62 protein-coding genes (2 of these 62 only partly in view) are annotated in these 54,446 nt (G+C 70.4%); 37 read left to right on the top strand and 25 right to left on the bottom strand.

The genetic code is table 11. The features are described from left to right. Both AB0N59_RS06890 and AB0N59_RS06885 read right to left on the bottom strand, forming a co-directional pair. Positions 1–1,461, bottom strand: partial view of a thiamine pyrophosphate-binding protein gene (locus tag AB0N59_RS06890; RefSeq protein ID WP_363480636.1) — the 5' portion only. The gene continues 291 nt to the left of window position 1, outside the view; only the first 1,461 of its 1,752 coding nucleotides appear in the window; it begins with the start codon at positions 1,459–1,461; the stop codon falls past the left edge of the window. Then, positions 1,458–1,799 (bottom strand): PLDc N-terminal domain-containing protein, encoded by a 342-nt coding sequence (locus AB0N59_RS06885; RefSeq protein ID WP_363480633.1) that lies wholly within the window; start codon positions 1,797–1,799, stop codon positions 1,458–1,460. The genes AB0N59_RS06890 and AB0N59_RS06885 overlap by 4 nt, the downstream gene beginning before the upstream one ends. Positions 1,800–1,887: 88 nt before the next feature. On the opposite strand from AB0N59_RS06885, the gene AB0N59_RS06880 reads away from it, so the two are divergent. Next, positions 1,888–2,148 (top strand): DUF4229 domain-containing protein, encoded by a 261-nt coding sequence (locus AB0N59_RS06880; RefSeq protein WP_204974474.1) that lies wholly within the window; start codon positions 1,888–1,890, stop codon positions 2,146–2,148. Between the two features lie 12 nt (positions 2,149–2,160). Here AB0N59_RS06880 and AB0N59_RS06875 read toward each other — a convergent pair whose 3' ends face one another. The 3 genes from AB0N59_RS06875 to AB0N59_RS06865 are packed head-to-tail and all read right to left on the bottom strand — an operon-like array spanning position 2,161 to position 3,476. Continuing rightward, entirely contained in the window at positions 2,161–2,802 is a 642-nt protein-coding gene (locus AB0N59_RS06875) for a dihydrofolate reductase family protein (RefSeq protein ID WP_363480629.1), read from the bottom strand. Between the two features lie 12 nt (positions 2,803–2,814). After that, positions 2,815–3,111, bottom strand: coding sequence for a DUF4287 domain-containing protein (locus AB0N59_RS06870; RefSeq protein WP_363480626.1), 297 nt, complete (start codon positions 3,109–3,111; stop codon positions 2,815–2,817). 8 nt (positions 3,112–3,119) lie between these two features. Next, complete coding sequence (locus AB0N59_RS06865; protein ID WP_363480623.1) at positions 3,120–3,476, bottom strand: cupin domain-containing protein; 357 nt, start codon at positions 3,474–3,476, stop codon at positions 3,120–3,122. A gap of 64 nt (positions 3,477–3,540) precedes the next feature. Here AB0N59_RS06865 and AB0N59_RS06860 point away from each other — a divergent pair, with 64 nt between their 5' ends. Then, positions 3,541–4,578, top strand: a complete 1,038-nt coding sequence (locus AB0N59_RS06860; protein WP_363480620.1) for a DUF5937 family protein — start codon at positions 3,541–3,543, stop codon at positions 4,576–4,578. A 28-nt stretch (positions 4,579–4,606) separates the two neighbouring features. On the opposite strand, the gene AB0N59_RS06855 is transcribed toward AB0N59_RS06860, so the two are convergent. Next, positions 4,607–5,575, bottom strand: coding sequence for a 1,4-dihydroxy-2-naphthoate polyprenyltransferase (locus tag AB0N59_RS06855; protein ID WP_363480617.1), 969 nt, complete (start codon positions 5,573–5,575; stop codon positions 4,607–4,609). Positions 5,576–5,626: 51 nt separating this feature from the next. Then, a complete protein-coding gene (locus AB0N59_RS06850; protein ID WP_363480614.1) occupies positions 5,627–6,076 on the bottom strand; it encodes an Lrp/AsnC family transcriptional regulator in 450 nt (149 codons plus the stop codon). Between the two features lie 72 nt (positions 6,077–6,148). On the opposite strand from AB0N59_RS06850, the gene AB0N59_RS06845 reads away from it, so the two are divergent. Next, positions 6,149–7,579 (top strand): DUF6421 family protein, encoded by a 1,431-nt coding sequence (locus AB0N59_RS06845; protein WP_363480611.1) that lies wholly within the window; start codon positions 6,149–6,151, stop codon positions 7,577–7,579. 98 nt (positions 7,580–7,677) lie between these two features. Continuing rightward, entirely contained in the window at positions 7,678–8,319 is a 642-nt protein-coding gene (locus tag AB0N59_RS06840) for an SDR family NAD(P)-dependent oxidoreductase (RefSeq protein WP_363480608.1), read from the top strand. A gap of 25 nt (positions 8,320–8,344) precedes the next feature. Here AB0N59_RS06840 and AB0N59_RS06835 read toward each other — a convergent pair whose 3' ends face one another. After that, the gene (locus AB0N59_RS06835) at positions 8,345–8,959 is read right to left on the bottom strand and encodes a GNAT family N-acetyltransferase (protein WP_363480605.1); all 615 of its coding nucleotides are present in this window, start codon (positions 8,957–8,959) and stop codon (positions 8,345–8,347) included. Next, positions 8,956–10,437 (bottom strand): MFS transporter, encoded by a 1,482-nt coding sequence (locus AB0N59_RS06830; protein ID WP_363480602.1) that lies wholly within the window; start codon positions 10,435–10,437, stop codon positions 8,956–8,958. The genes AB0N59_RS06835 and AB0N59_RS06830 overlap by 4 nt, the downstream gene beginning before the upstream one ends. An 84-nt stretch (positions 10,438–10,521) precedes the next feature. Between AB0N59_RS06830 and AB0N59_RS06825 the strand changes: the two genes are divergently transcribed. Continuing rightward, entirely contained in the window at positions 10,522–11,589 is a 1,068-nt protein-coding gene (locus tag AB0N59_RS06825; protein ID WP_363480599.1) for a low specificity L-threonine aldolase, read from the top strand. Positions 11,590–11,601: 12 nt separating this feature from the next. On the opposite strand, the gene AB0N59_RS06820 is transcribed toward AB0N59_RS06825, so the two are convergent. Then, on the bottom strand, positions 11,602–12,534 hold the full coding sequence (locus AB0N59_RS06820; RefSeq protein ID WP_363480596.1) for a hypothetical protein: 933 nt from the start codon (positions 12,532–12,534) through the stop codon (positions 11,602–11,604). Between the two features lies 1 nt (position 12,535). Further along, on the bottom strand, positions 12,536–13,129 hold the full coding sequence (locus AB0N59_RS06815) for an NUDIX hydrolase family protein (protein WP_363480593.1): 594 nt from the start codon (positions 13,127–13,129) through the stop codon (positions 12,536–12,538). A gap of 65 nt (positions 13,130–13,194) precedes the next feature. On the opposite strand from AB0N59_RS06815, the gene AB0N59_RS06810 reads away from it, so the two are divergent. Together AB0N59_RS06810 and AB0N59_RS06805 are read left to right on the top strand one after the other, a co-directional pair. Further along, a complete protein-coding gene (locus AB0N59_RS06810) occupies positions 13,195–13,851 on the top strand; it encodes an alpha/beta fold hydrolase (RefSeq protein WP_363480590.1) in 657 nt (218 codons plus the stop codon). Between the two features lie 261 nt (positions 13,852–14,112). Next, positions 14,113–15,777, top strand: coding sequence for an ABC-F family ATP-binding cassette domain-containing protein (locus AB0N59_RS06805; protein WP_363480587.1), 1,665 nt, complete (start codon positions 14,113–14,115; stop codon positions 15,775–15,777). A 50-nt stretch (positions 15,778–15,827) separates the two neighbouring features. Here the strand turns inward: AB0N59_RS06805 and AB0N59_RS06800 are convergent, their stop codons facing one another. Next, positions 15,828–16,238: a DUF6157 family protein gene (locus AB0N59_RS06800; RefSeq protein WP_363480584.1), complete on the bottom strand. Its 411-nt coding sequence runs from the start codon at positions 16,236–16,238 to the stop codon at positions 15,828–15,830. 81 nt (positions 16,239–16,319) lie between these two features. Between AB0N59_RS06800 and AB0N59_RS06795 the strand changes: the two genes are divergently transcribed. From AB0N59_RS06795 to AB0N59_RS06765, 7 genes are all read left to right on the top strand, one after another. Further along, complete coding sequence (locus tag AB0N59_RS06795) at positions 16,320–20,972, top strand: ATP-dependent helicase (RefSeq protein ID WP_363480581.1); 4,653 nt, start codon at positions 16,320–16,322, stop codon at positions 20,970–20,972. Between the two features lie 12 nt (positions 20,973–20,984). Beyond that, positions 20,985–21,734 carry an EI24 domain-containing protein gene (locus AB0N59_RS06790; RefSeq protein WP_363480578.1) on the top strand — a complete coding sequence of 250 codons (750 nt, stop codon included), beginning with the start codon at positions 20,985–20,987 and terminating at the stop codon, positions 21,732–21,734. Next, positions 21,727–22,500 (top strand): DNA-formamidopyrimidine glycosylase family protein, encoded by a 774-nt coding sequence (locus AB0N59_RS06785; RefSeq protein ID WP_363481241.1) that lies wholly within the window; start codon positions 21,727–21,729, stop codon positions 22,498–22,500. Before AB0N59_RS06790 ends, AB0N59_RS06785 begins: the two co-directional genes overlap by 8 nt. Before the next feature lie 79 nt (positions 22,501–22,579). Further along, on the top strand, positions 22,580–22,987 hold the full coding sequence (locus AB0N59_RS06780; protein WP_204974490.1) for a transferase: 408 nt from the start codon (positions 22,580–22,582) through the stop codon (positions 22,985–22,987). 252 nt (positions 22,988–23,239) lie between these two features. Next, positions 23,240–23,923: a helix-turn-helix domain-containing protein gene (locus AB0N59_RS06775; RefSeq protein WP_363480575.1), complete on the top strand. Its 684-nt coding sequence runs from the start codon at positions 23,240–23,242 to the stop codon at positions 23,921–23,923. 24 nt (positions 23,924–23,947) lie between these two features. Then, a complete protein-coding gene (locus tag AB0N59_RS06770) occupies positions 23,948–24,688 on the top strand; it encodes a substrate-binding domain-containing protein (protein ID WP_363480572.1) in 741 nt (246 codons plus the stop codon). A gap of 57 nt (positions 24,689–24,745) precedes the next feature. Beyond that, complete coding sequence (locus tag AB0N59_RS06765) at positions 24,746–25,459, top strand: GMP synthase (RefSeq protein WP_363480570.1); 714 nt, start codon at positions 24,746–24,748, stop codon at positions 25,457–25,459. Positions 25,460–25,502: 43 nt separating this feature from the next. On the opposite strand, the gene AB0N59_RS06760 is transcribed toward AB0N59_RS06765, so the two are convergent. After that, a complete protein-coding gene (locus AB0N59_RS06760; RefSeq protein ID WP_363480567.1) occupies positions 25,503–25,964 on the bottom strand; it encodes a glutaminase in 462 nt (153 codons plus the stop codon). Between the two features lie 75 nt (positions 25,965–26,039). Between AB0N59_RS06760 and purU the strand changes: the two genes are divergently transcribed. Then, positions 26,040–26,891, top strand: a complete 852-nt coding sequence (gene purU / locus AB0N59_RS06755; protein ID WP_363480564.1) for a formyltetrahydrofolate deformylase — start codon at positions 26,040–26,042, stop codon at positions 26,889–26,891. Positions 26,892–26,934: 43 nt separating this feature from the next. Here the strand turns inward: purU and AB0N59_RS06750 are convergent, their stop codons facing one another. The 3 genes from AB0N59_RS06750 to AB0N59_RS06740 form a co-directional block, all read right to left on the bottom strand. Beyond that, entirely contained in the window at positions 26,935–27,990 is a 1,056-nt protein-coding gene (locus tag AB0N59_RS06750; RefSeq protein WP_363480561.1) for a DUF561 domain-containing protein, read from the bottom strand. 215 nt (positions 27,991–28,205) lie between these two features. Then, positions 28,206–28,514 carry a hypothetical protein gene (locus AB0N59_RS06745; RefSeq protein WP_204974499.1) on the bottom strand — a complete coding sequence of 103 codons (309 nt, stop codon included), beginning with the start codon at positions 28,512–28,514 and terminating at the stop codon, positions 28,206–28,208. Then, a complete protein-coding gene (locus AB0N59_RS06740; RefSeq protein ID WP_363480557.1) occupies positions 28,511–29,395 on the bottom strand; it encodes an SDR family oxidoreductase in 885 nt (294 codons plus the stop codon). The genes AB0N59_RS06745 and AB0N59_RS06740 overlap by 4 nt, the downstream gene beginning before the upstream one ends. Positions 29,396–29,599: 204 nt before the next feature. Between AB0N59_RS06740 and AB0N59_RS06735 the strand changes: the two genes are divergently transcribed. Further along, entirely contained in the window at positions 29,600–29,950 is a 351-nt protein-coding gene (locus AB0N59_RS06735) for a hypothetical protein (RefSeq protein ID WP_363480554.1), read from the top strand. On the opposite strand, the gene AB0N59_RS06730 is transcribed toward AB0N59_RS06735, so the two are convergent. From AB0N59_RS06730 to AB0N59_RS06720, 3 genes are all read right to left on the bottom strand, one after another. Continuing rightward, on the bottom strand, positions 29,899–31,545 hold the full coding sequence (locus AB0N59_RS06730; protein ID WP_363480551.1) for an alpha-amylase family protein: 1,647 nt from the start codon (positions 31,543–31,545) through the stop codon (positions 29,899–29,901). The two genes, AB0N59_RS06735 and AB0N59_RS06730, sit on opposite strands and share 52 nt — an antisense overlap. After that, entirely contained in the window at positions 31,542–32,501 is a 960-nt protein-coding gene (locus tag AB0N59_RS06725) for a TIGR03885 family FMN-dependent LLM class oxidoreductase (RefSeq protein ID WP_363480548.1), read from the bottom strand. The genes AB0N59_RS06730 and AB0N59_RS06725 overlap by 4 nt, the downstream gene beginning before the upstream one ends. A 101-nt stretch (positions 32,502–32,602) precedes the next feature. Continuing rightward, entirely contained in the window at positions 32,603–32,926 is a 324-nt protein-coding gene (locus AB0N59_RS06720) for an ATP-dependent DNA ligase (protein WP_363480545.1), read from the bottom strand. A 70-nt stretch (positions 32,927–32,996) separates the two neighbouring features. Here AB0N59_RS06720 and AB0N59_RS06715 point away from each other — a divergent pair, with 70 nt between their 5' ends. Next, positions 32,997–33,302: a hypothetical protein gene (locus AB0N59_RS06715; RefSeq protein WP_363480542.1), complete on the top strand. Its 306-nt coding sequence runs from the start codon at positions 32,997–32,999 to the stop codon at positions 33,300–33,302. Positions 33,303–33,320: 18 nt separating this feature from the next. Here AB0N59_RS06715 and AB0N59_RS06710 read toward each other — a convergent pair whose 3' ends face one another. Further along, the gene (locus AB0N59_RS06710) at positions 33,321–33,998 is read right to left on the bottom strand and encodes a DUF6766 family protein (protein WP_363480539.1); all 678 of its coding nucleotides are present in this window, start codon (positions 33,996–33,998) and stop codon (positions 33,321–33,323) included. A gap of 296 nt (positions 33,999–34,294) precedes the next feature. On the opposite strand from AB0N59_RS06710, the gene AB0N59_RS06705 reads away from it, so the two are divergent. From AB0N59_RS06705 to AB0N59_RS06685, 5 genes are all read left to right on the top strand, one after another. Further along, entirely contained in the window at positions 34,295–34,708 is a 414-nt protein-coding gene (locus AB0N59_RS06705; RefSeq protein ID WP_363480536.1) for a CBS domain-containing protein, read from the top strand. Positions 34,709–34,766: 58 nt separating this feature from the next. Next, complete coding sequence (locus AB0N59_RS06700) at positions 34,767–35,327, top strand: FHA domain-containing protein (RefSeq protein WP_363480533.1); 561 nt, start codon at positions 34,767–34,769, stop codon at positions 35,325–35,327. 103 nt (positions 35,328–35,430) lie between these two features. Beyond that, entirely contained in the window at positions 35,431–35,715 is a 285-nt protein-coding gene (locus tag AB0N59_RS06695) for a DUF6412 domain-containing protein (protein ID WP_204974508.1), read from the top strand. Between the two features lie 78 nt (positions 35,716–35,793). Continuing rightward, positions 35,794–36,534: a membrane protein insertase YidC gene (gene yidC / locus AB0N59_RS06690; protein ID WP_363480529.1), complete on the top strand. Its 741-nt coding sequence runs from the start codon at positions 35,794–35,796 to the stop codon at positions 36,532–36,534. Further along, on the top strand, positions 36,531–36,803 hold the full coding sequence (locus tag AB0N59_RS06685; RefSeq protein WP_363480526.1) for a UTRA domain-containing protein: 273 nt from the start codon (positions 36,531–36,533) through the stop codon (positions 36,801–36,803). Before yidC ends, AB0N59_RS06685 begins: the two co-directional genes overlap by 4 nt. A 143-nt stretch (positions 36,804–36,946) precedes the next feature. Here AB0N59_RS06685 and AB0N59_RS06680 read toward each other — a convergent pair whose 3' ends face one another. Then, positions 36,947–37,810, bottom strand: a complete 864-nt coding sequence (locus AB0N59_RS06680) for an EamA family transporter (RefSeq protein WP_363480523.1) — start codon at positions 37,808–37,810, stop codon at positions 36,947–36,949. 205 nt (positions 37,811–38,015) lie between these two features. On the opposite strand from AB0N59_RS06680, the gene AB0N59_RS06675 reads away from it, so the two are divergent. Continuing rightward, entirely contained in the window at positions 38,016–39,302 is a 1,287-nt protein-coding gene (locus AB0N59_RS06675) for a M18 family aminopeptidase (protein WP_363480520.1), read from the top strand. 21 nt (positions 39,303–39,323) lie between these two features. Here the strand turns inward: AB0N59_RS06675 and AB0N59_RS06670 are convergent, their stop codons facing one another. Continuing rightward, positions 39,324–39,731 (bottom strand): arsenate reductase ArsC, encoded by a 408-nt coding sequence (locus AB0N59_RS06670; RefSeq protein WP_363480517.1) that lies wholly within the window; start codon positions 39,729–39,731, stop codon positions 39,324–39,326. Positions 39,732–39,992: 261 nt separating this feature from the next. Here AB0N59_RS06670 and AB0N59_RS06665 point away from each other — a divergent pair, with 261 nt between their 5' ends. Genes AB0N59_RS06665 through AB0N59_RS06655 form a run of 3 tightly spaced genes read left to right on the top strand, consistent with a single transcriptional unit; the run spans position 39,993 to position 42,383 of the window. After that, a complete protein-coding gene (locus tag AB0N59_RS06665; protein ID WP_363480514.1) occupies positions 39,993–40,340 on the top strand; it encodes a metalloregulator ArsR/SmtB family transcription factor in 348 nt (115 codons plus the stop codon). Positions 40,341–40,389: 49 nt separating this feature from the next. Next, complete coding sequence (locus AB0N59_RS06660; RefSeq protein ID WP_363480511.1) at positions 40,390–41,838, top strand: cytosine permease; 1,449 nt, start codon at positions 40,390–40,392, stop codon at positions 41,836–41,838. Beyond that, complete coding sequence (locus tag AB0N59_RS06655) at positions 41,826–42,383, top strand: cysteine hydrolase (protein WP_363481238.1); 558 nt, start codon at positions 41,826–41,828, stop codon at positions 42,381–42,383. Before AB0N59_RS06660 ends, AB0N59_RS06655 begins: the two co-directional genes overlap by 13 nt. 111 nt (positions 42,384–42,494) lie before the next feature. On the opposite strand, the gene AB0N59_RS06650 is transcribed toward AB0N59_RS06655, so the two are convergent. Continuing rightward, a complete protein-coding gene (locus tag AB0N59_RS06650; RefSeq protein ID WP_363480508.1) occupies positions 42,495–43,991 on the bottom strand; it encodes a glutamate-cysteine ligase family protein in 1,497 nt (498 codons plus the stop codon). 92 nt (positions 43,992–44,083) lie between these two features. Here AB0N59_RS06650 and kynA point away from each other — a divergent pair, with 92 nt between their 5' ends. Genes kynA through AB0N59_RS06625 form a run of 5 tightly spaced genes read left to right on the top strand, consistent with a single transcriptional unit; the run spans position 44,084 to position 48,676 of the window. Beyond that, positions 44,084–44,938 (top strand): tryptophan 2,3-dioxygenase, encoded by an 855-nt coding sequence (kynA, locus tag AB0N59_RS06645; RefSeq protein WP_363480505.1) that lies wholly within the window; start codon positions 44,084–44,086, stop codon positions 44,936–44,938. Further along, positions 44,939–45,961: a hydrolase gene (locus AB0N59_RS06640; protein ID WP_363480502.1), complete on the top strand. Its 1,023-nt coding sequence runs from the start codon at positions 44,939–44,941 to the stop codon at positions 45,959–45,961. Position 45,962: 1 nt separating this feature from the next. Next, positions 45,963–47,189 carry an aminotransferase class V-fold PLP-dependent enzyme gene (locus AB0N59_RS06635; protein ID WP_363480499.1) on the top strand — a complete coding sequence of 409 codons (1,227 nt, stop codon included), beginning with the start codon at positions 45,963–45,965 and terminating at the stop codon, positions 47,187–47,189. After that, positions 47,186–48,019 carry a PaaX family transcriptional regulator C-terminal domain-containing protein gene (locus tag AB0N59_RS06630; RefSeq protein ID WP_363480496.1) on the top strand — a complete coding sequence of 278 codons (834 nt, stop codon included), beginning with the start codon at positions 47,186–47,188 and terminating at the stop codon, positions 48,017–48,019. Before AB0N59_RS06635 ends, AB0N59_RS06630 begins: the two co-directional genes overlap by 4 nt. A gap of 12 nt (positions 48,020–48,031) precedes the next feature. Beyond that, complete coding sequence (locus AB0N59_RS06625) at positions 48,032–48,676, top strand: thioredoxin domain-containing protein (RefSeq protein ID WP_363480493.1); 645 nt, start codon at positions 48,032–48,034, stop codon at positions 48,674–48,676. Between the two features lie 34 nt (positions 48,677–48,710). Here AB0N59_RS06625 and AB0N59_RS06620 read toward each other — a convergent pair whose 3' ends face one another. Continuing rightward, positions 48,711–49,247: an FBP domain-containing protein gene (locus tag AB0N59_RS06620; protein ID WP_363480490.1), complete on the bottom strand. Its 537-nt coding sequence runs from the start codon at positions 49,245–49,247 to the stop codon at positions 48,711–48,713. A gap of 243 nt (positions 49,248–49,490) precedes the next feature. On the opposite strand from AB0N59_RS06620, the gene AB0N59_RS06615 reads away from it, so the two are divergent. Beyond that, complete coding sequence (locus AB0N59_RS06615) at positions 49,491–49,835, top strand: hypothetical protein (protein WP_363480487.1); 345 nt, start codon at positions 49,491–49,493, stop codon at positions 49,833–49,835. 79 nt (positions 49,836–49,914) lie between these two features. Here AB0N59_RS06615 and AB0N59_RS06610 read toward each other — a convergent pair whose 3' ends face one another. Next, positions 49,915–50,316: a hypothetical protein gene (locus AB0N59_RS06610; protein ID WP_363480484.1), complete on the bottom strand. Its 402-nt coding sequence runs from the start codon at positions 50,314–50,316 to the stop codon at positions 49,915–49,917. Between the two features lie 120 nt (positions 50,317–50,436). On the opposite strand from AB0N59_RS06610, the gene AB0N59_RS06605 reads away from it, so the two are divergent. From AB0N59_RS06605 to AB0N59_RS06585, 5 genes are all read left to right on the top strand, one after another. Then, the gene (locus AB0N59_RS06605) at positions 50,437–51,804 is read left to right on the top strand and encodes an MFS transporter (protein WP_363480481.1); all 1,368 of its coding nucleotides are present in this window, start codon (positions 50,437–50,439) and stop codon (positions 51,802–51,804) included. A 227-nt stretch (positions 51,805–52,031) separates the two neighbouring features. Beyond that, positions 52,032–52,403, top strand: coding sequence for a hypothetical protein (locus tag AB0N59_RS06600; protein WP_363480478.1), 372 nt, complete (start codon positions 52,032–52,034; stop codon positions 52,401–52,403). A 7-nt stretch (positions 52,404–52,410) separates the two neighbouring features. Continuing rightward, positions 52,411–53,202, top strand: coding sequence for a nitroreductase family protein (locus AB0N59_RS06595; RefSeq protein ID WP_204974533.1), 792 nt, complete (start codon positions 52,411–52,413; stop codon positions 53,200–53,202). A gap of 5 nt (positions 53,203–53,207) precedes the next feature. Next, complete coding sequence (locus tag AB0N59_RS06590; protein ID WP_363480474.1) at positions 53,208–54,059, top strand: endonuclease/exonuclease/phosphatase family protein; 852 nt, start codon at positions 53,208–53,210, stop codon at positions 54,057–54,059. Further along, positions 54,056–54,446, top strand: partial view of a DUF2238 domain-containing protein gene (locus tag AB0N59_RS06585; RefSeq protein WP_363480471.1) — the 5' portion only. It continues 260 nt past the right edge of the window; only the first 391 of its 651 coding nucleotides appear in the window; the start codon lies at positions 54,056–54,058; its stop codon lies off the right edge, out of view. Before AB0N59_RS06590 ends, AB0N59_RS06585 begins: the two co-directional genes overlap by 4 nt.

Raw genomic sequence — 54,446 nt, 5'->3', positions numbered from 1 at the left:
CAGAAGAGCGAGGTCGCCGAGCAGCACGCGGGTCACGCCGGGGGCGCCGTCGGCCTGACTGGCCAGCGCGATGCCGATGCCGGTCGCCACCGTGCCGTCGATGCCGGCGAGCCCGCGGCTGGCGTGCACGGGCACCTTCTTCCCGCCCAGCACCTGATCGGCCACGCGCACCAGGCGGGACGACCCGAACATGAGGCGGTCGTGCGGCCAGGTGGCGCGCCATACGGCATCCACCAGGATCTCCCGATCCACTCTCCTGCGCACGGCATCGAGCTCGGCGCGCACCGCGCCGAGACGCTCGGCCTTGTCTTCGGAGTGCAGGCCCTTCGGATCCGGCGCCGGGGCGCTGAGGTCGATCGCACGCGCCTGCGAGGCGGTCATCCACTCCCCCAGCCACGTGCGATCGGCCGTGCCCGGCTCGACCGCGACCGCGGGTGCCGCCTGGGTGCGTCCGTTCAGGTCGAGCGCCTCGCCGCCACCGCGCACGGCGACGACGTCGACGTCACGACGCGCGAGCAGCGCCGCGACCTCGCGGCTGAGGGTCGGATGCCCGAAGACCACGGCGCGCTCCACTCGCCCGCCGAGCGCATGATCTCGCAGCAGCTCGCGGTAGCCGTGCACGAGCAGCCGGCCGAAGCGCGCACCGCTGACGACCTCGGCGATGAGAGGCCAGCCCCCGGCGTGCGAGAGCTCTTCGGCATCCGGTCCGGCATCCGCTCCCGCGATGACCACGGTGCGAAGACCGCGCGACAGCACCACCGGCACGGCAGGCGAGCCGACGGGAGCGTCGCCCGGTACGGCCGTGACATCGCCGGCAGCCGACAGGGGCTCGCGACTGGGCAGGTTCAGGTGCACGGGACCGGCGACGCCGGGCAGGCCCGCTCCGTCGATGCCGAGCGCGGCGCGCACGGCCCGCTCGCCGAGCCCGGTCCACGCCGTACCCGCGGTCGGAACCGCAGGATCATTCCGCCCACTGTCGGCGTGCCCACTCGCGACACGCCGCGCGGCACCCGTCTCGTCCGAGATCTCCGATGCACCGGGCACCTCGGCATCGACCTGCAGCCGCACGAACGAGCCGAAGATGCCGGGCTGGATGGTCGCCTGGTTCGCGCCGACGCCGCGCAGCTCGGGCGGCCGGTCGGCGGTGAGCAGCAGCAGCGGGATGCCGGAGTGGAACGCCTCCATCGTCGCCGGAAGCAGATTGCCGGCGGCCGTTCCGGAGGTGCAGAGCACGGCGACGGGTACCCGGCTCTCACGGGCGAGCCCCAGGGCGGTGAAGCCCGCCACGCGCTCGTCGATGCGCACGTGCACGCGCAGAGCACCCGTGCGCGCCAGCGAGGTCGCGGCGAGCGCGAGCGCCTGGGATCGCGACCCCGGCGAGAGCACGAGGTCTCGCACGCCGTGCGCCACGAGCTCCGCGAGAAGCGATGCGGCCGCGTCGCTCGCCGGCGAGCGGGTCACGACTTCGTGTCCGTGCCGTCGGTCTCGTCGTCGAGCCGCGCGAGCTCCTCCTCGAGCTGACGGATGCGGGCATCCTGCTCGGCCGTGCTCATGCGACGAAGCGCCGCGGGATCGTCGTCGGGCCCGGTCACGAAGTCGGTGACCTTCTCGCCGCGGCGGCGACGCCCGATCCAGAACCACAGGATGCCCCCGATCACCGGCAGCAGGATGACGATCAGCACCCAGGCGGTCTTCGAGACACCGCGGTGGCGATCGGCCGGCTGCACGCACACGTCGACGATGCTGAACACCCAGAAGATGACAGCCAGGAAACCGCCGACGATCAGGAAACGAGCCATGTTTCCAGTGTAGGTCGCCGCATCGCGGCCGGATCCGGAGAGCGGGCTCGCACAGCGGGCGCCTAAGCCCCGCTCGTAGACTGTCGGGGTGAAGCTGCCACCCCTCCTCGTCTACACCGTTCTGCGGCTGCTGGCGTTCATCGTACCCCTGGGGATCCTGTGGCTGTTCCCCGTCTTCCGCGAGTACTGGTGGCTGGCCGCGCTGTTCGCCGCGCTCATCGGCATGAGCATCTCGCTGCTGTTCCTGCGGGCGCCGCTGTCTCAGGCATCCCGCGACCTCTATGCGAAGCGCAACCGTGACCGGGGTCCCTCCGACGAAGACGCAGAGGACCAGGTCTCCGGCCAGTGACCCGCGCGGCGCTCAGCGCCGGAAGGTGACGTGCGTGACTCCGCTCTCGGCGACCTCGCTGCTGATCGCGTAGTCGTTCTCGATGCCGCGCAGGTCGTCCCAGATGCGCTCGCCCCGCCCGAGCACGATCGGCGCCACCGCGAGATGCAGCCGGTCGACCAGCCCCGCCTTCAGGAACTGCCGCACCACGTCTATGCCGCCCCCGATGCGCACGTCGGCATCGCCCGCGAGCTCGCGGGCACGCGCGAGCGCGTCGTGGGGCGTCGCGTCGATGAAGTGGAAGACCGTGCCGTTGTCGAACTCGATCGACGGTCGCGGCGCGCGGGTGAGCACGAGCACGGGCACCTCGAACGGGGGTTCGTCGCCCCACCAGCCGCGCCAGCCCGGGTCGTCGCCGAACAGGTGCAGGCCGAACATGCCTGCGCCCATGATCTCGGCACCGGTGCCCTCGAAGTAGGCGCTCGCGTACTTCTCGTCGACACCCGTGGTGCCGGCCCCCGAGGTGTCGCCGAGCACCTTCTCGCGCATGGTGCGGGTGCCGACGTACGCGGCGGTCAGGCGCGTCCAGTCATCGCCCATCGGGTTCTCGGGGGTCTGATCGGTCGTCGTCGCGAAACCGTCGAGCGAGATGTTGAGGTCGATCTTCACGGTCATGGTCGTCTCCTCTCAGCCGGCGGATGCCGGATTGCCGGCCTTGCCGTCGAGCCAGAGCGTGTCCGTCTGATCGGCGTGCGCCCCATCGGTGCCGACGTGCTTCGCGCTGATCTGCGGTCCTTTGGTGATCACGTGCACGAGCGCCATGCCGTAGCCGCGCGACAGGTCGTAGTCGGCCTTCAGCCATTCGAGGATCGGGGTCGCCTTGGTGCCGGGGCCGAAACCCTTCTGCGACGCGAGCTCGATGAACTGTCTGGGGGTCAGCCCCGTCTTGGTCTCGATGTTGTCGAGGTATGCCTGAAACGACATGCTGCTCCTTATTCGAGGTCTGTCTGGATGATGACTGCCGAGGCGTGGATGCCGATCAGGCGCATCCGCCCGTCGCCGGTGTTGGTGAACCGGTGCGGAACGAAGGCCGGGCCGGTGACCGTGTCGCCGGCCGTGGCGGTGATGCGCCTGTCGGCGACGACGAAGGTCGCCTCGCCTTCGAGCACCACCCAGGTCTCAGGATAGGGATGCCAGTGCAGCCCTGAGCCCTCCCCCGGCCGGTTGTCGACGAAGAAGTACGAGACGGCCGCGCCGTGCTCGACGCCCTCGAAGCGGCGGGTTCGTCGGCTGCCGATGACGAGCTGCTCGGCGGCGACGAGCGTCGGCTCGGCGAGTGTGTCGATCATGATGCCTCCTCGGTGTGTGCCGCTCACTCTTACGCCGCCGACACCGAGCCTCTAGAGTTTCGACGTGGATCGAAACACACGCCCATCCGGGGCGCCGCCCGAGGGGGTGGAGCACCCCGAGCATCGGGTCGACTTCCACCTGAGCCCGGGTGACATCCAGGCCGTGCGCTTCGGCATCTCGCCCGGCCATGAGCTCGCCCATGCGGTTCGCATCCTCCTTCGACCGCAGCAGCACCCGCTGCAGTGGGGATGGCTGCGCAGCGTGCGCGAGAATCTGCCGCGCGAGCCGTTCGCGCTGCTGACGCAGGTGATCGGCGCGGACGGATACATGCCCGACTTCCTCACGACCGACCCGCGGTGGGATCTGACGCCGGCCGATGAGCTCGCCGCTCTGCGCGTCGCGGCGATCTCCGGCATCCGGATCGATCTGGCGAAGATGGTGCTGCGGTCGTCAGGCGAGCGGCGGGCGGCGCTGCGGCGCATGCACGCCGAGCCCGAGCGTGCGAGAGCGCTGATCGCCGACGCCTGGGAGCAGGTGTGGGATGCCGCACTGTCGCCCGTCTGGCCCCAGCTGGAGCGGCTGCTGCGTGCCGACATCGCGGTGCGAGCCCGCACGATCGCCACCGGCGGGATCGCCGCGATGGCCGGCGGACTGCACCGCACCGTGCGCTGGAGCGACGGCGCCGTGCGCGTGCAGCTGCGCCGTCACAGCGAAGACGTCGACTGCCGCGGCGGCGGACTCGTGCTCGTCCCGTCGGTGATGTCGTCGTGGGGATGCATGGTCATCACCGAGCCGCCCGCGCAGCCCGCCCTGTTCTATCCGGCTCGCGGCGTGACGGCGGGCTGGGCGCGGGATGCCGCCAACCTGGCTGACGCGCTCGGCGCGCTGCTCGGGCCGGTGCGCGCCGGGATCCTGCTGCACGCCCATGACGCGCGGACGACGTCGCAGGTCGCCGCGGATGCCGGCATCGCGGTGTCGACCGCCTCGCATCACCTCACGGTGCTGCGCGCCGCAGGACTGATCGCGAGCTCGCGCGAGGGCAACCGGATGCTGCATCTGCGCACCCCGCTGGGTGAGGCGCTCGTCGGCGCCGCCCTCTGACCCCGCGAACGGGTCGCACCGGACGACGTCAGCCGACGAGTGCCCAGTAGACGAGACCCGCGTAGGCGAGCGCCGTCAGCGAGGTGAGTGCGAGCGCCGTGACGAGCTCGCGCGGACGCCGGTACGACCAGACGATCACGATCGCCACGAGACCCGACAGCAGGGCGAGCATCGCCAGCCACGCGATCGGGTACAGCAGGGCGATCCACGCGGCGAGCGCGAACGGGATCAGCACGAACAGCGTGAACATCACCTGGGTCGCGCGTCTGCCGATCAGCACCGAGAGGGTGCGCTTGCCGACCGCGCGGTCCTGGTCGATGTCGCGCAGGTTGTTGGCGAGCAGCACGGCGCACGCGAAGAGACCGGCCGCGACCGCGACGATCCATGCGACGGTCGGCAGCTGCTGCACCTGCACCCAGGTGGTGCCGAGGGTCGCGACGAGTCCGAAGAACACGAAGACGAAGAGCTCGCCCATGGCGTTGTAGCCGTACGGGCGCTTGCCGCCGGTGTAGAACCAGGCGGCGACGATGCAGAGGGCGCCGAGCGCCAGCATCCACCACTGCTGCGATCGGACGACGATCGCGAGGCCGACCACCGCGGCCAGGGCGAAGAAGACGAGGGCGACCATGAGCACCCGCTTCGCGGGCACTCGGCCCGACGCGGTCAGTCGGGCGGGACCGACGCGCTCGGCATCGGTGCCCCGGATGCCGTCGCTGTAGTCATTGGCGAAATTGACGCCGATCTGCAGCAGCACCGCCACAGCGAGGCAGGCGAGCGCGATGACCCAATGGAAGAGGTGGTCGACGGTCTGCGCGGCTCCTGTGCCGAGCACGACCGGGGCGACCGCCAGCGGCAGCGTGCGCAGACGCGCCGCGCCGATCCAGTCCTTCGCGGTCACCGGCTCGAGGGCGAGTGCCGGGCGCTTCGCCGGGTTGCCGCTGGTGCGGCGCCGCTGCTGCGGGGCGCGCTTCTTCGTCTTCTTGGAGGAACCTGCCACGCGAGGAATCCTACTGGCCGCCTCGATGCGGGCCCTGGCCGTCCGAGAGCGTCAGACCGGCGTGACGATGGGCCGGCGCTCGTAGAAGGTCTGCAGCACGACCGTCGTGCGGGTGCGCACGTTGGCCGCGATCCGGATGTCGCGGACGAGCTGCTCGAGGGCACGCGGCGACGCCACGCGCACGAAGAGCATGTAGGCGGCATCGCCCGCGATCGAATGGCACGCCTCGATGGCACTGAGGTGCTCGAGCATCTCGGGTGCGTTGTCGGGCTGAGCCGGATCGAGCGGCGTGATCTCGATGAAGGCCGACAGCGGCGCTCCCACCTGCTCGGGGTCGAGCACCGCCTGGTAGCCCGCGATCACGCCCCGCGACTCGAGCCGTTTGAGCCGGGACTGCACGGCGGAGGTCGACAGCCCCACCGTCTCCGACAGCTGCGCCAGGGTGGCGCGCCCGTCACGGGAGATGGCAGCCAGGATCGCGTGGTCGACAGGGTCATCCATAGATGGAATAATAGAGGTCAAATGCATTCGTGACCGGAAAATTTCCGGCAATCTCTACGATCGGAGGGTTCGATGTCCATCATCACCAGCGCCACCCACAGCATCATCGGCGAGCCCGAGGTCGTGGAGGACGCATCGACCGCCGAGCACAGCGCCGCCTGGAAGCAGCTCAAGGACGCGGCGATCGCCATCCGCCCGACGCAGATCAAGGACGGCTCGATCCCCGACGCCAGCGACCGCGAGGCCGCCGCCGGTCACGTCGCGGCGATCATCGCCGGCATCCGGGCCCTCGCCCCCGCCTTCCCGCACGACGCGGCCTACCTCGACGCGCTCGTCGTCGACTTCCAGCGCTGGGCCGACGAGGGCTTCGGCGTGCCCGACTTCCTCGACTCGCTGGTCGCCTTCCAGCCCCAGCAGCACCGCATCGACGGCATCCGTCACCTGGTCGTCTTCCCGATGTACACGCAGAACGGCTCGAGCGACCGCCTCGTCGAGGCTCTGATCGTCGAGACCATCTGGCCCGAGTTCATCGCCGAGCTCGAAGCCGGCGAGTACGGCAACAAGCTGTTCGTCTCGCTGCGGCTGGTCGACTTCACCCCCGGCTACGACACCAACTCGGCCGTGCTGTTCCCCGAGACCGTCGCGATGCGCGAGATCCCCTCGTTCACCTGGGGCGCCATCTTCCAGGACCGCGAGGCGGCCCGGTACCGCCGTGTCGTGCGCGCCGCATCCGAGATCACCAACCTCGACCTGCCCGAGCGCGCCAAGGCGATGCTCGACGACCAGCAGATGACCGAGAAGACGTTCGTGATGTGGGACATCATCCACGACCGCACGCACATGCGCGGCGACCTGCCGTTCGACCCGTTCATGATCAAGCAGCGCATGCCGTTCTTCCTCTACTCGCTCGAGGAGATGCGCTGCGACATGACGGCGTTCCGCGAGTCGGTCAAGATCGAGCGCGCGTTCGACGCCCGCATCGCGGCCGGTGAGACCCTCACCGAGTCGGAGCAGGAGATGCACGACTACGCGCACCTCGTGCAGTACGCGGTGATCTTCGACCGCATCTTCCGCTTTGCGATCACCGGCAACCGCGTGCGCAACTACGACGCGGTCGGCGGACAGCTGCTCTTCGCATGGCTGCACCAGCACGGCGTGCTGCATTGGACCGACACGGCTCTCGCCTTCGACTGGGACAACGTGCCCGACGCGGTCGTCGCCCTCGGCGACGCGATCGACGACCTGTACTGGCACTCGATCGACCGGCCGAAGGTCGCCCACTGGCTCGCCGCCTACGAGCTCGTGCGCGGCACCCTGACGCCGCACCCGGCTTCGCAGTGGGCTCGCGGCCTGTCGGACGAGATCCTCGCCGGCGCGCCCAAGGGCTACACCGACGCCGTGATGGATGACGAGTTCCCGCTGTCGATGTTCTTCGAGACCCTCGACAAGAAGATGAAGCCGGTCATCGAGTCGACCGTCGGAATCCGCGGCACCGACAACTGACGCACACCTCGTCGCATCTGCAGGTCTGAAGGACGATCCTCTGCGGATCGTCCTTCAGGTCTGCATCCGTCCTTGATCGCCACCGTCAGGAGCACCGCATGAGCATCAACCGCACCGTCGTCCTCGCCGGAGCCACCAGCGAGGCGGGCCTTGCCGCCGCCGCCGCACTGATCGACGCCGGCGCGCGGGTGATCGCCACGGGCCGGTCGGAAGAGCGGCTGGCTGCGCTGAGGGATGCCGGGGCGCAGACCGAGATCGCCGATGCCACCTCGCTCGCCGACATGCAGGCGCTGGCCGAGAGGCTCGGTCGGATCGACGCGGTGATCCCGCTGGTCGGCGGCTGGCGAGGAGGCGGCGGACTGGCAGGGCAGAGCGACGAGGACTTCGCCGCGCTGCTGCCCGCGCTGCAGGCGGTGCGCGCGACGAGTCGCGCCTTCGACGCCGCCATCAGGGCATCGGATGCCGGTCGCTTCGCGATCGTGTCGTCGACAGTGGTCACGCGCCCGCTCGCGGGCGGGGCGAATTACGCGGCCATGAAGGCCGCGAGCGAGGCATGGACGCGCGCGGTCGCGCAGGGCTACGCGAAGGCTGCTCGGGATGCCGGTGCCGACCTGCGCGCGGCAGCCGTCATCTTCCGCGCCCAGGGCGGTCTGCAGGCCGACGCCCTCGCGCGAGCGGCGGTCGAGCTGTGGGATCAGGATGCCGTGGCGCTCAACGACACGGTGGTCACGCTGGGCTGAGCCCGGCCGGCAGGTGGCAGGCCGATCAGAGCTCGAGCCGCATCACCACACGCCGTACGGTCGGGCGCGACACCTCGCTGAAGCCGGAAGCCGAGAACGGGCCGACCGACCCGACGTTCAGCTCGCCCCAGGTCACCGTGCCTCCGCCGGTGAGCATCGGGTAGCCCTCGATCGCTGAGGCACCCTGCTTTCTCGCATGCTCCACGGCACCGGCGACCAGCGGGTAGGTCAGGCCACGGCCGCGATGCCCCGGCCGCACGATCACACAGGTGATCGCCCACACCGACTCGTCGTCCTTCTGCTCGGAGCGCCCCTTCCACGGCACCGGCGAATTGCGCAGCCGCGCGTACACGCTGCGCCGGTCGACCGCGCACCAGCCGACGGGTTCACCGCCCTCATAGGCGACGACGCCGATCGTCTCGTTCGTCCGCGGGTCATCGCAGCCCACCTCGCTGCGGAGCAGCGCCTTGCGCTCGTCCACCGGCATGTACCACCAGTCGCCGTCGCCGAGACGCTGCCGCTCGCACTGACACTGGCCGGCAGTGCCTGTGAGGATCTTCTGCAGGTCATCCCAGCTCGCCTCGCTGGCGGGCACGACCCGCACCTCTCCCCCGCCGGCGCTCCCGCCCGCCTGCGTCACCCGCGCCCCTCGTCGGGTTCGGGCGACGTCGCCGCCGGGTCACCGGCTGCGACATCGTCTGCATCGAGCAGGCGCGCCTGACCTCCTCGCGCCGCGACGGGGTCGAGCGCGGGGTCGACGGGCGCTCCCGGGCCGGCGTCCACCGAGTCCCCCGAACCGTCAGGCTCGGGCGCCTGAGCGTAGAGGCGGGTGAGCAGCCGGTACGAGCGCGTGAAGAACGCGAATGCGGCCGCGGCCACCATGATCAGGCCGGCGAACAGGCAGATGAGCGCGATGCCCCTGGCCTCGCCCTCGCCGAGCAGCCAGCCCCACTGCATCCGCCCCTCGTCGCCGCGCATGTACGGGATGATCAGGAACTCGGCGAGCGGCGCGATGAGGAACGCCGTGACCGGAGCAGCCGCCGCCTCCATCGCCTGCGCCATGCCGAACACCCGCCCCTGCCTGGCGTACGGCACGACCTTCTGGATCACCGTCTGCTCGGCCGCCTCGACCGGCGGCACCATCATCATGTACAGCCACATGCCGATCGCGAACAGCGGCCACCACTCACGCAGCATGAACACCGCTCCGAGGATGCCCATGCCGATCACCACGAGAAGCATGGTGCGCACCGGCCGCTTCCCCAGACCGAACTTCGCGACGAGCGCCCCGCCGATGAGGAACCCGGTCGACGCGAACGCGAGCACGATGCCCCACAGCTGCGGCGAGAACAGGGTGAGCCCGTAGGGATCCATGAGCGCCATGTAGACGCCGCCGATGAGGTTGTTGAAGGTCGAGAACACGATCAGGGCGAACAGGCCCGGCGCTTCGCGGATCGCCTTGACGCTGCCGTGGAAGTCGAGCGCGCTCGGGGCGTCGGGGTCGCGCTGCGGCGCCTCTTCCGGTATGCGGATGAAGAGCAGGTGCGCGAACGTCAGCCCCATCGCGACGATGGAGATGACCAGGGTCCACCCCATGCCGAGGAAGCCGATCGACAGGCCCGAGAACACGCTGGTGATCAGGAACGCGATGCCCTGCACCGTGCCGACGAGACCGTTGGCGTTGGCGTGCTTCTCTTCGGGGATCAGCAGCGTGACGGTCGTCGACAGGGCGATGCTGCGCAGCTGCTCGATCACGCCGCCGACGAGGATGATCAGCGCGAACGCCCAGAACCACGGACCGCTGATGTCGAGCAGCGCCGACTCAGGCTGCCAGAGGTAGAGCAGCCCTGCTGCCCCGAACGCCACCGCCGAGACGACGCTCGAGATCACCATCACGGTGTGCTTGCGGTAGCGGTCGACGATGGTGCCGAACACCATCGAGAAGAACGCGATGAGCAGCATGTACGCGCCGCCGATGACGCCGGTGGCGAGCACCGACTTCGTCTCGATGTACACCCAGAACGTCAGCGCGAACCAGAGGAAGCTGGTCGTCACGTTGGCGATCAGCGTGTTCACGAGCACATTCGCGAACGCCCTCGTCTTCGCAGTTGCGGTCACGGGTTCGAGGGTAATCTCGGCCACCGACATCCGACAGGGCCGGACGCGAGAATCCGGGCATCCGCCGCCTCGTAGAATCGGACGGTGAGCACTCTGCATGACACCGCCGTCCGCGGCTTCGCATCCGACAACTACTCCGGCATCCACCCCGAGGTGCTGGCCGCGATCGCGGCGGCCAACGACGGCCACCAGATCGCGTACGGCGAAGACCAGTACACCGGGCGCCTGCAGGAGGTCTTCCGCGGCCACTTCGGCGACAGCGCGCAGGCCTTCCCCGTCTTCAACGGCACCGGCGCGAACGTCACCGGGCTGCAGTCGATGCTCCCCCGCTGGGGCGCCGTGATCTCGGCATCCACCGCCCACATCAACGTCGACGAGGGCGGCGCTCCCGAGCGCATCGGCGGCTTCAAGCTGCTCACCGTGCCCGCCGACGACGGCAAGCTGACCCCCGAGCTCGTCGACCGCGAGGCCTGGGGCTGGGGAGACGAGCACCGGGCGCAGCCGCTGGTCGTCTCGATCACCCAGTCGACCGAGCTCGGCACCCTCTACACGGTCGACGAGATCGCCGCCCTCGCCGAGCACGCGCACGAGCGCGGCATGAAGCTGCACCTCGACGGCGCCCGCATCTCGAACGCCGCCGCAGCCCTCGACGTGCCGCTGCGCGCCTTCACCACCGACGTCGGCGTCGACGTGCTCAGCTTCGGCGGCACGAAGAACGGCGCGATGCTCGGCGAGGCGATCGTCGTGCTGAACCCCGACGCCGCCGAGGGCCTGCTGTACAGCCGCAAGTACAACATGCAGCTGTCGTCGAAGATGCGCTTCGTCTCGGCCCAGCTGATCGCCCTGCTCGAAGGCGACCTGTGGCTGCGAAACGCCCGTCACTCGAACGCGATGGCCCAGCGCCTGCGCGCCGAGGTCGAGCAGGGGCTCGCCGACGGCAGCATCCGCGGCGTCGACTTCACCCAGCCCACCCAGTCGAACGGCGTGTTCGCGACCCTGCCCGACGGCGTCGCCGACAGGCTGCGCGAGAAGTTCCGCTTCTACGACTGGGATGCCGCGCGCAACGAGGTGCGCTGGATGTGCTCGTTCGACACGCAGGAGTCCGACGTCGACGCCTTCGTCGCCGAGCTGTCGCGCCTGACGACCGCCTGACACCGCCTCAGGTCAGCGCGCGGACTCCGCCAGCCACTCGGCATCCGCGCCTCGGTGATCGTCGGCGACGAACTCGTCGGGGATGCTCTCGAGGATGCGGTGCCAGGACTCGGCTCGCGCGACGGCGGCGAGGCGGTTCGCCGCCGTCAGCGCCGCGCGCAGCTCGGCCATCGGCGCGAGATCGCTCCACACCTCGAGCGCGGCGTCGGCGATCGCCAGCACGCGCGGGTCGCTCTCGGATGCGTGGATCGAGTTCGCGTAGACCGCGAGCGGCACACGAAGGGCGGCGAGCGGGCTGGATGCCACGGCATCGCCGAAATCGAAGAAGCGCGCTCCGTGGTCGCCGACGAAGGCGTTCGCATCGTGCAGGTCGTTGTGGTCCAGGGCGAGCGGCAGACCGAGGGCCGCGAGCTGGTCGCCGGCTGCGCCGACGACGTCGACCGCCGCATCGACGCCGGCGCGGAACTCGTCGGGGATGCGCCACTCGTCACGAGCGCGGACGATGTGGTCCCGGATGCCCGCGGGATCGAGCACGGTGAGACGCATGTCGTCGAGCACCGGCACCGATGTGCGGGCCAGCAGCATCGCGTCGTGCAGCAGCGTCTCCCACCCCACCGCGGCGCCGTCGGCGAGCGCCTCTCGCCAGGTTCGACCGGCGTCGGCGGTGAGCAGCAGGTCGCGCTGCTCATCCAGGGCCACCGGCTCGACGATGAAATCGGGGGCTATACGGGACAGCACCGAGACGATGCGCGCCTCCTGCTGCTGCCCAGGGCAGTTCTGCTTGGCGTAGAAGGTGCCGTTCTCGGCATCCACCCGCCAGACGCCCGACCACGGGCGGTCCTTGACCCGCACGAGTGCTCGCACCGCACCGGTGTGCGGTGTGATCCACTCACGCAGCTCGCGCTCGAACGCCTCGCTCTGCCAGACCTCGGGCGTCCAGCTCATCTCAGCGCAGCAGGCCCAGGTGCGCGAGGGCCTGGCGGATGAGGGTTCCCCGTCCGCCCTCGAGATCGGCCGCGAGAGAATCCGACGCCGCCTCCTCGGGCGAGAACCAGGTGACCTCGAGCGCGTCCTGTCGAGGTTCGCAGGTGCCGGTGACCGGCACGACGAAGGCCAGCGACACGGCGTGCTGACGATCGTCGTGGAACGCGCTCACGCCCGGGATCGGGAAGTACTCGGCCACTGCGAAGGGCGCGGGCGACGGCGGGAGCAGGGGGAACGCCATGGGGCCGAGGTCGTTCTCGACATGCCGGAACAGCGCGTCGCGGATCGTCTCGCCGTAGCGCACCCGGCCCGAGACGATCGTGCGGGTGATCTCGCCGAGAGGCGTGGAGCGCAGCAGAACCCCGATCGAGGTGACCTGACCGGAGCCGTCGGTGATGACGGGGATGGCCTCGACGTAGAGCATCGGCAGACGGCGGCGGGCCTCTTCGAGCTCGATGTCGGTGAGCCAGCCGGGGTTGGCGTCGACCGGACGCGCTCCGTCGAAGCTGAAGTCGTCGTCGGGCTCGGGGCCGGGATCAGGAGTGCGCACCGCCATGGCTCATTTCTACCAGCGTCCGACTCCCCAGACGCGACGTCGGAGGCGACTGGCAGGATGTCAGCGTGACAGTCTCGATCGATTCCTCCGTGACCCTGTGGTCGCCCGAGCCGCGCGAGGGCAAGCCGCTGCTGGTGCTGCTGCACGGCTATGGCGCCGACGAGCGCGACCTGTTCGGTCTGACCCCCTACCTGCCCGACGGCATCGCGGTGGCCGCCGTCGCAGCTCCGCTCACCCCGCCCTGGCCCATGCCCGGCCGGTCGTGGTACGCGATCGATTCGCTCGACACGCGGGATGCCGCCGGCATCACCCTCGCGGCCGAAGCGCTGCTCGCCTGGCTCGCCGAAGCGACCGCCGATGCGCCCTCGGTCGCGCTGCTGGGGTTCTCTCAGGGTGCTGCCGTGTCGTTGCAGGCCCTGCGCCTCGCGCCGTCGCGGATCGACGCGGTCGTCGCGCTGAGCGGGTACGCAGCCCCCGGCGAGCTGCCGAACGACGCCGTGCTGGAGGAAGAGCGACCCCCGGTGTTCTGGGGGCGCGGCACTCACGACGACGTCATCCCCCCGGCTCTCGTCGATCACACGGCGCAATGGCTGCCGGCGCACTCCGAGCTGTCGGGGCGCGTCTACCAGGGGCTCACCCACTCGATCTCCGAGCAGGAGCTCTCGGACGTGCACGTGTTCCTCTCGCAGTGGAAGGACTCGGTCTCGAAGAAGACCGCATGACCGCGACACGCCCGGGTTGCGCGTGCGCGTCGCCCGCGGGTAAAGTCGCAGGGTCCTGTCCGCCGTATCTGGAAGTCCATTGATCTGATTCGTCGCCTCTCCGCGTAATACATCCACGCGCTGATCCGACGAACCCGCCTTCCGGCAGGACCCGCTCCGCACTCGAGCCCCTCGACGGGCCCTTCGATCCGACGTCGTCCGACGTCTCGCGAAGCCCTCTTCGTCGGCATCCGCGCACCCGAACACTTCCGGGAGTCGCTCATGTCATCACCGAACATCTTCACCACCGCCGCCGTCACGCTCGACCGGGTCTCTTTCGCCTGGCCGGACGGCTCCATCGCGCTCGACGCCGTCAGCGGCTCCTTCGGATCGGGTCGCACCGGTCTCGTCGGCCGCAACGGCGCCGGCAAGTCGACGCTGCTGCGCCTGATCGCGGGCGAGCTGACCCCGGCATCCGGGCAGATCCTGCGCTCCGACCAGGTCGCGTACCTGCCGCAGCGCCTGACGCTCGAGACCGATCGCCGGGTCGCCGAGCTGCTGGGCATCGCCGCTGCGCTCGACGCGGTGCGCGCGATCACCGCGGGCGACGTCGACCCGGCGCACTTCGATGCCGTCGGCGACGACTGGGACATCGAGGCTCGGGCCGAGGCATCCCTCGCCGAAGCCGGACTCGACCCCTCGTTCCTCGATCGGACCGTCGGAGAGCTGTCGGGAGGCGAGGCCGTGCTCGTGGCGGTCGCGGGCATCCGGCTGAGGCGGGCGCCGATCACGCTGCTGGACGAGCCCACCAACAATCTCGACCGCGAGGCGCGACAGCGGCTCGCCGACATGGTGCGCGCGTGGAAGGGCGCGCTCATCGTGGTCAGTCATGACCTGTCGCTGCTCGAGCTCATGGACGACACCGCCGAGATCTACGGCAGCGAGCTGAGCGTGTTCGGCGGCCCGTACTCCGAATGGCGGGCGTGGCTGGATGCCGAGCAGGGCGCTGCGCGCCAGGCCGAGCGCGACGCCGCGCAGGCATACCGGAAGGAGAAGAGACAGCGGATCGAAGCCGAGGCCAAGCTCGCCACGCGCGCGCAGATGGGCCGGAAGGCGTTCGACGAGAAGCGCGTGCCCAAGATCATCGCCAACGGTCGCAAGATGGCGGCCCAGGTGTCGGCCGGCCGGCTGCGCACCGAGGTTCGAGGCAAGGAGGATGCCGCTCACCAGGCCCTCGATGCCGCCGGACGCCGGGTGCGCGACGACGACACGATGAGGATCGAGCTGCCCGATCCCGAGATGTCGGCGTCGCGCCGCATCGCGACGATCGGCGACGGTGAGCGCTCGTGGATCGTGCAGGGTCCGGAGCGGGTGGCGCTCATCGGCCGCAACGGAGTGGGCAAGACGACCCTGCTGCGCCGGCTGGTGGCATCCGGTGCACACAACTCAGGAGATCCCGCCGGATCCGGGTCGGACGCCGCCGTTCCCGAGGTTCTGCGGCCCGTTCTCCTGAATTGCGAACCGCACACCGACCGCATCGGGTACCTCTCGCAGCGGATCGACGGGCTCGACGACAGCGCCTCGGTGGTGCAGAACATCGCCGCGGCCGCACCGCACGTGCCCGACAAGGAGCTGCGCAACCGGCTCGCCCGGTTCCTGATCCGCGGCGCGACGATGGACCGGCCGGTCGGCGCCCTCTCGGGTGGCGAGCGCTTCCGCGTCGCGCTGGCGAAGCTGCTGCTCGCCGATCCGGCACCGCATCTGGTCGTGCTCGACGAGCCGACCAACAACCTCGATCTCGACACCGCCGACCAGCTGGTCGAGGCGCTGCGCGCCTATCGCGGTGCCGTGCTCGTCGTCAGCCACGACGACGCGTTCCTCGCCCGCCTCGGACTCGATCTGACTCTGGAGCTGGATGCCGAGGGCGGGCTCACCGAGGTCGGCTGATACACGTGAGGACGGCCGGGGTCTGTCCTGGCCGTCCTCCCGTGACCCGCTCAGTTGCGGCGGCTCGAGCGCATCGCCCGCTTGTGATCGAGCGACGGGTCTGCGGCGAGCGCGGCGTACTCGTCGGAGTCGCGCGGGAACATCGCGACGCGGCCGTGCTCGTCGTGGTGCGTGCCCCAGCCGTACCGCTTGCTCAGGGGCGAGGCGCGCAGGCAGGCCTGCCCCTTCGAGAAGAACTCGGCCCTGGCCTCGGCATCGTCGGGGTCGATGCCCTTGCGCAGCGCATGCGTCTCGAAGAGCACGTCGTCGGAGGTGCGCGTGTACGGCTCTCCGCTGAGCAGTCGGTAGTGCAGGGCGGCGATCGACAGGTTCTCGGCGATCGGCGGCTCGACGCCGTGCTGCGCCGGGCAGTCGTCGCTGACCTCGATGAACGTGCTGATGTAGTTCGTCGTGTGCGCCATGCGGCCAGCATCCCCTACCCCTCCGACGTTGTCGAGGGCAAGCTCCGCGCCGATGTCGGAGGGGCAGACGATGATGGAGGGATGAGCGACGTGCTCGACAGATTCACCCCCGCGACACAGGACTGGTTCCGCGGGGCGTTCGATGCGCCCACACCGGCGCAGGCCGGCGCGTGGAACGCGATCTCGGCCGGGCGCAACGCGCTCGTGGTCGCTCCCACCGGATCGGGCAAGACGCTCTCGGCGTTCCTCTGGGCCATCGACAGCGTCTTCCGCGAGCGCACGGCCGCGCCCGACGGCGGTGCGGATGCCAAAGAGCGCACCTCACGCACGCGCGTGCTCTACATCTCGCCGCTGAAGGCCCTCGGCGTCGACGTCGAGCGAAACCTGCGCTCGCCCCTGATCGGCATCGGCCAGTCGGCGCGGCGGCTCGGCCTGCCCGCCCCCGAGATCACGGTGGGCGTGCGCTCGGGCGACACGACGTCGAGCGACCGACGCAAGCTCGTGAGCGACCCGCCCGACATCCTCATCACCACCCCCGAGTCGCTGTACCTCATGCTCACCAGCCGTGCGGGCGACACCTTGCAGAACGTGCACACCGTGATCATCGACGAGGTGCATGCGGTCGCCGCGACCAAGCGCGGCGCTCACCTCGCGGTCAGCCTCGAGCGGCTCGACGCGCTGCGCACGGCGCGGGGCGCCGACGGCCCGGCGCAGCGCATCGGCTTGTCGGCGACCGTGCGTCCGATCGACGAGGTCGCGCGGTTCCTGGGCGGCTCGGCGCCGGTCGACATCGTCGCCCCGCGTGCCGTGAAGACGTTCGAGCTCGGGGTGGTCGTGCCTATCGACGACATGCGCAACCCTCCCCCGCCGCCCGGTGCCGCAGCGGCGGCCGACGAGCCGGCCGAGTACACCGAGATCACCGGATCGGTGTGGCCCCACGTCGAAGAGGCCATCGTCGACAAGGTGCTCGAGAACCGCTCGACCATCGTGTTCGCGAACTCGCGGCGGCTCGCCGAGCGGCTGACGGGCCGGCTCAACGAGATCTACGCCGAGCGGATGGGGATGCCGGTTCCCGAACCCGCGGCGCTGTCCGGAGCAGCCGCAGGGGTGCCGCAGTCCGGCGCCGCCGGTGCCGAACCGGTGCTCGCGAAAGCCCACCACGGCTCGGTCTCGAAGGAGCAGAGGGCGATCGTCGAAGACGAGCTGAAGTCGGGCGTGCTGCGCTGCGTCGTCGCGACGAGCAGCCTCGAGCTGGGCATCGACATGGGTGCGGTCGACATGGTCATCCAGGTCGAGGCGCCGCCGTCGGCGGCTTCGGGTCTGCAGCGCGTCGGCCGGGCCGGGCACCAGGTCGGCGAGATCAGCCGGGCATCGCTCTTCCCCAAGCACCGCGGCGACGTGCTGCACACCGCCATCGTCACCGAGCGGATGCTCGCGGGGCAGATCGAGGCGATCGCCGTGCCGCGCAATCCACTCGACATCCTCGCCCAGCAGACCGTCGCGGCCTGCGCGCTCGACTCGATCTCGGTCGAGGAGTGGTTCGAGACCGTACGGCGCAGCGCCCCGTTCCAGACCCTGCCCCGCTCGGCCTACGAGGCCACGCTCGACCTGCTCGCCGGCAAGTACCCGTCAGACGAGTTCGCCGAGCTGCGCCCTCGGGTCGTGTGGGATCGGGATGCCGGCACGCTGACCGGCCGGCCTGGAGCACAGCGCATCGCGGTGACCAGCGGCGGCACGATCCCCGATCGCGGGCTGTTCGGCGTCTTCGTCGCGGGCGAGACGTCGGGCGCGCGGGTCGGCGAGCTCGACGAGGAGATGGTCTACGAGTCCCGCGTCGGCGACGTCTTCACGCTCGGCACCACGAGCTGGCGCATCGCCGAGATCACCCACGATCGGGTCAACGTGCTGCCCGCCTACGGTCAGCCGGGCAAGGTGCCGTTCTGGCACGGCGACGGCATCGGGCGCCCGTTCGAGCTCGGCGAGGCCCTCGGCCGGTTCTCGCGAGAGGTCTCGACCGCCCAGCCCGCGAAGGCGCAGCAGCGCCTGATCGACGCGGGGCTCGACGAACGCGCGCGCGACAACCTCATGGGGTATCTGACCGAGCAGAGAGAGGCCACCGGCACCCTGCCGACCGACCGCACGCTGACGGTCGAACGAGGTCGCGACGAGGTCGGCGACTGGCGGATCATCCTGCATTCCCCCTACGGCATGAAGGTGCATGCACCGTGGGCGCTGGCGCTCAACGCGCGCGTGCGCGAGCGCCTCGGCGTCGAGGGCTCGGCGGTGGCGAGTGACGACGGCATCATCGTGCGGATCCCGGATGCCGATGCGCAGCCTCCGGGAGCCGACCTCTTCGTCTTCGATGCCGATGAGCTCGAGCAGATCGTCACGGCCGAGGTCGGCGGCTCTGCGCTGTTCGCCTCCCGCTTCCGCGAGTGCGCGGCCCGCGCGCTGCTCATGCCCCGCATGAATCCGAACAAGCGCACCCCGCTGTGGCAGCAGCGGCAGCGCTCGGCGCAGCTGCTCGAGGTGGCGCGCCGGCATCCGACCTTCCCGGTGATCCTTGAGACGCTGCGCGAGGTGCTGCAGGACGTCTACGACCTGCCCTCGCTGCGCCGTCTGATCACCGACATCGCCGAGCGGCGCATCCGGCTCGTCGAGACCGAACCAGCGCAACCATCGCCCTACGCGCGCGACCTGCTGTTCGGCTACGTCGGCGCGTTCATGTACGAGGGCGACTCTCCCCTGGCCGAGCGCCGGGCGGCCGCGCTGTCTGTCGACCCCGCTCTGCTCGGCGAGCTGCTCGGCACGGTCGAGATGCGCGAGCTGCTCGACCCCGACGTGATCGCCCAGTTCGAGCGGGAGGCCCAGCGGCTCGACCCGCAGCGACGGGTGCGCGGCGTCGAGGGCGTCGCCGATCTGCTGCGCATGCTCGGCCCTCTGGACGCCGAGGAGGTGGCGCTGCGGCTCGAGGGCGCCGCTGCGACGGCACCAGAAGGCGATGGATCCGACGCCGCTTCCGCGACGCCCGAGGTCGCCGCCGGCCTCCTCGCCGAGCTCGTCACCGCCCGTCGCGCCATCCCGGTGACGATCGCCGGGCAGTCCCGCATCGCCGTCATCGAAGATGCGGGCCGTCTGCGCGATGCGCTCGGGGTGGCACTGCCCACCGGCATCCCCGTGGCCTTCCTCGAACCGGTCGCCGATCCTCTCGGCGATCTCGTCTCACGCCACGCGCGCACGCACGGCCCGTTCACGACCGACGATGTCGCCGGTCGCTTCGGCATCGGCGCTGCCGTCGCGCGGCACACCCTGCAGCGACTGGAGTCCGCGGGTCGGCTGACCAGCGGCTTCTTCCTGCCGGCATCCTCGGGCGGGGCCACCGCCTCCGACGGATCGAAGGAGTGGTGCGACGTCGAGGTGATGCGCCGCCTGCGCATGCGCTCGCTGGCCGCGATCCGAGGCAGCGTCGAGCCGGTCAGCCCCCAGGCGTATGCGCGCTTCCTGCCCGACTGGCAGCACCTCACGCGTCCGACCGAGGGCGTCGACGGCGTGCTCAGCGTCATCGAGCAGTTCGCCGGCGTGCCGATCCCCGCCAGCGCATGGGAGTCGCTCGTTCTGCCGGGTCGCGTGCGCGACTACTCCCCCGCGCTGCTCGATGAGCTCACCGCGTCGGGCGAGGTCGTCTGGGCCGGGCACGGCTCGCTGCCCGGTCGCGACGGCTGGATCTCGCTGCACCCCGCCGACCTCGCTCCCTTCACTCTGCCCGTGCCAGAAGAGCCGCCCGCGTCGGGCTCGCTGGAAGAGAAGGTGCTCGACGCCCTGCGGCTGAGCGGTGCCTCCTTCGCCGGCCCCCTCAAGATGATGACCGCTGCCGAGAATCAGCAGTCGGTGGTCGAGGCGCTGTGGTCGCTGGCGTGGCAGGGGCACATCACCAACGACACGTTCGCGCCGGTGCGGGCCCTCATCGCGGGCGGGTCGCAGGCGCACAAGACCGCGCGGCGCGCCCCGCGCACGCGCACCTACCGCGGCATCTCGCTCGCCAGACCAGCCGCACAGCCGAGCACCGCCGGAGCCGGCGGCCGGTGGGCGGTGCTGCCCGACACCGATCCGGATGCCGCACGTCGCGCGACGGTCACCGCCGGTCTGCTGCTCGACCGCTACGGCGTCGTCACCCGCGGCGCCGTGCAGGCCGAAGGGGTACCAGGTGGCTTCGCCCAGGTGTACCGCGTGCTGGCCGGCTTCGAAGAGGCCGGGCACTGCCGCCGCGGATACGTCATCGAGAAGCTCGGGGCGGCCCAGTTCGCCGCATCCACCACCGTCGACCGCCTGCGCACCTTCGCCGCGCTCTCCGACCCGCCGCCGCGCAACGCCGTCACTCTCGCCGCGACCGACCCCGCCAACCCCTACGGCGCAGCACTCGCGTGGCCGCGGCTCGAGAGCGTGTCGCACCGGCCAGGCCGCAAGGCCGGCGGTCTCGTCGTGCTCGTCGACGGCGAGCTCGTGCTCTATCTCGAGCGGGGCGGCCGCACCGTGCTCGCCTTCGACGACGAACCAGAGGTGCTGAAGGCTGCGGCCGGCGATCTCGCCGCAACAGCCCGCGCCCGCCGGCTCGAGACGCTCACCGTCGAGAAGATCAACGGCGAGGGCGTCTACGGCACCCCGTTCGCCTTCGCGCTGCAGGAGGCGGGGTTCGTGGCGACCCCGCGCGGCTACGCCCTGCGCAAAGCCGTCTGATTGACTTTCCCCATGGTCAGCGAGTTCTTCACCGGCATCCGCTTCCTCGGGCACGGGTTCGGCTACTGGAAGCGCCGCCCCGGCCTGATGGCCCTCGGGCTGGTGCCCGGTCTGATCGCTCTCGCCCTGCTCGCGGCCGTCATTGTCCCACTGCTGCTCAACCTGGGCGGCATCACCGCATGGGCGACGCCGTTCGCCGACGGATGGGACCCGTTCTGGAGGGATGCCCTGCGCACCGCCCTCGGCGTGGTGGCGGCCATCGCGGTGCTCGTGCTCGCCAGCGTGACCTTCACCGCGCTCACCCTGCTCATCGGCGATCCGTTCTATCAGCGCATCTGGCGAGCGATCGAGACCGACCTCGGCGGCGATGTCCCCGAGGACGATGGCGGCTTCCTCGTGGCTCTGGGCGAGAGCATCCGGCTGGTCGCGCTCGGCGCCCTCGTCGCCCTGCTCGCTCTGGCGATCGGCTTCATCCCGCTCGTCGGCGCACCCCTCGCGGCCGTGACGAGCGTGCTGCTCACGGGTCGCCTGCTCGCGCGCGAGCTCACCGGACGGGCGCTGAACGCGCGCGACATCCCGACCGCCGAGCGCTCGCGCCTGTTCGCGGGGCGCCGTGCACGGCTGCTGGGCTTCGGCGCCGCGACGCAGCTGTGCTTCATGGTTCCGCTCGGCGCGGTGTTCATCATGCCGACCGCGGTCGCAGGAGCCACCCTGCTGGCGCGTGACCTGCTCGCTCGGCGAACGGGGGCGTCCGGTGCCTGAGGGCGACACGATCTTCCGCGCTGCGCATCGTCTCGATGCCGCCCTGCGCGGCCAGGAGGTGACGCGCTTCGACCTGCGCGTGCCCCGTCTGGCGACCGCCGACCTCACCGGCCAGGTCGTGCACGACGTCGTGCCCCGCGGCAAGCACCTGCTCATGCGCATCGGCGAGTACACCCTGCATTCCCATCTGCGCATGGACGGCAGCTGGTTCATCTACCGGCCCGGCGAGAAGTGGCGGCACCCGGCGTTCAAGGTGCGCGCGATCGTCGGCACCGCGACGCACGAAGCGGTCGGGGTCGACATCGCCGAGGTCAAGCTCGTGCCCACGCGCAACGAGGGCGAGCTGGTCGACTACCTCGGCCCCGATCCGCTCGCAGACGACTGGGATCTCGACGAGGCGATCCGGCGGCTCAGCGCCGACACCCGCGAGATCCACGTGGCGCTCCTCGACCAGCGCAACGTGGCCGGCTTCGGCAACGAGTACGCCGCCGAGCTCCTGTTCCTGCGTGGCGTCAGGCCCGAGACGCCGACATCCGAGGTCGATGTTCCCGCTCTGCTCGACCTGGGCGTGCGCACCATCCGAGCGAATCGCAATCGCGTCGATCGCACCTTCACCGGCGACGCGAGACGCGGGTTCACCGACTGGGTCTACGGCCGGGCGGGGCGCTCGTGCCGACGCTGCGGAACGCCCATCCGCAAGGGCGAACTGGGCGCCGACCCGACCCGTGAGCGCATCACGTTCTGGTGCCCGAACTGCCAGCGGTGAGCTAATCCCAAACGGGGAATGAATCAAGCCCCCTCCCGGTTGTACATATATCCGGAAGACTCCGGACACGGGAGGAAACGTGGGCAAGAACTACATCGATATCGAGGACGACCAGGGCGCCACGCTGCGATACCGCAAGCACGCCAACGGACGCGGACTCGTCGCGCACGGCGCGAAGGTGCATCCGAAGGCTCTCATCGAGGCCGGTGCCTATGTCGAACCCGGCGCCCGGGTGGGCGCTGGAGCAAGGGTCGCGCGCGGCGCCTGGGTCGAACCGGATGCCGTGATCGGCGAGAACGTGCGGATCGACGCGCACGCGCACATCGGCGCAGGAGCAGCCGTCGGCGACGGCGCCTGGATCGGCGTTCGCACCGAGATCGGCGCCGGAGCGCAGGTCGCACGCGGCACCCGCATCGGGCACGACGAGAGCGTCGCCCCTGGTCTCACGGTCATCACTGACCGGAAGGGTCTCTGGCTGGCAGCCTGAGCCCCTTGCCCGAAGAGCCCGCCTGGTCGCGCAGACTGGCGGGCTCTTCTGCGTCTGCGGGCGGGCGGGCTGTCATAACTCCGGAGATTCGCACCGTGTGACCGCTGCGCTCGGCCAACGGCACGGTTTCACGGCAGGTTCTCCGAAGTTGTGGCGGATGTGCGCCGAACGTCTCCGAGCCATCCTTTCTAAAAGTGGTTACCATCGGAATTAGAATCCGGGGCCTCCAGGCTCTGGTCTCGGAGAGGCATCATGGACATCACCGCGCGCGCCTCGAGCATTGGCGCCCTCGCTGACGAGACACGACGGGCGCTCTACGAGCACGTCGTCAGCCAGCCCGATGCGGTGACCAGGGAAGCTGCGGCGGCCGCTCTGGGCGTGCCGACGCACATGGCGCGCTTCCATCTCGACAAGCTCGTCGAGGCCGGGCTTCTCGAGACCGAGTTCCGGCGTCTGAGCGGACGCAGCGGCCCCGGCGCCGGTCGTCCGTCGAAGCTGTACCGGCGCGCGCCGAGCACGGTGAGCATCTCGCTGCCCGAGCGTCGCTACGACCTCGTCGGGCACGTGCTCGCAGGTGCGATCGAGCGGGCCGGCGACGGGATGCCCCTGCGGGACGCCCTGGCCGAGGTCGCGCACGAAGAGGGGCGCGCGATCGCCGCCGCCGTCCGCTCCCCCGACGACGAATCGGCGCGTCTGACGGCGGTGCTGACGGCCCACGGCTACGAGCCGCGCAGCGAATCGGGCGAGGGCGGCGAGGCCGTGATCCTCGCCAACTGCCCGTTCGACTCTCTCGCCCGCGATCATACCGAGCTGATCTGCTCGGCGAATCTCTCGCTGCTCGGCGGCGTGATCGATGGACTCGGCTGCACGCACCTCAGCGCGCACGGCGAGCCGCACACCGGGCGCTGCTGCGTGGCGCTCCGGCCCCGGCCGTGATGCCGCGGCGGGTACGCTGAACCGGTGAAGAACGACCGGCGACGCGCATCCAAGGGCGGCAGGCCGCGCCCGGCGAAGCCCGCCAAGCCCACGCAGAAGGGCGGACAGAAGCCCGCGCCGAAGCGCGCACCGCGTCCTTCCGCGCAGCCGGCACCCCTTCCGCCGGTCGACGAGACGCCCCGCACCTTCCGCCTCGGCGTGATCCCCGGAGCGACGCCGGGCAAGTGGGTGGATGCATGGAAGGAGCGGATGCCCCACGTCGACATCGAGCTCGTGCCGATCGCGGTCGCCGATCAGCGCTCGGCCGTCGACGAGCTCGACGCGGCACTCGTGCGCCTTCCCCTCGACGACAGGGACGAGCTGCACGTGATCCCGCTCTACGACGAGGTGCCCGTGGTCGTGGCATCCGCCGACTCGTTCCTGATGGCGACCGACCAACTCACGGCCGACGACCTCGTCGGCCAGGTGCTGATCACGCCAGGCGATGACGTGCTCGGCCCCCTCGACCTGCCCACCGTCGCCCCCTCGTTCCCGACCATCGCCACCACCGCCGACGCGGTGGCGACGGCGGCCACGGGAGTCGGCATCCTGATCGTGCCCATGTCGCTCGCGCGGCTGCACCAGCGCAAGGACGCCGAGTACCGGCCGCTGGTGGGCGGACGAACGTCGACCGTCGCGCTCGCCTGGCCGCGCGAGAAGACCACTGCCGACGTCGAGACCTTCGTCGGCATCGTGCGCGGCCGCACCGCGAACTCGTCACGCTGAGTCACCTGCCGCACGCTCCCGCCCGGCCACCCGCATGGGGGCCAATAGACTCGGCGCATGTCATCGGTGCTGTACGTGTGCGTTCGACCCGAGCGGAGTGCGGCTGACGCCGAGCACCGCTCGTTCCGTCGCGGACTCGGCCTCGGGATGCTGGATCGCCTCGACCTGCTGCACGCCTCGCTCGAGACCGTGGAGTGGGAGCAGTACGACGGGTTCGTCATCGGCGGATCGCCGTTCAATGTCACGGATGCCGACAAGGGTCAGCACCAGAGGGCGGTGGAGCACGATCTCGAGCGCATCGCGGCCCGGGTGCTCGACGGCGAGGCAACGGCGATGTTCACGTGCTACGGGATCGGCGTCGTCACGCGCATGCTGGGCGGCGAGGTGCACACCGACCAGCCAGAGCAGGCCACTGCGACCACCGTGCGCCTGACCGACGCCGGTGCCGAAGACCCGCTCTTCGGTCCGAGCGCGCCGAGCCTGTCGGTGTTCACCGCCCACAAGGAGAGCGCTCGCGAGACACCCCCGGGAGCCGTGCTGCTGGCGACCAACGACGCGTGCGAGGTGCAGGCGTATCGCGTGGGCGAGCGGCTGTATGCCACGCAGTTCCACCCCGAGGCATCGCCGCAGGATTTCGCCGACCGGATGGCCGTGTACCGCGCGTCGGGCTATTTCGACCCGCGCGACTACGACCGCACCGAGCGGGCCATCCTCGACGCATCCGTCGACGGCGACGACCTGCTCGCCCGCTTCCCCCGCCTCATCGGCTGACCTCCAGGCCGGCGCGAGCCGCTCCTGGGGCGCAGCCGCAGCGTCAGCCGCCCAGCGCGAGCGCGATGCGCTCGTCGAGGTAGCCCCGCAGCGGCACGAGCGCACCGCCGGGCGACCAGCGAACGCTCGGCACGCCGTCGACCAGCGCCAGAGGGCCGGATGCCGCGCCGGAATCGACCGCGGCGACGTCGAGCTCCTGCCAGCCCACGTGCACCACTTCACCCTCGGCGAAGCCGCCCCGGCGGGCCTGCGCTCGTCGCTCGGCCCGTGCACGCGCCGACTCGGCCGTGTATCCGCGGCGCACCTCTTCTGCGGCGCGCACGATCTCGGCCGTCGACAGCACGCCGTCGTCGGTGAGCAGCAGAACGCCGAGGTGCCAGGCGGATCCGGCTCGCACGATCCGGTCGGCACGCCAGCGCGAGGTGCGCTCGCGACCCAGCGCCTCGCGCGGCACCTGGGCCAGACGCGCGCGTGCATCCCGCAGCAGATCCTCGGTGGCGCCCATCTCTCCAGGGTAACGATTGGGCGCCACCGGCATGATGCGGGCAGAATCGACAGACACCCCAGCTGAGGAGCAACCATGCCGCAGACCGACACCGCACGCCTTCTCATCGCCTGCGACGACCAGCCCGGCATCGTCGCGGCCGTCGCCGGAGTGCTGGCGTCGCACGGGGCGAACATCATCTCGCTCGACCAGCACTCCACCGACGAGGAGGGCGGCCGGTTCTTCCAGCGCACCGTGATCCACCTCGACGGTCTCGCCGCCAAGCGCCCCGAGCTCGAGGCGTCGATCGGCGAGGTCGCCGAGCGCTTCGGAATGGAGTGGTCGCTGCACGACACCGCGAAGCGCAAGCGCGTCGCGATCTTCGTCTCGAAGTACGACCACTGCCTGATGGAGCTGCTGTGGCGCACGCAGCGCGGCGAGCTCGACATCGACGTGACGATGGTCATCTCGAACCACCCCGATCTCGCCGAGTCGGTGCGGTCGTTCGGAGTGCCCTTCGTGCACATCCCCTCGGGCGACAAGGCGGCGATGGAGGCACGCCAGATCGAGCTGCTGCAGGGCAACGTCGACCTCGTCGTGCTCGCGCGGTACATGCAGATCCTCACCGACGGGTTCATCGAGCGCCTCGGTGCCCCGGTGATCAACATCCACCACTCGTTCCTGCCCGCGTTCATCGGCGCGAACCCGTACGCCCGCGCGAAGGACCGGGGCGTCAAGCTCATCGGGGCGACCGCGCACTATGCGACCGCAGACCTCGACGAGGGTCCGATCATCGAGCAGGACGTCACCCGGGTGACGCACGCCGAGTCGGCGGCTGAGCTGCAGCGTCGGGGCGCGGACGTCGAGCGCTACGTGCTCGCCCGCGCCGTGAAGTGGCACGCTGAGGACCGCGTGATCGTGCACGGCCGCTCGACCGTCATCCTCTGACCGCAGGCGGGCGCCAGACCGTAGAAGCGGGAGGTCGCCGCGGTCAGGCCGGGACGCCGGCCACCAGCTCGGCGAACACCTCAGCCGCCGTTCGTCCGCGCGCCAGCGGCGCCGACTGCCCGAGCCACAGCGACTGCAGCTCGCCCATCCCTCGCTGCCCCGCGACGGCACGGAATCGACCGGTCAGCCAGTTCTGCGCCGGGAACGGGGCGATGGCTCCTGATGCCTCGATCTCGCGCACGGCGCGATTGGCGGCCCCCCGCGCCAGGCGCCCGCTCATCGCGCGCGTGAGCACGCTCTCGTCTGCCGCCGTGGAGCGGATCGCCGCACGGTGCGCGGCGCTGGCGGCCGACTCGTCGGTGACCAGGAACGACGTGCCCACCTGAACTCCCGATGCGCCGAGCGCGAATGCGGCGGCGACTCCGCGGCGGTCGGCGATGCCGCCGGCCGCGATGACGGGCACGCGCACTGCATCCACGACCTGCGGCAGCAGCGAGATGAGCCCGACGAGAGATTCCTCGGCCGGGCGCAGGAACGACACCCGGTGCCCGGCGGCCTCGGCGCCGGTGGCGACGATCGCGTCCACCCCGGCGGCGTCGAGCGCCTGCGCTTCGGCGACCGTCGTCGCGGTGCCGATGACCCGGATGCCGCGACTGCGGGCCTCGTCCACCAGCTCCGCCGAGGGGACGCCGAAGACCACGCTCAGGGCTGCGGGGGCTGCCTGCCAGATCGCGTCGAGCTGCTCGTCGAGGCTCGGCAGGTACCGTTCGGGCCGGGCGGGCGGGTCGATGCCGACCTCGTCGAAGAAGTCGGCGAGCGCGGCCGCCTGGCGGTCGTGCTCGGCTCCCGGGGCGACCTCGTCGCCGGTCGGCAGCCAGATGTTCAGGGCGAAGGGCGCGGGGGTCGCTGCGCGCAGCGCTGCGACCGTCTCACGGATGCGCTGGCCGTCATACCCGTACAGACCGTACGATCCCAGCCCGCCCGCTTCGCTCACCGCTGCCGTCAGTGCGACAGACGAGAGTCCGCCGAACGGCCCGAGCACGACGGGATGCCGGATGCTAAGCAGCTCACGCAGGTCGGCGTTGCGCAGATCACTCATGCTCCGAGGCTACGCCCGCGGTCCGCCTGTGTTTCAGCGTCTTCGCATCGACCCGGCCGATTCGTCAACCCCCGTGCACCTATGACGTCGAGCGCCTAACGTCTTCACATCCCGCACTGCGCGCCCCCTCCCCCTAAGTGCGCAGTGCGGGACACGACAGCGCGAAGCGCTCGGATCCGTGGTCCGAGCGCTTCGTCACGTCAGCGGCGCACCGCTCAGAGCGGCCGTCTGCCCGGGATGGGCGACGGCTTCTGCGACCGGTTCGATGCGTTGGCGACCGCGAGGTCGAGCGCTTCGAACAGCTCGCGGAATCCGCGGAAGCGGGTCGTGCGCGGGCACGGCGTGCGCAGCCACAGCACATCGAGCACGCCCGTCGGCGAGCGGTCGACGTACGCGATCAGGCAGTCGGCGTCGGCGTGACGCCGTGCGGGGTCGCAGATGCGCCAGCTGTCGCGGCCGAGTGAGGTGAGCTCCCAGTCCCCGTGAGGGGTGCCCGGTTTGGGGTCGTCGATCATGACAGTCACAGCGCCTTACCTCCTGTCACCGCGAGCACCGTGCCCGAGGTGTACGAAGACTCGGCTGCGGCCAGGTACACGTATGCCCCGGCGAGCTCGGCCGGCTGACCGGCCCTGCCCAGCGGAGTGTCGCTGCCGAACTGCTCGACCTTCGTGTCGTCCCAGCCGGTGGCCGGGATGAGCGGGGTCCAGATGGGCCCCGGTGCGACGGCGTTCACGCGGATGCCGCGCTCACCCGCCTCGGATGCCAGTGCCTTGACGAAGGCCACCTGGGCGGCCTTCGTCATGGCGTAGTCGATCAGACCCGGCGACGGGTTGTAGGCCTGGATCGAGGCGGTCACGATGATGCTCGCGCCCTCCTCGAGGTGGGGGTACGCGGCGCGCGCGGTGAAGAGCGTGCCGAGCAGGTTGGTGTCGAACACGCGCCGCATCTCTTCGGACTTCAATGTCTCGAAGCCGTCGACGTCATGCTGGTAGGCCGCGTTGAGCACGACGATGTCGAGACCGCCGAAGGTCTCCCGTGCACGGGTGACCGCCTCTTCGGCGAACTGCTCGTCGCGCAGGTCTCCTGCGATGCTGAGCCCCTGCCGCCCTGCGTCGGTGATGAGGGCGACCGTGTCATCGGCATCCTTCTGCTCCTCCGGCATGTGCACGATCGCGACATCGGCGCCCTCACGGGCGAACGCGATGGCGACGGCGCGGCCGATGCCCGAGTCGCCTCCGGTGATGAGCGCGCGACGGCCTGCGAGGCGGCCATGCCCCTCATAGCTGGACTCGCCGTGGTCGGGCGTGGGCGCGGTCTCGTCGGTGAGGCCGGGCTGGGTCTGCTGCTGAGGGGGGAAGTTCTCGTCGTGGTGCTGGTGGCGAGGATCTGGGGTGGTGTCGCTCATCGTGCGCCTCTCTGCAGTTTCTGGGGGAGCACCGGCACTGCTGCCAGTGTGCCCACCCTCTCCCGGGAGCCTCGTCCCGGCCAGGGGGTTGACTATTCGCGTCATCCAGCGCACGCGCGAGGGCGGTGCAGCCGGATGCTGTCAAGGGGCGTGCCCCGGTCGGCCACTCCCCCCACGCTGGGAAGACGACGAAAGGACACCGCCATGAGCAACGAGTACATGAGCACCGGCGACAGCACCGAGGACTCGATGAACACCGAGAACCCCGACCCCGCCGAGCACCTGCGCACGAACCGTCATGACGAGGTGCCCGCTGCCGACGCCGCGGTCGCCGGACGGCCCGACCTTCAGCCCGATTCGCAGGGCGACGCTCCGCTCGACGCCGAACTCGGCGAAGACGGGCAGGGCGACCTCGCCGAGGGCGACGGATCGCAGCACTCGGGCGACGCACCCGGCGACCTGCGCACCGAGGCCCCCGCGGGCGAGGTGCGCGAGCAGAGCGGTCAGGCGACCGATCCCGCATCGGGTGAGATGCGGAACCAGCGGAACCCGTAGCCGTCGAGCAGCTGCTCGGCGTGCTCGCCCTGCGGGGCGCTGCCAGAATGCTCGAGCAGCACGGTGGCCGTGCATCCCTGAGCCAGAGGCTCGAGATGCGCGGTCACCGGCTCGGCAGAGAAGTTGTGCACCGCCACGAAGGTGACGTCCCCGTAGGTGGCCTGATGCACGAGCACGCGCGGATCACCGGCATCCTGAACCCGCACCTCTCCCCACGCGATCTCGGGGGTGGAGCGGTAGCGGTCGGCGAGCAGCGCCACGAACGACCACAGCGAGTCGGGGTCGCGGCGCTGGTCGTGCACATTCACATGAGCCGGCGCGTACGCTCCCCCGGCGACCGGCCGGCGCAGCTTCGACGGCCTCGAGGTGGTGAAGCCGCCGAGGGGGCCGGCGTCCCACTGCATGGGCCCGCGCACCGCTCCCCTGCCGAGATCCGTGCTCAGCTCACCCATCCCGATCTCCTCGCCGTAGAAGATCATGGGCGCGCCCGGCAGCGAGAACAGCAGGCTGTACGCGAGGCGCAGCCGACGGGGATCCGACTCGAGCATGGGCGCGAGACGGCGCACGATGCCCCGGCCGTAGATGCGCTGATCGGGTTCGGGGGCGAAGGCGTCGAACACCTCCTGCTTCTCAGCCTCATCGAGCAGCCCGAGGTTCAGCTCGTCGTGATGACGTAGGAAGATCGCCCATCCGTGTCTCGCGTCGACCGTCGGCCGCGCCGCGAGCACCTCCGCGAGCGGGGTCGCCTGCTGGCGGCTCAGCGCGAGGAACAGCTTCGCCGTCGTGAGGAAGTCGAACTGCAGATCGAGCTCGGTGCCCTCGTCGCCGAAGTAGGCGAGCTGCTCCTCATGCGAGAGCCCCACCTCGCCGAGCAGCATCGCCGAGGCTTCGCGCCTGCTGACGAAGCGACGCAACTCGCGCAGGAACGAGTGGGGATCCTGCTCATCGGCGACACCCTCACCGGTGATCAGGAACGGCACTGCGTCGACGCGGAAGCCGTCGACGCCGAGCTTCAGCCAGAAGCCGATGATGCGGGCGACCTCGGCCCGCACCTCGGGGTTCGCGAAGTTGAGGTCGGGCTGGTGGCGGTAGAAGCTGTGCCGGAAGTACTGCTCGGTGCGCTCGTCGTACTCCCACATGCTCGTCTCCTCGCCGGGGAACACGAGCTGCTCCTTCTTGCGCGGCGGCTTGTCGCGCCAGACGTAGTAGTCGCGGAACCGGGAGGTGCGCGAGCGCCGGGCCGACACGAACCAGGGATGACGGTCGGAGGTGTGGTTGATGACGAGATCGATCACCACCCGGATGCCGCGGTCGTGAGCCACGCGGATGGCCTCGACCACGCGGCCGAGATCACCGAAGCGGGGGTCGACGCTGTAGAAGTCTGAGATGTCGTAGCCGTCGTCGCGCTCCGGTGTCGGCTGGAAGGGCATGAGCCAGATGCAGGTCACGCCCAGAGCGTCGAGGTCGTCGATGCGGCGGGTCAGCCCCGCGAAGTCACCGTGCCCGTCGCCGTCGGAGTCCTGAAAGGTCTCGACATCGAGGCAGTAGATGACGGCGGTGCGCCACCACAGGTCGCTGGTGTCGGCGGGGTTCACAGCCGCTCCCGCAGCAGCGGCAGCAGCTCCCGCTCACAGCGGTCGAGGAAGCCGCGCTGATCTCGTCCGACCTGATGCAGGAACACCCCGTCGAATCCGTCGGCGACGGCGGCGATGCGATCGGCGACATCGGCCGCGTCGGAGCCGACGACGACCGCCTCGCGCAGCTTCTGATCGGTCGGGTCGGCGTGCGCCTCGAACTCCGCCGGGTCGTGCAGCTCCCACATGAGCTGAGGGGGCACTGTCGCCTGCGCCCACTGCTCGCGCGCCGCAGCGAGAGCATGCTCCTCTGTGTGCTCGAGGCTGATGTGGATCTGCAGCAGCAGATCTCCCCGGCCTCCTGCTTCCCGGTACGCCGTTCGCGTCTGCGCTGTGGCGGTGGGATCGGCGCCGACCGTGATCAGCCCATCGGCCCACCTCGCGACTTCCGTCGCGGTGCGCGTGCTGATGCCGGCGGCCAGCAGCGGCGGGGGCGTCTCGGGCAGCGACCAGAGCTTCGCCTCGTGCACGCGCACGTGCCCGTCGGCGTCGACCTGCTCGCCCGCGAGCAGTCGCCGCATCACATCCGCCGAGGCACGCAGCCGCTCATCGCGCTCCTCCTTGCGCGGCCAGTCGTCGCCGGTGACGTGCTCGTTGAGCGCCTCGCCGCTGCCGAGAGCGGCCCAGACGCGCTCGGGGAACATCTCGCTCAGCGTGGCGAGCGCCTGCGCGAGGATCACCGGGTGATAGCGCTGACCGGGCGCCGTGACGACGCCGATCCGGAAGCGCGTGAGGGCGAGAGCGGCGCCGAGCCACGACCAGGCGTGACCGGACTGCCCCTGCGCCTTCAGCCAGGGAGCGAGGTGGTCGGAGCACATCGCCTCGTCGAATCCGATGCGCTCGGCGTGCGTGAGGTCGCGCAGAAGCCTGCCGGGCGCGTGCTGCTCGTGCGAGGCGTGGAACCCGATGCGAGTCATGGCGGGGAAGTCCTCTCGTCGGAGGACAGCAGGCTAGGGAAGCGCACGCCCGCGCAACACGGGGTTGACCGTGACGTCGCCCCCGTGCATCCTCAGGCCGATCAGCCCTCGACGCCTGCGTTCGGGTCGTCCGGCGGCTCGGGAACCATGTGCAGGCCGGTCGGCGTGTTGGCGGTGTAGGCGAGCGCCTCGATCCAGGCGCGGTTGATCGCCGGCTGACGACTTCCGAAGTACTTGAACACCAGCGAGCTGCTCGGCTGCACCCAGACAGTCGTGCGCCCGCCGCCCACGCTGGCGTCTTCCCGCCAGCTGAACGGGAACGGCTCCCCGCGGCGCAGCTTCGCGGTCATCACGAGCTGCAGGTGCGTCAGGGCGCGGTCCTCGATCTCGGTCTTGACCGAGCCTTCATAAACGAACTTTCCCAACGAAGTGCACCTCTCCAGACATCCTGCACTGCTTATGGCGTGCCCCATCCCCTGGGGCTAGCTTAGTCAGATGGGAATGCTCTTCTATGGCGGCAACTCGGTTCCCATCGAGATCGAAGACCGTGCGCTCGCTCATCTGAAGGTCGTGATCGCGATGAAACTGCGACGCAACGAGTCCTTCACCCTGTCGTGGCAGCACCCGCCGGCCGACCCGACCGGACGCACGACCATCTGGCTGCATCCCTCGATCCCGCTGCAGTTCGTCTTCGGCGAACCCGAGCCGCCTGAGCTCAGCAGCGAGTGGATCACTGCGCTCGCGAACTCGGCGAACACGACCGGGGGCATCCGGCTGCTGCCCGAGAATTTCGCCGACTGAGGGGCCGCCGAGCCCCGGTCACTCCGACTCCTGCGCCGACACCGCGTGCGGCAGGCCGACGGGCTTCGACTCCGATGAGCCGCGCTGGCGCAGGAAGATCGAGAACGCGACCATCGTGCCGACGGCGAGGAACTCGCTCTGCCAGTTCTGCAGGGTGCGGTCCCAGAACTCCGGCGAGACGATGTACTGCGCCCAGGTGATGCCCGGCTCACCGTGCTGCGCGTTCTCCTCGTTCATCACCACGACCCCGCTCAGCGACTGCACGAACCACGACATCAGGAAGATCGCCCCCATGACGAGCACGAGCGAGTTCTCGTACACGGTGCGACGCCAGCCGGTGACCCGCGCCCACCGTGGGCCGTTGGCGGGGGCGTAGGCGCCGACCTTCTGGTTCTCGTCGCTGTCGACCCCCTCGTCGCCCGGCTTCTTCGACTCAGGTGACCCTCGCTGGACCAGCCAGACGGTCGCCGCGATGAAGAGCAGGAACTGCAGGAACTCGCTCTGCCAGTTCTCGGCGACGTCGACCACGAAGTCGCTCGAGAACACGAAAGACCAGTACGTCTCGAGCGGCTGGCCGTGCTCGGCGAGCTCCTGATTGGTGCGAAGCAGACCCGCCGCCGACTGCCCGAGCAGAGCCAGCAGGAAGATCGCGAAGAAGAACAGGCTGAGGCCGTTGTCGCGGACGAATCTCTTCATTCTCATCGCCCGCTTCCCACGACACCGAGCATGATCGCGAATCCGACCACGATCGTGCCCATCCACATCCAGAACATGAGCTTCGGGCCGAGACTGCTGCGCCCTGGCTGCTGCTGTGACATGCGCTCCTCCTTCGAGCGAGTCCATCCCCACTCCGGATGCTGGCCGCAGAACCCCCGCGGCAGAACAGGGTTGACGCGCGAGCGACCACGTGTCAACCCCATTAGCCGGGCAGAGGGCGCTGTCTACCGTCGAGGTATCGAGACAGGCGAAGACGAGGCGAGAGGAACGGGACCATGACCCAGACGCGAGACATCATGACGCCGAATGCACAGTGCATCGGCGAGAACGACGCGCTCTCGATCGCCGCGGAGAGGATGCGCGAGCTCGACGTCGGCGCTCTTCCCATCTGTGGTGAGGACGGGCGGCTGAAGGGGATGCTGACCGACCGCGACATCGTCGTGAAGGCCATCGCCTCGGGCCTCGACCCCGAGACGACGAACGCGGGTCGCCTCGCCAACGGGGTTCCGGTGATGGTCGCGCCCGACGACGACATCGAGCGCGTGCTCGCCCTCATGCGCGAGCACCGCATCCGCCGTGTGCCGGTTCTCGACGATCACCGCCTGGTCGGCATGATCAGCCAGGCCGACATCGCCCGCCACCTCGAGCCGTCGACGACAGGCGAGACCGTCGAGGTCATCTCGCGCTGAGAAGTGCGACTCCGAGCATCCGCATGACAGCCCTGACAACCCCGGAAGAGGAGGACACATGTCCGAGCACACCGCCGGCGCATCGCCGGCCCACAGCGCTCCCGAGATCGACGACCAGCTCGACCAGCTCGCGGAGTCCGACGGCGAGCAGCCGACGACGACCCACGCCGAGTGGGGTGCGGGCGACCCGCACCTGCGCATCACCAGCCCTGAAGGCGACCGCACCGTCTTCCCCCTTCGCGAGGACCGCGTGACGGTCGGATCGGGCGCGGACTGCTCGCTGCGGATCCCGGATGCCGATGCCGTGCACGCGACGATCGTGCACGACGAGCGTGACGAATACGTGCTGACCCTGCACGGCGCGGGCGAGATGAACGCGAACCCTACGCCGGGTGAGGCGGGCGACCGCAGCGAGATCCTGCGCACCGGCGCCCGCTTCACCGTGGCGGGATGGAATCTCGTGTTCGGGCGTGAGGAGTACGCAGACCACGGCCGTCCGTTCGGCGGTCGCGAGGGCGGCGAGCTCGACGACCAGCCGCCGCAGCCCATGCGTCCCGACTACCGCGACGAGCGCGCCGACGGCCAGAGCGGCGGCGGCCTCGAGGTGAAGGACGGCTGAGAGACCCCGGAGGGTGCGAGGGGCGAGCGATCCGCAGCGATCGCTCGCCCTTCGTATGTCCGGAAGAGGCGGCGGTGGTAGCGTCGGGCGGAGAGGAGGGGTGATGATCGACGCGATCCGGATGCTGCTGCACGCGCTGCTCGTCGCGCTCGGCGCCGTCCCCCTCCCCGATGCGCTCACAGCGGGCGGCGTGCTCGGCATCGCGGCGATCCTCGTCGCGGCGACCGTGCTCGTGATCGCCCTCGCCGTGCTGATGCCGCGTTTCGGCATCCGGTCGGCGCCGCACCCGCGTCGCGCCATAGATGTGTCCACGCTGCTCGCGCAGAGCGATCCGGATGCCGCAGGTCACCCGCGTCCGCGAGCGCCCGGCGTCGCGCCCGCCGCGTGACCTGTCTTCACGTCCTGCGCTGAGGGACGGGTCCTGGCGGCATCCGGCCGACCCACTCCTTCTGCGAACGGACAACCCATGGACATCTTCGCCCTTCCTCCGCTGACCCTTCTTCTCGATTCCGCGTACTCCGCTCTTCTCGCCCTCTCCGCACTTCTCGAGCCGATCGGGGGCTCGGCATCCGCCGCGCTGGCCGTCATGCTCGTCACGCTCGCCGTGCGGGCGGCGCTCATCCCCGTCGGCGTCTCGCAGGCGAGGGCCGAGCAGCTGCGGGCCCGGCTCGCCCCGCGCCTGCGCACCCTGCAGCAGCGACACGGCAGCGACCGCGAACGGCTGCAGCGCGAGACCCTCGCGCTGTACCGTGACGAGCAGGCGTCGCCGCTCGCCGGATGCCTCCCGCTGGCGGTGCAGGCGGCGGTCGTCGGGATCCTCTACACCCTGTTCCTGCGCCCCGAGATCGCTGGGCACCCGAACGAGCTGCTCGCTCACGATCTGCTCGGCGCGCCGCTGGGATCGTCGCTGATCAGCGCGATCGGCGGCGGCCTCGATGCCCCGACGGCACTCGTCTGGGCGGTGGTGCTGGTGGTGATCACGATCGTCGCCGACATCACCCGCCGCGTGTTCCGCCCGCAGGTGCCCGCCGAGGGTCCGCTCGCGACCCCCGGCATGCTCGGCATGATGAACGCGCTGCACTATCTGACGGCCGTCTTCGCCGTGTTCGTTCCCCTCGCAGCGGCACTGTATCTCGTGGTGACCGTGAGCTGGACCCTCGTGCAGCGATGGGCGCTGCGGCGGAGGTATCCGCTGCCCGCCGCGTGAGCGCTCAGCGGGCGACGACGCCGATGCGCGGCGGTGCCCCCGGTGCCGCCGCGAGGCCGATCGCGTGGTCGAGGTCGGCGAGCGGATGCACGGCGCTGCGCGTGCCGGTCGGCACGCCGCTGCTGCGGCTGAGCCGCATCTCGCGAGATGTCGAAGGCCGCATCTTCGAGGCCTCGCAGGATCGCTACCTGGGCGATGTCGTCCGGTTCACGGTCTCGGGCTCGGGCATCTCGGCCGACGGCCAGTACCTGCGCGCCGTCGGCGGCTGACCGCTGCATCCAGAACAGGCGATCCCTCCAGAACAGGATGCTTCTGCGCAGATCGTCCTGTATCCGCGCGTTCTCCTGTTCCCGGGAGGGTTCGCCGGCGGCGACACAGCGACGGCGGCGATCGTGCATCCAGGCATCCGGATTCAGAGCGCGATCAGCACCACTCCCGCGACCACCACGACAGACGCCGCGATCCGCCACGCGGGCCGCGACTCACGCAGCACGAACGCGCCGAACAGGCTCACGAGCACCACGCTCACCTCGCGCAGCGGTGCGATCAGAGCCACCGGCGCAAGCGTGATGGCCTGCAGCACGAGGATGTACGACAGCGGCGAGAGCACGCCGAAGACGAGGATGCGCCGCCACTCCCGCCGTCCCAGCTCGCGCACCGCGGCCCACCTCCTGCTCACGGCGAAGGTGTAGAACGGCACCTGCGCGAGCGTCGTGCCGACCATGAACGCGACGGGCGACAGGCTCCATTCGCGCACGGCGTGGGCATCCCAGATCGTGTAGGTCGCGATCATCACTCCGGTGAGCAGGCCGAACAGCACCGCGGGGTCGATCCCCCGGCGCGCGCCCGCGGGCGGCCGATCGACGAACCCCACGGCGACCACCCCCACGATCACCAGCCCCACCCCGATCAGCGCGGCAGCCGACGGCCGCTCGCCGAGCAGCAGCATCGCGACGATCACCGCGAGAAAGGGCCCGCTGCCGCGGGCGGTCGCGTAGACGGTCGAGAGGTTGCCGACCTGGTACCCGCGCTGCAGCACCGACATGTACAGCACATGCAGCACCGCAGAGACGCCGACCCCCAGCGCGAAGCCGGCCAGGTCGTCGGTGCCGAGACCGCCGGTGAACGGGATCACCCCGATCCACAGCACGGTGCTCGCCACGGCACCCCACCAGAGGAACGTCACACCGGCGCGGCTCACGTTGTGGGCGATGATGTTCCACGCGGCGTGCGCGACAGCGGCGCTGAGAGCGAGGACGATGGCGATGACGGACATCCGAAGACCCTTCTGCTCGCCGCAGGCGCGACGAACGGGTCCTCCAGGCTTTTGTCCGTTCAGGTGACGGTCCGCCGCGTGGCGAGTCCGTGGCGCCGCTCGGACCAGGCGGGCGGATGCCCCGGAACCCTAGGCGCTGTCGAGAACCACCCTAACCGCTCCCGTCAGGCGGCCGAGCCGAGGGCGGCCGATTAGGCTCGGAGGCATGCCTGCCGTCTCCGCCGCCCACACGCATGCCGCTGATCTCGCCGACTTCGTCGCCGCGTCGCCGTCGAGCTACCACGCCGCCGAAGAGGTCGCCCGCCGTGTCGAAGAGGCCGGGTTCACACGTCTCGACGAGACTGCCGAGTGGCCGACGCAGGCGGGCGGGCGTTTCGTCGTGGTGCGCGACGGCGCCGCGATCGCGTGGGTCGTTCCGGCGGATGCCGCAGCCACGACCCCCGTGCACGTGCTCGGCGCGCACACCGACTCCCCCGGCTTCAAGCTCAAGCCCCAGCCGACCACGGGATCGCGAGGCTGGCTGCAGGCGGCCGTCGAGGTCTACGGCGGACCGCTGCTGAACTCGTGGCTCGACCGCGAGCTGCGTCTGGCCGGGCGCCTCGCCCTCGCCGACGGCCGCGTCGTGCTCGCCGCGACGGGCCCGCTGCTGCGTCTGCCGCAGCTCGCGATCCACCTCGACCGGGGCGTGAACGACGGTCTCGCCCTCGACAAGCAGACCGGCACCCAGCCGGTGTGGGGGCTCGGCGATGCCGAGTCGGCCGACATCCTCGCCGAGCTGGCGGCCTCCGCCGGCGTCGACGCCGCCGACATCCGCGGTTTCGACGCGGTGGTGGCGGATGCCGCTCGCGGCGCCGTCTTCGGCAAGGACGACGCCTTCTTCGCATCGGGTCGTCTCGACGACCTCGCCTCGGTGCATGCGGGCGTCGTCGCGCTGATCGACGCCGCGGACTCCGCGGATTCCGCGGTGATCCCGGTGCTCGCCGCCTTCGACCACGAGGAGCTCGGCTCGGAGTCGCGGTCGGGAGCCGCAGGGCCCTTCCTCGAGGATGTGCTCGTGCGCGTGTACGCGTCGCTCGGCGCCGACCCCACGACGCAGCGCCGTGCGTTCGCGTCGTCGTGGCACCTCTCGAGCGACGTGGGCCACTCGGTGCACCCGAACTACGCGCACCGGCATGACCCGGTCGTGCAGCCGCTGCTCGGCTCGGGTCCGATCCTGAAGATCAACGCAAACCAGCGCTACGCCACCGATGCCGTCGGCGCGGCCGCGTGGGCGGCCTGGTGCGAGACGGCGGGTGTGCGCTCGCAGGAGTTCGTGTCGAACAACGCCGTGCCCTGCGGGTCGACGATCGGCCCGATCACGGCGACGCGGCTCGGCATCAGGACGGTCGACGTCGGCATCCCGATCCTGTCGATGCACTCGGCACGCGAACTCGCGGGCGTGAGCGATCTCTACGATCTCTCCCGCGTCGCACGGGCCTTCTTCGCCGGCTGAGCGCGAGGCGCCCGGCCGAACTCAGACGAGTTCGCCGACGAGCTTCTCGATGCGCGAGCGGATCTCGTCGCGGATGGGACGCACCGCGTCGATCCCCTGACCGGCGGGGTCGTCGAGCTTCCAGTCCTCGTACCGCTTGCCGGGGAAGAAGGGGCAGGCGTCGCCGCACCCCATGGTGATCACCACGTCCGATGCCTGCACGGCCTCGGTCGTGAGCACCTTGGGCTGCTCGGCCGTGATGTCGATCCCGAGCTCGCCCATCGCCTCGACGGCGATCGGGTTGATCTGGTCGGCGGGCATCGACCCCGCCGAGCGCACCTCGATGCGGTCGCCGGCGATGTCGCGCAGGAACCCTGCGGCCATCTGGGAACGGCCGGCGTTGTGCACGCACACGAACAGGACGGAGGGCTTGGACGCGCTGTCTGCCATGGGAGCTCCTGAGGGTGGGTGAGGGGTGAGGGTGAGAGTGCGCGGTCAGCCTACGTGACCGCCGTCGCGAACCCGCCGGGCGGCGGGTCCGCGACGATGCTCCGCCGGATGCTGTCAGCAGCACTCCGCGACGCAGGTTCCGTCGTCGAGGATCTCGCAGCAGTCGTCCATGTCGCACCTCCATTCATCGATACTCATCGATATCTGTACGATCGTGGCGCATACATTGACGTTCGTCAATATCTTGAGCAGAATCGAAGCGTGCCCACTTCAGAGCTGATCCCGCTGCACGACCTCCGCTCCTGCTGCGCGCCGCTCACGCGAGCTCCGATCTCGATCGAGAACGCCGAGTCGCTGGCATCCTCACTCAAAGCACTCGCCGACCCGGCCCGGCTCCGGCTGCTCTCGATGATCTCGGCGCACGCCGATGGCGAGGCGTGCGTCTGCGACCTGACCGAGCCTCTCGGCCTCAGCCAGCCGACGGTCTCACACCATCTGCGGGTGCTCGTCTCGGCAGGATTCCTCGAGCGCGAGAAGCGCGGCACATGGGCGTACTTCCGCATCGCAGACGGAGCCATCGCGGCCATCTCCGAGCTGCTCGGTCGCTGATCCCGCCGTCTTCCTCCCGCAGAGGCTGACGCAGTGCCAGGATGAGGGCATGACCGACACCACGTCGCCCTCGCTCGTCGAGCGAGCGGGCATCGAGATCATCCCCGAGTCGCAGCGCACCGCCAGGCCCCGCGACCTGTTCTGGCCCTGGTTCGCCGCGAACGTATCGGTCTTCGGCATGTCGTACGGCTCGTTCGTGCTCGACTTCGGCATCTCGTTCTACCAGGCGACGGTCGTGTCGATCATCGGCATCGTCGTGTCGTTCCTGCTCTGCGGCCTGATCGCGATCGCCGGCAAGCGGGCATCGACGCCGACCATGGTGCTCTCACGCGCCGCATTCGGCGTGCACGGGCAGAAGGTGCCCGGCATCGTGTCGTGGCTGACCTCGATCGGATGGGAGACGTTCCTCGCGATCATGGCCGTGCTCGCGACGGCCACCGTCATCACGCGGCTCGGCGGCGACGGAGACAGCGTCACGCTCAAGATCATCGCGACGGTGATCGTGGCGGCCCTCATCGTGACCGCCTCGGTGCTCGGCTACCACACCATCATGAAGCTGCAGTCGGTGCTCACCTGGGTCACCGGAGTCGTCACGATCGTCTACATCATCCTCGCCGCCCCGAGCATCGACCTCGCGGCCGTGCTCGCGCAGCCGAAGGGCAGCGCCGGGCAGGTCATCGGCGCGCTCGTGATGGTCATGACCGGATTCGGGCTGGGCTGGATCAACATCGCCGCCGACTGGTCGCGGTACCAGAAGCGCACGGCATCCGACGGCGCGATCGTCTTCTGGAACACGTTCGGCGGCGCCATCGCCCCCGTCATCCTCGTCGTGTTCGGCGTGCTTCTCGCCGGCTCCGACCCCGACCTGAGGGCCGCCGTCGCCGCCGACCCGATCGGAGCCCTCGCCTCGATCCTGCCCCTGTGGGTTCTCGTGCCGTTCCTGCTCACCGCGGTGCTCGCCCTCGTCTCCGGAGCCGTGCTCGGCATCTACTCCTCGGGCCTCACACTGCTCAGCCTCGGCATCCGCATCCCGCGGCCCGCTGCCGCGGGAATCGACGGCCTGATCCTCACCGTCGTGACGATCCTCGTCGTGTTCGGCGACCAGGGCTTCCTCGGCCCGTTCCAGTCGTTCCTCATCACGCTCGGCGTGCCGCTCGCCTCGTGGGCCGGCATCCTCATCGCCGACATCCTGCGCCGGCGTCGCGACTACGACGAGGCCGCCCTGTTCGACCCGAACGGCCGCTACGGCGCCTGGGACTGGATCTCGATCGGCACCATGGTGGTCGCCTCGATCATCGGCTGGGGCTTCGTCATCAACCTGTTCGCTGAAGACGCCGCCTGGAACAACTGGCAGGGGTACCTGCTGCCGCTCATCGGCGGCAAGGACGGCGAGTGGGCGTACGCGAACCTCGGCGTCTTCCTCGCCCTGGTGCTGTCGTTCGCCATCACCTGGTTCGCCCGGGCGGGGCGGATCCGCCGCCAGGAATCGCACGCGTGAACCACGCAGATGGATGGCTGGTCGTCATCGACCCGCAGAACATCTTCGCCTCGCCCGATTCGGCGTGGGGCTCGCCGTTCTTCGATGAGGCGATGCACGGCATCCGGCGTCTCGCCGACCGCTTCGGCGAGCGCGTGCTGGTCACGAGATGGATGCCGACGGCAGACCGCTCGACGTCGTGGGGCGAGTACTTCGCCGCCTGGCCGTTCGCCGACCAGCCGCCGACGGATGCCCTCTTCGACCTCGTTCCCGACGCGACCGCGCTGTCGCCGCATCCGACCCTCGACCTGCCGACGTTCGGCAAGTGGGGCGGCGAGATCGAGGCGATCGTCGGCCGGGGCGCGCACGTCGTGCTCGCCGGCGTCTCGACCGACTGCTGCGTGCTGTCGACCGCGCTGGCGGGGGCGGATGCCGGGGCGCGGATCACCGTCGCGACCGACGCCTGCGCGGGGTCGAGCGCCGAGAACCACGCGGCCGCACTGCACGTGATGGGCCTCTACCCGCCGCAGATCACCCTGCAGACGACGGACGAGATCCTGGGCTGAAGCGCCGCCCCTTCGACGAGGTCACCGCATCGCGCCGAGTGCACCACGTGTCGGCGCCGACGACCGGTGCACTCGACGACAGGTGGTGCATTCGGCACCGACGAGGCCGCGTCACGGCTCCCAGGTGTGCACCGGCTCGCCGGAGTGCATCCGCTCGAGGTACTCGCCGAGCATCCCGTGCAGAGCCTGCGAGCGCGACTCCCCCGCCGCCTCGCGAGCGGCGACGTGCGCCCGCTGCCAGGTGGCGCCGTTGCGCCCGGTCAGGCAGCGCTGCTCGATGATGCCCAGGTAGCGGTCGCGCACCTCGGAGGTCGCGCCATAGGCATCCAGCCCCTCGGCGGCCAGCGGCAGCAGCCGCCGCAGCACCAGCTCGCGCGGCCCGACCCAGCCGACCCCGGGCCAGTACAGCCGAGACTCGATGCCGTCGCGGGCGGCGGAGTGCAGGTTCTCCTCCGCGGCGTCGAAGGTCATCTGCGTCCACAGCGGGCGGTCGGCCTCGGCGAGAGAGCGGACGAGGCCGTAGTAGAACGCGGCGTCGGCCAGCACGTCGGCGATGCTCGGCCCCGCGGGCAGCACCCGGTTCTCGAGGCGCAGGTGGTAGCCGCCGTCCTGCGTGTCGTAGATCGGCCGGTTCCAGCGGTAGACCGTGCCGTTGTGCATCCGCAGCTCCGACAGCGTCGGGATGCCGCCTCGGGCCAGCACCTCGAACGGATCCTCATCGCTCGAGACCGGCAGCAGGGCCGGGAAGTACCGCGAGTTCTCTTCGAACAGGTCGAAGATCGAGGTGACCCACCGTTCGCCGAACCACACCCGGGGGCGCACGCCCTGGTTCTTGAGCTCCTGCGAGCGCGTGTCCGTAGCCTGCTCGAACATCGGGATGCGGGTCTCGTGCCACAGCGCACGGCCCGCGAAGAACGGCGAGTTCGCGGCGAGCGCGACCTGCACGCCGGCGATCGCCTGCGCCGAGTTCCAGTACGACGCGAACTCCTCCGGAGGCACCTGCAGGTGCAGCTGCACCGACGTGCAGGCCGCCTCGGGCAGGATCGTGTCGCACACGATGTCGAGTGTCTCGCGGCGGCCGCCGTCGCTCAGCGCGTGACCGTCGAGGCGCAGCTCGATGTCTTCGCCGCGGGCGGCGAGCACCTGCTGGCCGAGCAGGCTGTAGCGGGGGTCCTTCGAGAGCCACTCCTCGGTGAAGTGGTGCTCGTCGAGGGTCGGAAGCATGCCGATCATCGCCAGCCCGCAGCCCACGTCGTGCGCGCGGTCGTCGGCGGCGTTGAGCGCGGCCCGCAGCACCTTCTCGAGCTCGTGGATGTTGCCCGTGGTGATGGGCCGGGGCGCGACGTTGATCTCGACGTTGAACTGCCCGAGCTCGGTCTGGAATGCGGGGCTCGCGATCGCCTCGAGCACCTTCTCGTTCGACATGGCCGGCTCGAACCTGTCGTTGACGAGGTTCAGCTCGATCTCGAGGCCGAGCTGCGGCTCGGACACGTCGAACTGCCCGTTGGCGAGCATCGACGCGAGGGCGTCGAGGCACCTGCGCACCTTGCTGCGGAACAGGGTGCGGTCCTGCCGCGAGAAGCTCTGAACGGCGACACTGTCTCCCATGCGCAGAACGTACCCGAGGTGCAGATCCCGCGTCCACCCGCTTGCAATTTCATGATTGTGACGACCGACACGATAGTGATACATTCTCAGGCATGGCCACCGGCGACAACGAACGCATCCTCGAAGAAGGCATCGTCACCGATCTGAAGGACCGGATGACGTACGGCTCGTACCTCGATCTCGACCGGCTGCTCAGCTCCCAGCATCCGGTGTCCCGGCCCGAGCACCACGATGAGATGCTGTTCATCATCCAGCACCAGACCACCGAGCTGTGGCTCAAGCTCGTGCAGCACGAGCTCGGCACGGCGCGCGACCGTCTCGCCGACGACGACCTGCGCTCCGCGCTCAAGCACATCGCCCGGGTCAAGCACATCCAGGAGGTGCTGACCCAGCAGTGGTCGGTGCTCGCCACCCTCACCCCGACCGAGTACGCGGAGTTCCGCGGCGCCCTCGGCAGCTCGTCCGGCTTCCAGTCGGTGCAGTACCGTGCGGTCGAGTTCGCCCTCGGCAACAAGAACGAGCGCATGCTCGGCGTCTTCCGCGATCACCCCGAGAGCCTCGCGATGCTCACCGCCGAGTGGGAGCGCCCCACCCTGTACGACGAGTTCCTGCGCTACGCGTCGCGCCGCGGGCTGCCGATCCCCGCCGCGGTGCTCGAGCGCGACGTGCGCCAGCCGTACCGTGAGCACCCCGAGCTCGTCGACGCGATCCGCGAGATCTACGAGAACCCGCGCGAGCACTGGGACCTCTACGAGGCGTGCGAAGAGCTCGTCGACGTCGAGGACAACTTCCAGTTCTGGCGCTTCCGGCACCTGCGCACCGTCACCCGCACGATCGGCATGAAGGTCGGCACCGGCGGCTCGAGCGGCGTGAGCTTCCTGCAGCGCGCGCTCGACCTCACCTTCTTCCCCGAGCTCTACAGCGTGCGCACCGAGATCGGCCGCTGAATGCGGCTGGTCACCTTCTTCGACGGCGAGGGCATGCGCGAGGGCACCCTCACGCTGCGCGACGGCGCGCCCGTGCTCACCGGCGGGCCCGCTTCGGCTCCGCGGCTGGAGGGCGTCGTGACCGGCCTGTTCACCGACCACCACGTGCACCTGCAGCTCGTCGATCACACGCTGCTGGCGGCGTCGCGGCTCGGCCGCGTGGTCGATCTGGGCGCCGACCCTGATTGGATCGCCGAGCTGTCTCGCGATCCGGGTGTTCACAACTCAGGAGACTTCGGCCCGCAGGGCCCCGAGACCCCCGGCACGGCCGGTGGAGCGGCAGGTCCTCCTGAGCTGCGTCCACCCATCGTCGAGTACGCAGGCCCGTTCCTCACGGCCCCCGGCGGATATCCGTCCGACAGGGCCTGGGCCCCGGCGGGTTCGGTGCGGGAGATCCCGGATCCCGCGCACGCGGCCCGCGCGGTCGACGAGCTCTTTGCCGCAGGTGCCGCCCTGATCAAGGTCGTCGCGCACAGCGAGGCAGGCCCGGTGCTCGACGACGAGAGCTTCCGTGCCGTCGTGCATCAGGCAGCCGTGCGCCGCCTGCCGGTCGTCGCGCACGCCGAGGGCGCGGGTCAGGCGCAGCGCGCGGTGCGGCTCGGCGCGACCCGGCTCGCGCACGCCCCCTTCAGCGAACGGCTGAGCGACCCCGAGATCGCCGCCCAGGCGGCATCGGCCTCATGGATATCGACCATGGCCGTCCACGAGGGCACCGCGCTCGCGATCGTCACCGACAACGTGCGGCGCTTCGCCGCGGCGGGCGGCGAGCTGCTCTACGGCACCGACATGGGCAACGGCCCGACCCCGGTCGACCTGCGCGAGACCGAGGTCGACGCCCTGCGCGACGCCGGCATCGACGGCGTCGACCTGCTGGCGTGCCTCTCTCCCGCCGACCCCTTCGACGGCGGACCCCTGCTTCTGCTTCCCGACGGCAACCCGAACCGGGCACGCCGTCTCACCATCGACGAGATCACGGAGCCGTGACATGACCGACATCACCGCCGAGCTGCTCGCTGAGGCCCGCAAGCTCGACCAGGCCGACCCGCTCGCCCATCACCTCGCCGCGTTCGCCGACGCCCCCGGCGTCACCGCCTACCTCGACGGCAACTCGCTCGGTCGCCCGCTGCGCGATCTGCCCGAGAAGGCCGCGGCGTTCATCCGCGATGACTGGGGCACGCGTCTCATCCGCTCGTGGGACGAGCAGTGGATGGAGCTGCCCATGCGGCTCGGCGACCGCATCGGCGCGATCACCCTCGGCGCCGCCGCCGGCCAGACGGTGGTCGCCGACTCGACGAGCGTGATGCTCTACAAGCTCATGCGCGCCGCCGTCGCCGCACGCCCGGGCCGCGACGAGATCGTGATCGAGGCCGGCAACTTCCCGACCGACCGCTTCATCGCGGCCGGCGTCGCGCACGAGACCGGTGCGACGCTGCGCTGGGTCGAGCCCGACCCGATCACCGGCATCACCGCAGAGCAGGTCGCAGAGGTCGTGTCCGAGCGCACCGCGCTCGTGGTGCTCAGTCACGTCGACTACCACTCGGGCTCTCTCGCCGCCATGCCCGAGATCACCGCGGTGGTCAAGGACGCCGGCGCCCTCATGCTCTGGGATCTCTGCCACTCGGCGGGCGTCGTGCCGATGCAGCTCGACGACTGGGGCGTCGACATGGCCGTCGGCTGCACCTACAAGTACCTGAACGGCGGCCCCGGCTCGCCCGCCTTCGGCTACCTGCGCACCGAGCACCACGGCACCGTCACCCAGCCGATCCACGGCTGGTGGGGCGCGGCCGACATCTTCGCGATGGGACCCGAGTACGCTCCGGTCGGCGGCATCCGGCAGCTGCTCAGCGGCACCCCGCCGGTGCTGTCGATGCTCGCGATGCAGGGCATGCTCGACCTGATCGAGGCCGAGGGCGTCACCGCCGTGCGGGCGAAGTCGATCACGCTCACCGAGTTCGCCATCCGGGCATACGACGCGCTGCTGGCCCCGCTCGGCGTGCGGCTGCTCTCGCCCCGCGAGGCATCTCGCCGCGGGGGTCACGTGACGATCGGGCACGACTCATTCCAGGAGGTCACGAAGCAGCTGTGGACCGACGGGGTCATTCCCGACTTCCGGTTCCCCGACGGAATCCGCCTCGGACTGTCGCCCCTGAGCACCTCGCACGAGGAGACCCTGCGCGGCGTCATCGCCGTGCGCGACGCGCTGCAGCCATGACGCCTCCGTCGCCCCCCGCCGCCGCCGAGGTGGTGCTCGACGACATCGAGGCGCGACCGGGCAGCACCACGTCGCTGCTGCGCACGCTGATCGGGCTGTACCTGCGTCCCCTCGGCGGGCGCATCCCGTCGGCGGCTCTCGTGCGCCTGGCCGGCGATCTCGGCATCCCCGCTGCGCGCGCCCGCACCGCGATCACCCGGCTCAAGCAGCACGGGCTGCTGCTGGCGACGGCGGATGCCGGGTACGAGCTCAACCCGGCGGCGCTGCCGATGCTCGAACGCGGCGACCGCCGCATCTTCGCGGTGCGCACGATGGCAGCGGGAGACGAGTGGATGCTCGTGTCGGCCACCATCCCCGAGACGCGCCGCGACCTGCGGCACCAGGTGCGCCGCCGCCTGCAGTTCCTCGGCGCAGGTGCGGTGACGGCCGGACTGTGGATCCTGCCTGCGCACCTGGCCGAGGAGGTCGACCAGCTGCTCGCCGAGCTGGATGCCAGGGCGTACGCGACCCTGTTCCGCACGAGCGACCCGATGCCCGCCGAGCCGCTCGCGGATGCGGCCGCGCGGTGGTGGGACCTGAGCGCCCTGCGCGCGGAGCACGAGCGGTTCCTCGCATCCGTCGCCGACCTCGACCCCGGCCGACCCTTCGCCGCCTACGTCCGCCTCATCGACAGCTGGCGCGTGCTGCCGTACATCGACCCCGGGCTTCCGGCATCGCTGCTGCCCGCCGGCTGGCCGGGCGCACGCAGCGTGCACGAGTTCGAGCGGCTGTCGGCCGCTCTGGGGCCCGAGGCGCAGGAGCACGTGCTCGGCGTCGCCGGTCGAAGCTGACAGGATCGAAGCATGAAGAACTCCGTCAAGGCCGTCATCATCACCGGCGGCCTGGTCATGCTGCTGCTGATCGGGCTTCTCGTGTGGGCGGTCGCGCAGCGCGCCGAGTCCGAGAACGACCCGAAGCCGCAGGTGCTGCGCGAGGAGTCGCACGTGCTCGACGACGGCGGACCCGACGCGGTGACCGTCGTGGAGTTCCTCGACTTCGAGTGCGAGGCCTGCGGCGCGTTCTACTCCGTCGTCGAAGAGCTGCGCCAGAAATACGACGGGCAGATCACCTACGCCGTGCGCTACTTCCCGCTGCCCGGCCACGTGAACTCGATGAACGCCGCACTCGCCGCCGAGGCCGCAGCACAGCAGGGGGAATTCGAGGCGATGTACCAGCGGCTGTTCGAGACGCAGACCCAGTGGGGCGAGGCCGCCGAGCCCGACCCGGCGGTCTTCCGCGCTCTGGCAGACGAGATCGGCCTCGACATGGCCGCCTACGACAAGGCCGTGAAAGACCCCGCAACCGCCGAGCGCGTGCGCCGCGACAGGTCGGAGGGCACCTTCCTGGGTGTCGAGGGCACGCCCACCTTCTTCGTCGACGGGCAGATGCTCACGCTCGAGAAGTGGGGCGACCTCGAGAAGGCGATCATCGAGGCGCAGTCGCGCTGACGGAAGGGGCGCGAGCCCCCTCCGCCGGCGGACCTCAGCCCAGTTCGCGCACGAACGCGTCGACGTGCTCGCGCAGGCGCAGCATCCGCAGCTCGCGGGCGAGCTCGCGGTCGTACCCCTCGTAGGCGAGCGCGGGCAGCCGGCGCACGCTGGCCGAGCAGCCGAAGTTCTCGCAGATCAGCGTGCCGATGGTGTCGCCGTTGCGGCCGGCCGCACCGGCCTTGCGCGCCGAGAAGAACTGCACGTCGTTGCGCAGCGTGACGTCATCGCACCACGAGCACTGCGCGCGCCGGCGCGTGCGCTGCTCGGCGCGCTGCAGCAGCACCCCCATCGGTTCGCCGTCGACCTCGGCGACGACGTACGCCCGGCGGGGCATCTTCGGGTCGAACCACCCGAGATAGTCGAGGTGATCGAAGTCGATGCGGTCGAAGTCGGGGGGAAGGGTCAGAGACGACGCCTCCTTGCGGGAGGCATTGCGGAAGGACGCGCGGATGGCGCGCTCGTCGATGGGACGCATGAGAGAGTGCTTTCTGATCGAGGTGCCGACGAGCGTCGGCGAGGACTGCGGCATCCTTCAGATCGGATGCCGGATACCACGAGCCACCGGTGACGGGAGTTCCGCCGCCGGATCGCTCTCAGCCTCTGCCGTCGGCGCGCGACGCGCCGACGATCACCTCTCGCGCCGGGAAGGCGCACTCTGCAGACAACACGGCGTCCAGTGTACGCCGCCTCTGTTTCGCCCCGTGTCGGCGCGGCTCGACGCTTCCGCGACCCGGACGTACTCTCGGTTCATCCGATCGTGAGGAGACCCACCGTGAACACGCCGCAGACCCGCCTTTCGCCCCTCGAGGTGCGTGAGCGTGCGGCGTGCATGTGCGAGCACGGCGATGTCTGCTCCTCTTTCGCCCCTGGTCACGCTCTGCACCTCATCCAGGCGCGGATGGCGTCGGCCACCCCGCTGAGCTGGGTGGATGGCGTCGTCGAGGCTGCGGATGCGGCATCCGGGCTCATCCGCCTGCGCACGCTCGACGGTGAGCTGATCCCGATCTGGAGCGCCGGCGGAGCCGCGCTCGAAGCGCCGGCCGGAACGCCGGTCGCGCTGCACGGCGCCTACGACGTGCTGGCCGTCGGCCGCGTGCTGTACAACGTCGCGCGCTGATCGCGGCGCTGGAATCGCTCGAATGGCTGCGAACGGCGGCCGAAAGCCACCAGATGAGCGATTCGAACGGGGCCTGCGGTCAGGACGCCATCTTCGTCATCATGTCGCGCATGGCCATGCACGCGTCCATGCACGCCTTGCAGGCCTGAGCGCACATCCGGCAGACATCGCTGTGCTCGGCGTGCTGCGCGCACTCGTCCATGCACATGCGGCACATGGCGATGCAGGCGTCGAGCATCGACATCATCACGGGCGCGGTCATGCCCTGCATCCGCAGCATCGAGCGCATCATGGTGCCGCACATGTCGGCGCAGTTCATGCAGGCGACGCTGCAGTCCATCATCTGCGTGGAGCAGACCGTACAGGCCTGCTCGCAGGCCGCGCACGCATCCATGCACGCCTGCATGACCGACATGTCCATCATCTCCATGCCGGACGACTTCATCTCGGTCGCCATCGCGTCCATCATCATCGAGTCCATGACTCGCACCGCCTTCGTCTCTGGTCGCACACCGGGTCTTCGACGGGGCAGGTCGTCCCGCCTGCGGCCAGAGTACGCCTGCGCGCGCCGCACGTCGATGGCCGGGAGTAGGGTCACCCTGTGCCCACGTTCACACCCCTGCAGCGACTGGTCGTCTCGGTCGCCGTGCTGGCCTCTTTCGTCACCTTCCTCGACGGCACGGTGGTCACCGTCGCGCTTCCGGCGATCAGCCGCGAACTCGGCGGCGGCATCGCCACGCAGCAGTGGGTGGTCGACGCGTACCTGATCACGCTGAGCGCGCTGATCCTGCTGGCGGGGTCGCTGTCGGATGCCTATGGCCGCGTGCGCGTGATGCGGATCGGCCTCATCGCCTTCGGCATCGCGTCGCTCGCCGTCGCCGCCGCCCCCGATCCGCTGGTGCTGATCATCGCCCGCGCGGCGCAGGGCGCTGCGGGCGCGCTGCTCGTTCCGAGCTCGCTGGCGCTGATCACGGCGACCATGCGCGGCGAGGTGCAGTCGCGCGCCATCGGGGTGTGGACGGCGTTCACCACCGCCGCACAGCTCGTCGGCCCGCTGATGGGCGGCCTGTTCGTCGATCTGCTGACGTGGCGGTTCGTCTTCCTCATCAACGTGCTGCCGATCGCCGTGAACCTCGTGCTGCTCGGCCGGCTGCATCTGCCCGATCACGAGCGCGACGTGCGGGTCGACTGGGTCAGCGGCGTGCTCTGCGCGCTCGGACTGGGCGCGGTGGTCTTCGCGCTGATCGAGCAGGAGCGGCTCGGCTGGGCATCGCCCTGGATCTGGATGCCGGGCGCGGCCGGGCTCGTGCTGCTCGCGGTGTTCGTCTGGCGCCAGGCACGCGCGGCGCATCCGCTGCTGCCGCTGTCGATGTTCACCGTGCGCAACTTCGGCTGGGGCAACATCTCGACGCTGTTCATCTACGCGGCGCTCTCGCTGAACGGCTTCGTGATCGGCGTCTATCTGCAGCAGGGGCCTGGGCTCAGCGCCACCGCTGCTGGACTCGCGAGCCTGCCGATCACGGTGCTGATGATCCTGCTGTCGTCGCGGGCCGGTGCGTGGGCGGGGCGCCTCGGGCCGCGGCTGTTCATGACGGCGGGCCCGCTGCTGATGGCGGTCGGGGCGCTGCTGCTGCTCACCGTCGGCCGCGACTTCGACTACTGGTGGCAGGTGCTGCCGGCGATGATCGTGCTCGGCCTCGGTCTCGCGCTCACGGTCGCCCCGCTGACCTCGGCGATCCTGGGCGCGATCGACGAGCGCCGCAGCGGCATCGCCTCGGCGGTCAACAACGCCGTCTCCCGCGTGGCCGGCCTGCTGGTGGTCGCCCTCCTGTCGACCATCGTCGGCGGGACGCTCGACCTCGACGGGTTCCACAGCGCGGCGATCGTCACGGCCGCGCTGTTCGCCGCGGGCGGTGTGGTGTCGTGGATCGGCATCCGGCGCAATCCGGTCGAGCCCGCCGCGGACTGACCCGGCGACGTGGCCGCCGAGTGCACCGGTTGCCGCCAGGTGCACCGGTTGCCGCCGCGAGCGCCTGGTGCGCTCGGCGAGATGCGGTGCGCTCGGCGAGATGTGGTGCGCTCGGCGCGGCAACGGGAGGTGCGCTGACCGGGCGCCCGAGTTCTCGGTGACTGCCGCGCCGCCGGCACGAGCGCAACCCCTCGCGCCGAATGCCCGCGGCGTGATGTGCTGATCCCATGACCCGCAGGAGCAGAGCACGACAACGGCGATCGGCGAGACACCGTCGTCCGTCTTCGGCCGCGTTCCTGGCATCCGGCCTCTGCTACGCGGCCAACTGCGCGCTCGGCGCCGCCGTCGCGACCCGCCTGATCGACACCAGGCGATTCCGCTGGGTGCATCACGCGCTCTACATCGCGACCGTCTCGACGACGATCCTCGCGCTCATCGTGGGCATCCGCGGCGATCGACGTGCCGCTCTCGCACTCTCCCCCGCGCTGGTGCCCCTCGCCGTCATCCCCTACGCGGGCACGCACACCCGCCGGCATCCGCTCATCGCCCTCACCGCCGCGCCGTTCATCGTCGCCGGCGTCGTCACCTCCCGCCGATAGGAGCACCATGGAATTCCTCGACGTCGTCCGCCGACGAAAGACCACCAACGGGCCGTTCCTGCCGGACCCGGTGAGCGAAGAGCACCAGCGGCTGCTGATCGAGGCCGCGAGCCGTGCACCCTCGCAGCTGAACAGCCAGCCGTGGCGATTCGTGGTGATCGAGCAGCGCGAGACGATCGAGCGCATCGCGAAGATCTCGGGCGAGAGCATGACCGAGGTCATGTCGAACGGCACCTTCTTCGAGCGGTACAAGCCGTACTTCCGCTTCAGCCAGGCCGAGATGGAGCAGAAGCGCAGCGGGATGCTGTTCGACAAGCTGCCGGCGGTGCTGCGGCCCTTCACCAGCCAGGTGTTCACCTCGCGTGGCCAGAAGCTGATGAACTCCCTCGGCGTTCCGAAGACGCTCGGGTCGGAGAACGCGAAGCTCGTCGCGGGCTCGCCGCTGCTGCTCGGCGTGATGCTCGACCGCAGCGAGTACCGGCCTGGCGAGCTCTCGTCGTTCTACTCGGTGTTCAGCATGGGCGCGGCGATGGAGAACATCTGGCTCACCACGGTCGAGCTCGGCATGGGGATCCAGTTCATCTCGTTCCCGATGGAGGCGCCGGGCCGGTGGGACGAGATCATCGAGCTGCTGCACGTGCCCGACGATCTCGAGCTGATGGCCGTGTACCGGCTCGGCTATCTGCCCGCCGAGCAGCGGCGTCCCGCGATCGACTGGTCGAGCTCGCAGCGCAAGCTCCCCTCGCAGTTCGTGTTCCGCGAGACCTGCGAGACGCCGCAGCAGGGCTGGGACGGCTGACGGTGATGCGCGTCGGGCCGGCACCGGCGACGGATGCCCTGATCGGGCCCGTCGCCGCCCCCGACGTGCACGTGATGACCTTCAACATCCGCCGCGCCGGAGACGGGATGCTGCACCGCCGAGCCGATCGGTGGTCGTGGCGGGAGCCCGCGGTGCGTGATCTGCTGACAGCCGAGCGGCCGACTCTGCTCGGCCTGCAGGAGGCGCTGCCGAGGGTCGTGTCGAGCGTGCGCGATGCGCTCGGCGCGGGTCACCGCGTGATCGGCACCGGGCGAGGCGCCGACGGCCGCGGCGAGGGCACCCCGATCGTCTACGATCCCGCGCGCCTCGAGCTGCGCGACTGGGACCAGCGCGCGCTCTCGGATGCCCCGGATCGACCGGGTTCGACGGGCTGGGGCAACCTCATCCCGCGGATCGTCGTCTGGGCCGAGTTCGCCGAGCGGACCACGCGTGCCCGATTCCTCGCGGTGAACACGCACCTCGACCACCTGTCGCCGCGATCGCGTCTGCGCTCGGCGATCAGCATCCGCCGGCTGGTCTCGGAGCGCGGGCTGCCTGCGGTCGTGATGGGCGATCTCAACGCCGGAGCAGGCTCGCCGGCCGTGCGCGCGCTGCACGAGCACGGGGCGCTGGTCGACAGCTGGGACACGGCGATCGACAGACGCGGTGCGCGCTGGGGCACCTACCCGGGGTACCGTGCGCCGCGCATCGGCGGGCGCGTGATCGACCGGATCCTGGCGACGCCAGGCGTGCAGGTGCGGGCGGCGGCGGTGAACGCCACGGCACCCGGCGGGCGCCGGCCGTCGGATCACCTGCCCGTGCAGGCGGTCCTGCGCTTCGGAGAGGAGCCGGAATGAAGGAGGACTTCCTGCGTCCGCCTCGCACCGCGGCGGAGTGGACGGCCGATGCCCTGCGCATCATCGGCATCCTGGGTGTGGTCGCGGCCGCCCTCTGGCTGAAGCCGACCGATGCGGGCGTCGCCGCTTTCGCGCTTCCCGCGCTCATGCTGCCCCGGATGCTGGGGCTTCAGGGCTGGTTCGACACAGCCGCCTGCGCGACGGTGCTGGTCGCAGCCTGGAGCAACCTGCTCGACCTCTACGCCACGATCCCCTCGTGGGATCTGGTGGTGCATTTCGCGTGCACCGGCGTGCTGGCCGTCATCGCCGCCGAGGTGCTGACCCGTGCCGACGTGGTCGCGATCACCGCAGCCACGCGGCCACGCTCGAGGACTCCTCTGGTGCTCG

Origin of the sequence: Microbacterium sp. NPDC089321 (assembly GCF_040684935.1) — a bacterium.
GTDB lineage: Bacteria > Actinomycetota > Actinomycetes > Actinomycetales > Microbacteriaceae > Microbacterium.
Note: the sequence above shows the minus strand (reverse complement) of the source record. Positions and strands in the feature narration are given on the sequence as shown.

Bases quoted from the DNA above. Each gene is read 5' to 3' on its own strand.
- AB0N59_RS06815 (WP_363480593.1), bottom strand. From the start codon at position 13,129: ATGGCGGTGCGCACTCCTGATCCCGGCCCCGAGCCCGACGACGACTTC.
- AB0N59_RS06660 (WP_363480511.1), top strand. From the start codon at position 40,390: ATGACCGACACCACGTCGCCCTCGCTCGTCGAGCGAGCGGGCATCGAG.
- AB0N59_RS06705 (WP_363480536.1), top strand. From the start codon at position 34,295: ATGACCCAGACGCGAGACATCATGACGCCGAATGCACAGTGCATCGGC.
- AB0N59_RS06795 (WP_363480581.1), top strand. From the start codon at position 16,320: ATGAGCGACGTGCTCGACAGATTCACCCCCGCGACACAGGACTGGTTC.
- AB0N59_RS06680 (WP_363480523.1), bottom strand. From the start codon at position 37,810: ATGTCCGTCATCGCCATCGTCCTCGCTCTCAGCGCCGCTGTCGCGCAC.
- AB0N59_RS06675 (WP_363480520.1), top strand. From the start codon at position 38,016: ATGCCTGCCGTCTCCGCCGCCCACACGCATGCCGCTGATCTCGCCGAC.
- AB0N59_RS06710 (WP_363480539.1), bottom strand. From the start codon at position 33,998: ATGAAGAGATTCGTCCGCGACAACGGCCTCAGCCTGTTCTTCTTCGCG.
- AB0N59_RS06725 (WP_363480548.1), bottom strand. From the start codon at position 32,501: ATGACTCGCATCGGGTTCCACGCCTCGCACGAGCAGCACGCGCCCGGC.
- AB0N59_RS06775 (WP_363480575.1), top strand. From the start codon at position 23,240: ATGGACATCACCGCGCGCGCCTCGAGCATTGGCGCCCTCGCTGACGAG.
- AB0N59_RS06610 (WP_363480484.1), bottom strand. From the start codon at position 50,316: ATGGACTCGATGATGATGGACGCGATGGCGACCGAGATGAAGTCGTCC.
- AB0N59_RS06735 (WP_363480554.1), top strand. From the start codon at position 29,600: ATGAGCAACGAGTACATGAGCACCGGCGACAGCACCGAGGACTCGATG.
- AB0N59_RS06640 (WP_363480502.1), top strand. From the start codon at position 44,939: ATGCGGCTGGTCACCTTCTTCGACGGCGAGGGCATGCGCGAGGGCACC.
- yidC (WP_363480529.1), top strand. From the start codon at position 35,794: ATGGACATCTTCGCCCTTCCTCCGCTGACCCTTCTTCTCGATTCCGCG.
- AB0N59_RS06850 (WP_363480614.1), bottom strand. From the start codon at position 6,076: ATGGATGACCCTGTCGACCACGCGATCCTGGCTGCCATCTCCCGTGAC.
- purU (WP_363480564.1), top strand. From the start codon at position 26,040: ATGCCGCAGACCGACACCGCACGCCTTCTCATCGCCTGCGACGACCAG.
- AB0N59_RS06590 (WP_363480474.1), top strand. From the start codon at position 53,208: ATGCGCGTCGGGCCGGCACCGGCGACGGATGCCCTGATCGGGCCCGTC.
- AB0N59_RS06790 (WP_363480578.1), top strand. From the start codon at position 20,985: ATGGTCAGCGAGTTCTTCACCGGCATCCGCTTCCTCGGGCACGGGTTC.
- AB0N59_RS06630 (WP_363480496.1), top strand. From the start codon at position 47,186: ATGACGCCTCCGTCGCCCCCCGCCGCCGCCGAGGTGGTGCTCGACGAC.
- AB0N59_RS06650 (WP_363480508.1), bottom strand. From the start codon at position 43,991: ATGGGAGACAGTGTCGCCGTTCAGAGCTTCTCGCGGCAGGACCGCACC.
- AB0N59_RS06800 (WP_363480584.1), bottom strand. From the start codon at position 16,238: ATGGCGCACACGACGAACTACATCAGCACGTTCATCGAGGTCAGCGAC.
- AB0N59_RS06885 (WP_363480633.1), bottom strand. From the start codon at position 1,799: ATGGCTCGTTTCCTGATCGTCGGCGGTTTCCTGGCTGTCATCTTCTGG.
- AB0N59_RS06820 (WP_363480596.1), bottom strand. From the start codon at position 12,534: ATGAGCTGGACGCCCGAGGTCTGGCAGAGCGAGGCGTTCGAGCGCGAG.
- AB0N59_RS06760 (WP_363480567.1), bottom strand. From the start codon at position 25,964: ATGGGCGCCACCGAGGATCTGCTGCGGGATGCACGCGCGCGTCTGGCC.
- AB0N59_RS06600 (WP_363480478.1), top strand. From the start codon at position 52,032: ATGACCCGCAGGAGCAGAGCACGACAACGGCGATCGGCGAGACACCGT.
- AB0N59_RS06715 (WP_363480542.1), top strand. From the start codon at position 32,997: ATGGGAATGCTCTTCTATGGCGGCAACTCGGTTCCCATCGAGATCGAA.
- AB0N59_RS06870 (WP_363480626.1), bottom strand. From the start codon at position 3,111: ATGTCGTTTCAGGCATACCTCGACAACATCGAGACCAAGACGGGGCTG.
- AB0N59_RS06625 (WP_363480493.1), top strand. From the start codon at position 48,032: ATGAAGAACTCCGTCAAGGCCGTCATCATCACCGGCGGCCTGGTCATG.
- AB0N59_RS06700 (WP_363480533.1), top strand. From the start codon at position 34,767: ATGTCCGAGCACACCGCCGGCGCATCGCCGGCCCACAGCGCTCCCGAG.
- AB0N59_RS06620 (WP_363480490.1), bottom strand. From the start codon at position 49,247: ATGCCGCAGTCCTCGCCGACGCTCGTCGGCACCTCGATCAGAAAGCAC.
- AB0N59_RS06595 (WP_204974533.1), top strand. From the start codon at position 52,411: ATGGAATTCCTCGACGTCGTCCGCCGACGAAAGACCACCAACGGGCCG.
- AB0N59_RS06765 (WP_363480570.1), top strand. From the start codon at position 24,746: ATGTCATCGGTGCTGTACGTGTGCGTTCGACCCGAGCGGAGTGCGGCT.
- AB0N59_RS06695 (WP_204974508.1), top strand. From the start codon at position 35,431: ATGATCGACGCGATCCGGATGCTGCTGCACGCGCTGCTCGTCGCGCTC.
- AB0N59_RS06805 (WP_363480587.1), top strand. From the start codon at position 14,113: ATGTCATCACCGAACATCTTCACCACCGCCGCCGTCACGCTCGACCGG.
- AB0N59_RS06740 (WP_363480557.1), bottom strand. From the start codon at position 29,395: ATGAGCGACACCACCCCAGATCCTCGCCACCAGCACCACGACGAGAAC.
- AB0N59_RS06865 (WP_363480623.1), bottom strand. From the start codon at position 3,476: ATGATCGACACACTCGCCGAGCCGACGCTCGTCGCCGCCGAGCAGCTC.
- AB0N59_RS06635 (WP_363480499.1), top strand. From the start codon at position 45,963: ATGACCGACATCACCGCCGAGCTGCTCGCTGAGGCCCGCAAGCTCGAC.
- AB0N59_RS06840 (WP_363480608.1), top strand. From the start codon at position 7,678: ATGAGCATCAACCGCACCGTCGTCCTCGCCGGAGCCACCAGCGAGGCG.
- AB0N59_RS06750 (WP_363480561.1), bottom strand. From the start codon at position 27,990: ATGAGTGATCTGCGCAACGCCGACCTGCGTGAGCTGCTTAGCATCCGG.
- AB0N59_RS06845 (WP_363480611.1), top strand. From the start codon at position 6,149: ATGTCCATCATCACCAGCGCCACCCACAGCATCATCGGCGAGCCCGAG.
- AB0N59_RS06670 (WP_363480517.1), bottom strand. From the start codon at position 39,731: ATGGCAGACAGCGCGTCCAAGCCCTCCGTCCTGTTCGTGTGCGTGCAC.
- kynA (WP_363480505.1), top strand. From the start codon at position 44,084: ATGGCCACCGGCGACAACGAACGCATCCTCGAAGAAGGCATCGTCACC.
- AB0N59_RS06875 (WP_363480629.1), bottom strand. From the start codon at position 2,802: ATGACCGTGAAGATCGACCTCAACATCTCGCTCGACGGTTTCGCGACG.